34 protein-coding genes are annotated in these 41,839 nt (G+C 71.7%); 17 read left to right on the forward strand and 17 right to left on the reverse strand.

From position 1 onward, the window contains the following. Positions 1-8: 8 nt before the first annotated feature. The 6 genes from ACGFIO_RS41460 to ACGFIO_RS41485 form a co-directional block, all read right to left on the reverse strand. Positions 9-401: a hypothetical protein gene (locus ACGFIO_RS41460; protein ID WP_392836054.1), complete on the reverse strand. Its 393-nt coding sequence runs from the start codon at positions 399-401 to the stop codon at positions 9-11. 178 nt (positions 402-579) lie between these two features. Beyond that, positions 580-2,709, reverse strand: coding sequence for an ATP-binding protein (locus ACGFIO_RS41465; RefSeq protein ID WP_392836056.1), 2,130 nt, complete (start codon positions 2,707-2,709; stop codon positions 580-582). 65 nt (positions 2,710-2,774) lie between these two features. Continuing rightward, positions 2,775-3,662: a tRNA (guanosine(46)-N7)-methyltransferase TrmB gene (gene trmB / locus ACGFIO_RS41470; RefSeq protein ID WP_392836058.1), complete on the reverse strand. Its 888-nt coding sequence runs from the start codon at positions 3,660-3,662 to the stop codon at positions 2,775-2,777. 720 nt (positions 3,663-4,382) lie between these two features. Then, positions 4,383-5,360 carry a hypothetical protein gene (locus ACGFIO_RS41475; RefSeq protein ID WP_392836061.1) on the reverse strand — a complete coding sequence of 326 codons (978 nt, stop codon included), beginning with the start codon at positions 5,358-5,360 and terminating at the stop codon, positions 4,383-4,385. Positions 5,361-5,671: 311 nt separating this feature from the next. Next, positions 5,672-6,319 (reverse strand): hypothetical protein, encoded by a 648-nt coding sequence (locus ACGFIO_RS41480; protein WP_392836064.1) that lies wholly within the window; start codon positions 6,317-6,319, stop codon positions 5,672-5,674. Between the two features lie 107 nt (positions 6,320-6,426). Next, positions 6,427-7,974 (reverse strand): methyl-accepting chemotaxis protein, encoded by a 1,548-nt coding sequence (locus ACGFIO_RS41485; RefSeq protein ID WP_392836067.1) that lies wholly within the window; start codon positions 7,972-7,974, stop codon positions 6,427-6,429. Between the two features lie 158 nt (positions 7,975-8,132). Between ACGFIO_RS41485 and ACGFIO_RS41490 the strand changes: the two genes are divergently transcribed. Further along, on the forward strand, positions 8,133-10,655 hold the full coding sequence (locus ACGFIO_RS41490) for an IPT/TIG domain-containing protein (protein WP_392836070.1): 2,523 nt from the start codon (positions 8,133-8,135) through the stop codon (positions 10,653-10,655). 108 nt (positions 10,656-10,763) lie between these two features. Here the strand turns inward: ACGFIO_RS41490 and ACGFIO_RS41495 are convergent, their stop codons facing one another. The 3 genes from ACGFIO_RS41495 to ACGFIO_RS41505 all read right to left on the reverse strand — a co-directional run bounded on the left by ACGFIO_RS41495 (position 10,764) and on the right by ACGFIO_RS41505 (position 14,858). Continuing rightward, complete coding sequence (locus ACGFIO_RS41495; protein ID WP_392836072.1) at positions 10,764-11,477, reverse strand: DUF1963 domain-containing protein; 714 nt, start codon at positions 11,475-11,477, stop codon at positions 10,764-10,766. Between the two features lie 34 nt (positions 11,478-11,511). Further along, the gene (locus ACGFIO_RS41500) at positions 11,512-12,420 is read right to left on the reverse strand and encodes a proteasome assembly chaperone family protein (protein ID WP_392836132.1); all 909 of its coding nucleotides are present in this window, start codon (positions 12,418-12,420) and stop codon (positions 11,512-11,514) included. 125 nt (positions 12,421-12,545) lie between these two features. Continuing rightward, positions 12,546-14,858, reverse strand: coding sequence for a putative bifunctional diguanylate cyclase/phosphodiesterase (locus ACGFIO_RS41505; protein ID WP_392836074.1), 2,313 nt, complete (start codon positions 14,856-14,858; stop codon positions 12,546-12,548). 122 nt (positions 14,859-14,980) lie between these two features. Between ACGFIO_RS41505 and ACGFIO_RS41510 the strand changes: the two genes are divergently transcribed. Together ACGFIO_RS41510 and ACGFIO_RS41515 are read left to right on the forward strand one after the other, a co-directional pair. Beyond that, on the forward strand, positions 14,981-15,688 hold the full coding sequence (locus ACGFIO_RS41510; protein ID WP_392836077.1) for an EcsC family protein: 708 nt from the start codon (positions 14,981-14,983) through the stop codon (positions 15,686-15,688). A 32-nt stretch (positions 15,689-15,720) separates the two neighbouring features. Then, positions 15,721-16,341, forward strand: coding sequence for a hypothetical protein (locus ACGFIO_RS41515; protein ID WP_392836080.1), 621 nt, complete (start codon positions 15,721-15,723; stop codon positions 16,339-16,341). Here the strand turns inward: ACGFIO_RS41515 and ACGFIO_RS41520 are convergent. The 5 genes from ACGFIO_RS41520 to ACGFIO_RS41540 form a co-directional block, all read right to left on the reverse strand. After that, complete coding sequence (locus tag ACGFIO_RS41520) at positions 16,331-17,137, reverse strand: NAD-dependent epimerase/dehydratase family protein (RefSeq protein ID WP_392836083.1); 807 nt, start codon at positions 17,135-17,137, stop codon at positions 16,331-16,333. The genes ACGFIO_RS41515 and ACGFIO_RS41520 overlap by 11 nt on opposite strands. Positions 17,138-17,232: 95 nt before the next feature. Beyond that, the gene (locus ACGFIO_RS41525) at positions 17,233-18,633 is read right to left on the reverse strand and encodes a cytochrome P450 (protein ID WP_392836086.1); all 1,401 of its coding nucleotides are present in this window, start codon (positions 18,631-18,633) and stop codon (positions 17,233-17,235) included. After that, positions 18,630-20,327 carry an AMP-binding protein gene (locus ACGFIO_RS41530; RefSeq protein WP_392836088.1) on the reverse strand — a complete coding sequence of 566 codons (1,698 nt, stop codon included), beginning with the start codon at positions 20,325-20,327 and terminating at the stop codon, positions 18,630-18,632. The genes ACGFIO_RS41525 and ACGFIO_RS41530 overlap by 4 nt, the downstream gene beginning before the upstream one ends. A 91-nt stretch (positions 20,328-20,418) precedes the next feature. Further along, entirely contained in the window at positions 20,419-21,129 is a 711-nt protein-coding gene (locus ACGFIO_RS41535; RefSeq protein ID WP_392836134.1) for a glycosyltransferase family 2 protein, read from the reverse strand. After that, complete coding sequence (locus tag ACGFIO_RS41540) at positions 21,129-22,130, reverse strand: 3-oxoacyl-ACP synthase III family protein (protein WP_392836089.1); 1,002 nt, start codon at positions 22,128-22,130, stop codon at positions 21,129-21,131. Before ACGFIO_RS41540 ends, ACGFIO_RS41535 begins: the two co-directional genes overlap by 1 nt. Before the next feature lie 86 nt (positions 22,131-22,216). Here ACGFIO_RS41540 and ACGFIO_RS41545 point away from each other — a divergent pair, with 86 nt between their 5' ends. The 11 genes from ACGFIO_RS41545 (at position 22,217) to ACGFIO_RS41595 (ending at position 37,516) form a co-directional block, all read left to right on the forward strand. Then, the gene (locus ACGFIO_RS41545; RefSeq protein WP_392836091.1) at positions 22,217-23,791 is read left to right on the forward strand and encodes a Na+/H+ antiporter; all 1,575 of its coding nucleotides are present in this window, start codon (positions 22,217-22,219) and stop codon (positions 23,789-23,791) included. Continuing rightward, entirely contained in the window at positions 23,788-24,051 is a 264-nt protein-coding gene (locus ACGFIO_RS41550) for a UBP-type zinc finger domain-containing protein (protein WP_392836094.1), read from the forward strand. The genes ACGFIO_RS41545 and ACGFIO_RS41550 overlap by 4 nt, the downstream gene beginning before the upstream one ends. 103 nt (positions 24,052-24,154) lie before the next feature. Continuing rightward, complete coding sequence (glgX, locus tag ACGFIO_RS41555) at positions 24,155-26,266, forward strand: glycogen debranching protein GlgX (RefSeq protein ID WP_392836097.1); 2,112 nt, start codon at positions 24,155-24,157, stop codon at positions 26,264-26,266. After that, positions 26,266-28,536 (forward strand): malto-oligosyltrehalose synthase, encoded by a 2,271-nt coding sequence (gene treY, locus ACGFIO_RS41560; RefSeq protein WP_392836099.1) that lies wholly within the window; start codon positions 26,266-26,268, stop codon positions 28,534-28,536. Before glgX ends, treY begins: the two co-directional genes overlap by 1 nt. Then, the gene (gene treZ, locus ACGFIO_RS41565; protein ID WP_392836102.1) at positions 28,533-30,269 is read left to right on the forward strand and encodes a malto-oligosyltrehalose trehalohydrolase; all 1,737 of its coding nucleotides are present in this window, start codon (positions 28,533-28,535) and stop codon (positions 30,267-30,269) included. The genes treY and treZ overlap by 4 nt, the downstream gene beginning before the upstream one ends. 434 nt (positions 30,270-30,703) lie before the next feature. Further along, positions 30,704-31,114 (forward strand): membrane protein insertion efficiency factor YidD, encoded by a 411-nt coding sequence (gene yidD / locus ACGFIO_RS41570; RefSeq protein WP_392836104.1) that lies wholly within the window; start codon positions 30,704-30,706, stop codon positions 31,112-31,114. An 11-nt stretch (positions 31,115-31,125) separates the two neighbouring features. Beyond that, positions 31,126-32,217 (forward strand): transporter substrate-binding domain-containing protein, encoded by a 1,092-nt coding sequence (locus tag ACGFIO_RS41575; RefSeq protein WP_392836106.1) that lies wholly within the window; start codon positions 31,126-31,128, stop codon positions 32,215-32,217. Next, positions 32,214-33,239, forward strand: coding sequence for a hypothetical protein (locus ACGFIO_RS41580; RefSeq protein ID WP_392836109.1), 1,026 nt, complete (start codon positions 32,214-32,216; stop codon positions 33,237-33,239). The genes ACGFIO_RS41575 and ACGFIO_RS41580 overlap by 4 nt, the downstream gene beginning before the upstream one ends. Positions 33,240-33,328: 89 nt before the next feature. Beyond that, the gene (locus ACGFIO_RS41585) at positions 33,329-34,051 is read left to right on the forward strand and encodes a PP2C family protein-serine/threonine phosphatase (RefSeq protein WP_392836111.1); all 723 of its coding nucleotides are present in this window, start codon (positions 33,329-33,331) and stop codon (positions 34,049-34,051) included. Between the two features lie 64 nt (positions 34,052-34,115). After that, the gene (locus tag ACGFIO_RS41590) at positions 34,116-36,452 is read left to right on the forward strand and encodes a putative bifunctional diguanylate cyclase/phosphodiesterase (protein WP_392836113.1); all 2,337 of its coding nucleotides are present in this window, start codon (positions 34,116-34,118) and stop codon (positions 36,450-36,452) included. Positions 36,453-36,625: 173 nt separating this feature from the next. Then, positions 36,626-37,516: a TIGR03619 family F420-dependent LLM class oxidoreductase gene (locus ACGFIO_RS41595; protein ID WP_392836115.1), complete on the forward strand. Its 891-nt coding sequence runs from the start codon at positions 36,626-36,628 to the stop codon at positions 37,514-37,516. A gap of 130 nt (positions 37,517-37,646) precedes the next feature. On the opposite strand, the gene ACGFIO_RS41600 is transcribed toward ACGFIO_RS41595, so the two are convergent. Continuing rightward, positions 37,647-38,159, reverse strand: a complete 513-nt coding sequence (locus tag ACGFIO_RS41600) for a helix-turn-helix domain-containing protein (protein WP_392836117.1) — start codon at positions 38,157-38,159, stop codon at positions 37,647-37,649. A 55-nt stretch (positions 38,160-38,214) separates the two neighbouring features. Between ACGFIO_RS41600 and ACGFIO_RS41605 the strand changes: the two genes are divergently transcribed. Together ACGFIO_RS41605 and ACGFIO_RS41610 are read left to right on the forward strand one after the other, a co-directional pair. Next, the gene (locus ACGFIO_RS41605) at positions 38,215-39,126 is read left to right on the forward strand and encodes an alpha/beta hydrolase (RefSeq protein WP_392836119.1); all 912 of its coding nucleotides are present in this window, start codon (positions 38,215-38,217) and stop codon (positions 39,124-39,126) included. Beyond that, positions 39,123-39,566, forward strand: coding sequence for a VOC family protein (locus ACGFIO_RS41610; protein ID WP_392836121.1), 444 nt, complete (start codon positions 39,123-39,125; stop codon positions 39,564-39,566). The genes ACGFIO_RS41605 and ACGFIO_RS41610 overlap by 4 nt, the downstream gene beginning before the upstream one ends. 277 nt (positions 39,567-39,843) lie before the next feature. Here ACGFIO_RS41610 and ACGFIO_RS41615 read toward each other — a convergent pair whose 3' ends face one another. Next, positions 39,844-40,548 carry a hypothetical protein gene (locus tag ACGFIO_RS41615; protein ID WP_392836124.1) on the reverse strand — a complete coding sequence of 235 codons (705 nt, stop codon included), beginning with the start codon at positions 40,546-40,548 and terminating at the stop codon, positions 39,844-39,846. 129 nt (positions 40,549-40,677) lie between these two features. Beyond that, positions 40,678-41,085: a hypothetical protein gene (locus tag ACGFIO_RS41620; RefSeq protein ID WP_392836127.1), complete on the reverse strand. Its 408-nt coding sequence runs from the start codon at positions 41,083-41,085 to the stop codon at positions 40,678-40,680. Positions 41,086-41,148: 63 nt separating this feature from the next. On the opposite strand from ACGFIO_RS41620, the gene ACGFIO_RS41625 reads away from it, so the two are divergent. Beyond that, on the forward strand, positions 41,149-41,574 hold the full coding sequence (locus ACGFIO_RS41625; RefSeq protein ID WP_392836129.1) for an SDR family NAD(P)-dependent oxidoreductase: 426 nt from the start codon (positions 41,149-41,151) through the stop codon (positions 41,572-41,574). Positions 41,575-41,839 lie beyond the last annotated feature (265 nt).

The raw sequence follows: 41,839 nt of genomic DNA on the forward strand, positions 1-41,839 counted from the left end.
CAGCGGTGTCACGCGACCAGGCTGTTACGGCAGGCATCCCGGACGCGACTGCTTAACAGTTCGTATTGCGAACGGCAGCGGCGGACCGGCGTGCCCGGCGGACGCTGCTGCACCTCGCCGCCGGTGACCGTCTCGTCCGGATGGAACTGGTCGGCGGTCAGGTCGACCTCGCGGCCGTCGGGGAGACGGTTCCAATAGTGGTGGCCGACCCGCACGCCGCCGGCCAGGACCGTGCCGAGGATCAGGTCGCCGCCGAGCAGGTCTTGGATCACCAGCGCGGTCACCCCGCACTGGCCGCGTGCGGGGTTGCCGGGATGCCAGTCGGGCAGGTCGTGCGGGTCGCAGGTGTCGGCACCCCAGGCGGCGCGGAGGATCGGTCGCAATGTGTCGAGGTCGGACATGCGAGAAGCCTGCCGCCTCAACCAGGTCGAGGGTCAAGCGCAAAACCGCCCGCGAAAGAGCAGAAACAGAGGCCACGTACGCGAGTTTCTCGGCGGGCGCCGAAGCGGCGTCACGCGGGGAGGCGTAGAACGGAGGACCGGGCGTCCACCTGGTCATACCCTATCTCGACCATAGAATTCAGCGGGCGTCGAGAGGCAATCTGACGCGTACGGTCGTGCCGGGCCCCTCATGGTCGGCCAGCTCGATCGTCCCGTGGTGCCGCTGGACGACCGCACGGCTCAGCGCCAGCCCCAGTCCCGTTCCCGGAATCGCCTTGTCCCGCACCACGCTCGCGCGGTGGAGCCGGGTGAACAGCCGGTCCCGTTCCTCCGGCCCGATGCCGATCCCGGTGTCCGACACCGACAGCTCGGCCGCCCGCCCCACCGGCCGGAGCCGCACCGTGATCTTGCCGCCGTCCGGGCTGTACTTCACCGCGTTGCCCAGCAGGTTGTCGATGACCTGCTTGAGCCGCCGCCGGTCGCCGGGCAGTACCAGCCCGTCCGGCAGCTCGGCGGCCAGCGACAGCGGCGCACCGTCGATCACGTCCCGGGTCCGCTCGACCGCCTCGCGCACCACGTCGGCCAGGTCGACCGGCGCCATGGTCATCGCCGCGTGCCCCGTGTCCAGGGCGGAGAGTTCCAGCAGCTCGTCGATGATGTGCCGCAGCCGGGTGGTGTTGCGGTCGACCACATCGAGCAGGGCCGGGCCGTCGGCGGCGAGCGCGGCCGGGTCGATCTCGCGGAGGATCTCGGTGTACGCGCTGATCGACGTGAGCGGTGTACGCAACTCGTGCCCGATCAGGGCCAGGTATTCGTTCTTGCTTCGGGTCAGCTGCCGCTGCAGGTCCTCGACGAGCTGCCGGTCGACGAACTGCGCCACCATCGCCGTGACGCCGGACAGCAGGGCCATGACCTCGTCCTCGGGGTCCTCCACGCTTTCCGCGAAGACCGTCAGAACCCCCAAAGGCTCCAATCCGTGGCGTACGGGCAGAGCCAGCGCCGCGTGCAGGTCGGACGTGGCGGCCGTGGTCGGCGAGATGAGGCTCTGCGGCCGGCCCACGTCACGGATCCAGAGCGGCTTGCCGACCTGCCACACCCGGCCCGACAACCCTTCGCCGAAGCGCATCTCCTCGGGCACCTTGATGTCGGCGGTCCAGCCCGGCCGGTTCCACGCCGCCGCCGCCCGCAGCACGCCGGCGGTGGCGTCGACCAACCACAGCTCGGCGTGCGCCCAGTCCAGCGTGCTGACCACGGCCTCCAGCACCCGCGGCCCCGCCGCCTCGATCGTGCCCGCCTCGGCCAGCGCCGTCGTCACGGCCAGCTCGCAGGTGCGGAACCGTTCGGCCCGGCGGCGCCGGGTGACGTCCTGCACGGCCTGCACCGCCCCGCTGGGCCGCCCGTCCGGCCCGGCGATCGGCCGCGCGTCGACCAGGTAGCGGCGCGTCCGGCGGCCCTTGCGGCGCAGCACCAGCTCGTGGTCGCGCAGATGCTCGCCGCGCAGCGCCCGGAACAGGCTGATGTCCTCGCGCCCGATCGGCTTGCCGTCCACGTCGGTCAGGCCGTCCGGCGCGCCGCTGGGTGTCGCCTCGTCCCACATCGCCCGCATCCGGGCGTTGACCAGCACCACGTTGCCGTCGGCGTCGCAGGCGGTGACGCCGTCGTGCAACGAGTCGAGCACCCCGTCGAGGAACCGGCGCTGCCGGTCGACCTCCCAGCGGGCCCGCTGCTCGGCGATCAGCAGGGTGCTGACCTGTGCGGCGGCGGCCACGGCGGCGACCTGCTCGCTGGTCCACAGCCGCGGGGCGGTGTCGTACGCGCAGCAGATCCCGGTGACGGTGCCGTCCACGTCGCACACCGGATGACCGAGGAACGCCCCGCGCGTCCCGTTCCGCCGCAGCCGCGAGTCCCCGTCGATCCGCGCATCGGTGGCGATGTCCTCGACGACGAGCGGCTGCCCCGTGCCGACGATGGGTTCGCCGAGGCTGCCGGCGAGCGGCGTTTCGGCGGCGTTCTCCCGCACTCCCGGCTGCCCGTGGGCGCCGGCCAGCACCAGCCGCTCCCCGGTGTCGTCGAGGAAATAGATGAGCCCCGTCGGCGCGCGGGCGGCGCGGGCCACGAGTTCGGCGATCTGATCGGCGGCCCCCGGACTCAACGCGATCGGTGACCACTCGGCCCGGCCCCGGCCGTCGAGCCCGGCGAGGCTCAGGACCAGGGCCGACCCGCCGCCCGGGTTCCGCTCCGCAGCCGGGGCGGTGTCGTCTCGCCGCATGGACCGACCTCCGCCCTCAGACTAAAGCGGGGAAAACGGCAAGTTCTTGCCATCCGGCAAATGCATCAGACACGTCGGTACACGAGATCGGCGATCGGCCGTCCCGCGCGTACGCCCCGCTTCTCGAACTTGGTCTCGGGCCGCCCCGCGGCCTCGTCATCCCGCCTCGGGCCGTCGTCCCGCACCGGCCCATTGTCCTGCGCCGGCCTCTTGTCCCGCACCGGCCGGTCGTCCTCCGGCGGCTTTTTGCCCTGCACCGGCCCGTCGTCCTGCGCTTGTTCCGTGTCCTGCGCCTGTTCCGTGTGCCGGGCTTGTTCCGTGTCCTGGGCTTGTTCCGTGTCCTGGGCCTGTTCCGTGTCCTGGGCCTGCTGTTCGTCCCGCACCAGGCCGCTGTCGGAGTCGAGCGTGGCGACCATGGCCTCGGCGTACTCGGGCCAGTCGGTGGCACAGTGCAGCACCCCGCCGACCCGCAACAGCTGCCGCAGCAGCACCACGTTCCCCGGTTGGATCAGCCGCCGCTTGTGATGCCGCGCCTTGGGCCACGGATCCGGGAAGAACACGTGAATCGCGTCCAGCCGCCCCGGCGCGATGCGGTGCACCAGCTCCATCGCGTCACCGTGGGCGACCCGCACGTTGGTCAGGCCGCCGTCACCGACGAGAGCGAGCAGATTGCCGATCCCCGGCGTGTGCACCTCGACGGCGAGGTAGTCCCGCCCCGGATCAGCCGCGGCCATGGCGGCGGTGACGTCCCCCATGCCGAAGCCGATCTCCAGCACCCGAGGCGCGACCCGCCCGAACAACTCGTCCAGATCCACCGCCGTCCGGTCCCCGTCAACCACGGTCAGCCCATACTTCGGCCACAACGCGGCCAGCGCCTCGGCGTGCCGCTTACTCATCCGCCCACGCCGCGGATGAAACGTCCGCACGGCCCTTCGCTCACCAGCATCATCCATCGCCCGACAAACGATACGGCGCGCCCTGGCCCCCGGACACCGAGGCGGTCCCTCGCGCGCCTGACCCCATGCCCTCCTGACCCGTGCGCGCGGGCATTTTTGCGCGCGCGCACTTTGTTGCGTGGGCAGTCTTGTGCGCCGGACCCCCCCCGCGCGCTGGGTGATGCAGCGACACCCGCGTGCCGGGAGGCGCGGCGGGCAAACGCGCCGAACGACGCGCGGGCCAGCGCGGGCCTTCGCGCGCCGGATCTGAGGCGATTCCTCGCGCCGGAGCCCCTTACTCGTTTCGCGCGGACGCATTTTGCGCGTGGGCACTTTCGCGGAAGGGACCTACTGCGCATGGAAGGCTCTGCGCGCCGATCCCTCGGGCGTCGCGCGATGCGGCGGGGCCGGGGGTGCTGACGGTGCGGCGGCCGGCGGTGCGGTGGGCGCTGGCTTGTCGGCAGTGCGGCGGGCAACGGGCGGCGGTGCAGTGGGCTCCGGGCGGTGATGGGGTGGGCTCTGGGCGGCGGTGGGGTGGGCTCCGGGCGGCGGTGCGGTGGGCTCCGGGCGGCGATTGGGTTGGCTCCGGGCGGTGATGCGGCGGCGATGCGGCGGCAAAGGGCGGCGATGCGGCGGGCGCGCTGGCGGTGCGGTGGGCGGCGGCGCGGTGGGGCTGGAGGGTCGGTGACGCGGTGCGCCCCTCCTCAAGGGGTGAGGAGGGGCGCGTCGGGTTGCGGGTTAGCGGGTGGGCTGGACGCTGGGCTGGGAGCCGGCGTGGAACGCGGTGCGGGAGTTGCCGGACAGGGCGACCACCATCACGTACGAGCCGCCGTTGTACTGGCCGGTGGCCACGGCGCGGGTTGCGTCGACGTAGGCCATCTCGCGGTCCAAGGTGGCGCCGACTGTGCGCTTGGCGCCGGAGATGGTGTCCAATTCGACCACGTGCACGGGGGCGCTCTCGGCCGCCGTCTCGCCCTCCTGGTAGGCGGTGAAGGCCAGCTTGGCGCCGTCGGACCGCCAGTTCGGGAGCACCGCGAAACCGCTGTTTTGGAGGCTGCCACCGCCGAACGCGGCGATCGTGCGCTCGCCGCCGGTGGCCACGGTGCCGACGGTCAGGCAATTGTCGTAGACGGACTCGCAGTTGCCGCCGCGGAAGGCGATCCGGGTGCCGTCGGGCGACCAGGCGACCGCGTCGTCGGTGCGGAGCCGGGCGTTCAGGTCACCGCTCGCGGCGGCGGCCGGCGTCGGCGACGCGGGCAGGGCCTCGCCGCGGCAGTCGCCGGGGAAAAGCACCTCGGGCTGGGCGTTGGTGGCCGTGGCGGAGACGCGGTAGACGCCCGGACCGCCCGAGCAGGACAGTGACGCGAAGGCGATCCACTTGCCGTCGGGCGAGTAGGACGGGCCGGACGCGGCGCGGGTGGTGAGCCGGCGCTTGGCGGTGCCGTCGGCCTTCATCGTCCACAGCTGACCGCCCTTGAGGTACGCCAGCTGCTTGCCGTCGGGCGACCAGCGCGGACGGGTGTAGCCGCCGTCCTTGGTCAGCCGGGTCTCGGCGGCGCCCTTGCTCACGTACACATCCCCGCCGCGAACGTACGCGACCAGGCTGGGCAGCGCCGGCGTGGCGGCCGAGGCGGCGGCCGGCGCGAACAACGCACCCGCCGCCATCCCGAACACCGCAAGAGCAGTACTACCCGCGACCTTGAGAACTGCCTTCATAACCGAACGCCCCCCGACGTCGTCCCCCGCTTACACCGGAAGACATCGTCGCAACCGCGCTGCACCTAAGGAGTTCCCGACACGAAACCCATCTTTTTCCTGGCCGATCGGACAACTCAGGCTGCCCGCATGGTGGTGGAGGCTGCTGCTTTGCCTGCGGGCTGGCGCTGAAGGTTGGCCGGTCACGCTGCCCGCATGGTGGTGGAGGGCTGCTGCTTTGCCTGCGGGCTGGCGCTCAAGGTCGGCCGGGCTGCCCGCATGGTGGTGAAGGCTGCCGCTTTGCCCGCGAGCCGGCGGTCGGTGTCGGCTGGTCAGGCTGCCCACATGGCGGTGAAGGCCGCCGCTTCGCCCGCGAGCCAGCGCTCGACGTCGGCCGGCTTGCTCGCCGGATCGAGCCGGTGGCTGACCCCGCGCCGCACGTCGACCAGGACCGGCGACGCGTTGGGCAGGATCTGGTCCATGTGCCGGGCCATCAGGTGCAACGTCGCGGTGATCACCTCGGCGCTGGGCGGGTCCTCGTCGAAGTGCAGCCGGACCGCCTCGCGGCTGCTGTCCGCGTACCGTAGGCCGAAGTGGGGGTTGATCTTGACTGCGAGGGGGCCGACCGACGCCAGGGCCTCGCGGGTCTGGGCCAGGCCGACCTGCTCGGGGTCACCGAGCGAGGCGAGGTAATGGGCGGCGCCGGCGCTGACCGCCTCGTACAGCGGCTTCCATCGGGGTTTGACCAGGTTGGGCACCTCAGCGAGATAGCTCCCGCCGGTGCGGAACGCGATGTCGGCCTTGAGTGCTTTGACCAGCTGGCCGTGCGGGTTGAAGCCGGACCGCCGCTCGCGCTGGCGTCGCAGACCGCCGACGAAGGTGGCCTTGGCCGGGCCGGTCCGGGCGACGTAACGGGTGAAACCGAGCATCGTGGCGTAGGGCGGGATCGGGGCAGCCGGAAGGGTGACAGTCGACGTCATGTGTGATCTTCCCCCGCAGGTCAGTAGCGGTTTTAGTACACACATACTAATCGACGGGTACGACATTTACTAACCCGCTGGTGGTCACCCGGGCACACGCTGTTGATCTATGTCTGGAGGGCCGACGCCATCTTGGCCTGCTCCTCGAGCACCTCGTTGATGCGGGCCTGGACCGCGTCCATCTGCCCGATCGTCTCGCTGGTGGTGTGGATGCCGGAGCTGACCGTACGCGCGCTGTTCTGGATCCCGGTGATCTGCTCGGCGACCTTCTGGGTGGCCTCGGCCGTCTCCCGGGCCAGGTCCTTGACCTCGCCGGCGACCACCGCGAAGCCCCGGCCGACCTCGCCGGCCCGGGCCGCCTCGATGGTGGCGTTCAGCGCGAGCAGGTTGGTCTGGTCGGCGATCGAGGAAATGATCTTGATGACGTCGCCGATCGCCGACGACGCCTGGCCCAGCGCCTCCACCTCGTTGGTCATCGCCGACGCCTTGCTCACCGCCTCCTCGGCCACCCGGGTGGCGTCGTCCGACGCGGCCCGCAGCCGGGACACCGTGTCCAGCAGGTCCCGCGCGTTCGATGACGCCGTCTCGCCGGCCCGCACGATGTCCAGCCGCTGCGACACCAACTGCTGCACGTTGCGCAGGGCCGACGCGCGGGACTCGGACAGCTCGATGAACTCGGTGGTGAAGAAGTCCATCGTGCCGATGATGCGACCGTGGCTGAGGATCGGGAAGCAGACGCCCGACCGTACGCCCGCCCGCATCGCCGCCGGACCACGCACGCAGTCGGTCAGTTCGGCCAGGTCCCGCACGAAGACCAGGTCCCGGGCCCGCCAGGCCCGGCCGGAAAGACCGACACCCTCGGCGAAGGTGGCCGCCAGGGTCACCTTGCGGAACTCCTCACCGGCCGAGCCCGACTCCTGCTGGAACCGCAGCACGTTGGTCGACTCGTCGATCTCCCAGTACGACCCGTAGGCCCAGTCGAACGCCGTCCGCACCGAATCCAGCGCCATCCGCAGCGCCGACTGGCTGTCCGTCGCCTCGCCCAGCGCCGTCACCACGCTGGTCACCGCCAAGCGGTCGTCGGCCACCTGGCGCAGCTCGGCCGAGGCCAGCGCGTTCCATCGGGCCTGCTCGGCGATCCGGGCGATGGAGGCCCACTTCTCGGTACGCGGCCCGTCGATGTAGAGCGGCTCCGGCGAGTAGTACTCGAGCACCGCGATCGACCGCCCGTCCCGGATCACCGGGGTGACGATCGCCGCCGACATCCCGGCCCGGCCCGCCGCCTGGCAGCGCTTGCAGTCCCCGCACTGGTCCATCGCGCCCACATAGACCGGCCGGCCGCTGCGGAACGCCCGGCCGACCAGCCCGGCGTCGGCGGGCAGGGTGCCGGTGCCACCGGACGCGGCGTGCACGTCCGCGGCGATCTTGCCCTTCTCGTACACCAGCTGCAGTTGATTGTCCGGACCGGGCAACCAGCAGGCGCCGTACGCGAAGCCGTGCGCCTCCGCCGTGCTGTCGACGGTGATCTTCCAGGCGGACTTCTCGTCGGTGGCGCGACCCAGGTCGGCGATCAGCTTCTCCAGGCTCTCCACGTCGCGAGGAACCGACCGGGGAGCGTTCTGGTTGTCGCTGGATTGCGAGCGGAACAGAGGCATGCCCTCATATTCCGACAAGTACCACCGGATCCGCCCCGAAATGGCAGTAATGCCCAGGAGCTGTGATCGGACCGACCGGTCGTCACGCTCAAGCCGACCCGGCCCCGGCCGATCGTGCGGTCTGACAGACCGACTGGCTTGAGCTTGTGGGGAGCGGCATGCGACGGGCGATACGCGACCGTGCGGGGATCCTGGCGATCCTCGTACTCGCCGTGTTCGGCTTCGCCGCGCCGGCCCGGGCCGACTCTCCCGGGGACGAGCCGTCCTTCGACGCCATGGCCGACGGCGCCCCGCTGGCCGCTGAGGCCGTGATCAGCGAGGACGAGTCGCACATGGGTGGCTACGTCGCCCCGCCGACCCGGCTCAACGCCCGCCCCGGCAGCCTCGGCGCCGGCGCCTACGACCAGCTGCCGGCCAGCGTCGACCTGCGCTCGTACGCGCCGGCCGTGGGCGACCAGGGCTCGATCGGCGCCTGCGTGGCCTGGACGCTGAGCCGCAGCATCATGGGTTACTACGCCAACCGCACCGGAACCAACGACGCCCCGTACGCGCCGCTCTACCTCTACATGCGCAACGTGGCCGCGGGCGGCGCCCCCAGTTCGGGCACCAACCCGGACTCGGTCCTGGCCAACCTGCAGGCGTACGGCGTCGACGCGCAGGACGACTACTTCCAGGGCACCACCAACTACAAGGTGGCACCGACCGCCGCGCAGATCAGCACGGCCACCAACTACAAGATCACCGGCTACACGCGCCTGTTCAGCGGCCCCAACCAGGGCGTCAACGCCAAGACCGTGATCATGCAGGCGCTGGCCGGCAACACGCCGGTGGCGGTCGGCTTCCCGGTCTACCGCGACTTCATGGACCTGGGCCAGCACACCGTCTACAACACGCTCAGCGGCACCAGCCTGGGCGGGCACATGGTCACCGCGTTCGGCTACGACAGCGAGGGCGTCATCCTGCGCAACCAGTGGGGTACGGGCTGGGGCAACAACGGCGACGCCAAGGTCTCCTGGGCCTTCGTGCAACAGGTGATGACCGCCGCGTACACGGTCAGCGGGATCAGCGGCCCGGACACCTCGATCACCCCCGCGCCGCAGGTCACCCAGCTCTCGGTGGCCAAAGGCAGCGCCGGCGCCTCGGTCACGATCATCGGCAGCGGGCTGGCCAAGGCGACCAAGGTCACCTTCGGCGGCACCAGCGCCTCGTTCACCCGGACGGTGACCAACGGCGTGACCCGGCTCGTCGCCACCGCACCCGCCCACGCCGGCGGATCGGTGCAGGTGGCCGTGACCAACCCGGCCGGCACCAGCCCGGACACCGGTGCGGACGATTTCGCGTACCCCATGCCCGCGCCGGTGATCAACGGCCTGAACCCGAACGCCGGCACCACTCAGGGCGGCACCAGGGTCACGCTGACCGGCACCGACCTCGAATCGGCGACCAGCGTCACCATCGGCACCGACACGGTCACCCCGTCCGACGTCACGGACGGCTCGCTGACCTTCGTCACACCGTCCCACACCGCCGGCAACCTCAACGTCACAGTCACCAACGCGGCCGGCAAAACCAGCGCGGCCGCAAGATTCGCGTACGTGACGCCGGCCGCGCCCATCGTCACAGGCATCGCACCGGCCACCGGACGCGCCAACACCACCACCCAGATCACCATCACCGGCAGCAACCTCGACAACGCCACCGCCGTCACCGTCGACGGCGACTCGGTGCCGTTCGCCAAGGTGTCCAGCACCCAGATCCGCGTCAACCTGCCCGCCCGCGCGGCCGGCTCGGCCGACATCCGGGTGATCACGCCGACCGGGAACTCCGGCACGACGTTCACGTACGTGGCCCCGAGCGTCCCCACGATCACCGGCCTGTCGCCCAACTCGGGCCTGACCAACGCCACCACCACGGTCGTGGTCACCGGCACCAACCTCGGCAACGTCTCGAAGGTGCTGCTCAGCGGCACGGTATGCAGCTACACGATGGTCAACGCGACCACCCTGAAGGTGTTCGTCAAACCGCGCGCGGCCGGCTCGTCCAGCCTGACCATCACCACCGGCGGCGGCACCAGCGCGCCCGCCACCTGGACGTCGGTCACCCCCGGCAAGCCCGTGATCGGCGCACTGAGCCCCGCACAGGGCCTGGCCGCGTCGACCACCACGGTCACCGTCACCGGCACCGGCTTCACCGGCACCACCCGCATCTCGATCGGAGGCCGGGCCACCACGTTCACCCGCGTCTCGTCGACCAAGCTGACCTTCGTCGCGCCGGCCCTCGGCCGGGCCGCCTCGGTGCCGGTCGTCGTGACCAGCCCCGGCGGCGTCAGCATGGGCAAGACGTTCAGCTACAAGACCTCGATCGCACCCACCCTGACCGCGATCAGCCCCGCGACCGGCCCCACCACCTCCAACACGGCGGCGGTGCTGACCGGCCGCTACCTCACCGGCGCCTCGATCGTGACCGCGGCCGGCAAGCGGGTCAGCTTCAAACGCGTCTCCGACACCCAGATCAACATCACGCTGGTACGCCGCTCCGCCGGCACCGTGGACATCCAGGTCCGCACTTCCGGCGGCCTCAGCAACACGCTGACCTTCCGCTACGTCGCCCCGTCGGCGTCGGCTTCCACCGTTTCGTCGGCGGCTGCTGTGACCAGGACGTCCCGCCCCCTCTACACCTGACCGAAGCGCGTGCGCCGTCGCTGCCCCCACCCCGGTGGGTGTCTGGGTCCGGCTGGTCGCGAGGGGCGGCTGGGCCGGGGCACTTGAGAGGCGGAAGCAGGGGGGCGGTCAGTATGAGTCGAAGTAGGCCTCGGCCCGGTCGAAGCGGCGGGCGGCCAGGTCGGCGCGGCGGATGGCCCAGTGGATCACGCCGAGTTCGTCGCCGACCAGGAAACGGCGGTCGCTGAAGGAGGCGAGCAGGGTCCATTCGTCGGCGGGGGCGTGGTCGTGGTCGGTCACGGGGTTCCAGTTCCAGACCCAGGGATAGCCGCCGAGCTGCAGCGCACCGCCGTCGTACATCTTGCTGTGGGTGTCCCACCAGACGCGGCCGAGCTCGTGCCCGTGGGGGAAGTCCTCGGTGTCGTCGCCGCGGTTGGGGAGCGACGGTTCGATCTTGAGGCGGAGGTCCTCGGCCGGGCGTAGTTCGGAGCCCTGGGCGGAGGTGGGGGTGCCGGCCGGTACGTGGATCACGTCGTGCCAGTCGTCGCTGTCGCCGGGGTCCTCGGTGTCGGCGAAGAAGAGCAGCGTGCCGTCCGGGGGGAGCGGCAGGTCGGTGGCGTCGGCCGGGATCGCAGCCAAGTTGACGACGGCGAGCATCGGCCAGCGGGGCGCGGGCGTGCCGTCGGGCAGCGGGGGCGGTCCGCCGAGGCGGCCGGCGAGCGGACCGGACGCGTGAGCGTCGTTCGGATCGAGGGTCGCGCACCTACGAGCCGTGGTCAGCCACCGCTCGATCTCGGCGTCGGGAATGTCGCGGGCGCGCGCCTCGTCGCGAAAGGGGTCCATCGGCCGGAGTATGCCAATGTCGATCAAGGACGGTTCAGTTCTCGGTGTCCTTCGACTGCTCGGCCAGGAAACGCTCCAGCTCGGCGCCCAGCTCGTCGGCGGTCGGCAGGTTGCCGGTGTTGCCGGCCAGCAGGTTGCCCTCGCGGCCGCGGAGGAACGCGTCGTACTGCTGCTCGAGCGACTGCACCAGCCGGGTGGCCTGCTCGTCGTCGGCGACCTGGGTGTCGACCTCCTCGCGGACCGCGGCCGCCGCCTCGCGCAGCGCGCCGGTCGGCAGGGCCAGGCCGGTGCTCGCCGACACCGAGTCGAGGAGCAGCTCGGACGCGGCGGGATAGGTGGTCTGGGCCAGGTAGTGCGGCACGTGGGCGGCGTACCCCATCGCGTCGTGCCCGTTCTGTCCGAGCCGGTATTCGAGCAGGTTGCCGACGCTGGCCGGCACCTGCACCCTCTGCAGCCAGGACTCCCGGTCGCCGAGCAGTTCGCGATCGGTCGCGTGGGCGGTGACGCTGACCGGCCGGGTGTGCGGCACGGCCATGGGGATGGCATTGAGACCCACGGTCAGGCGTACGCCGAACTGATCGATCAGGCCGGTCACCGATGCGATGAAGCGTTCCCACTGCACGTCGGGTTCGGGGCCGGCGAGCATCAGGAACGCGGTTCCGATCTCGTCGTGCATCAGGTGCAGGGCCAGCGACGGTTCCTCGTAGCTCTCCCAGTGGTCCTCGACGAAGACCATCGGGGGGCGGCGGGAGCGGTAGTCGAGCAGCTGGTCCACGTCGAACCGGGCGAGCACCCGGGACTCCAGCTTCTCCAGCAGGTGCTCGCGGGAGAGTTGGATCGCGCTGCCCGCGTCGACGAACCCGGTCAGCGCCTGGATCAGGATCGGCGACTCCAGCGTCGGCACGTCGCCGGTCAGCTCGTAAAGCTCGCGGGGGTCGAGCACCTCGGCCATCCTCCTCGGTCGGCTGCGCCCGCGGCTGGCGCGCGCGAGACACCAGGCGAGAACAACGCCGGTGTACGGAACATTCCAGCACCGATTCGCACGCCCCAGCACACAGGGGTCGGATTTCAGGCAGCTACCGAGGCCTGTTCCAGGCTGTGCGCGACCTGAGCGGGGGACAGCGGGCGGCTGAAGTGGTAGCCCTGCGCGAAGCGATAGCCCAGCCGGTACAGCGTTTCGGCCTGCTCGGCGGTCTCCACACCCTCGGCCACGGCCTGCAGGTGCAGCCCATTGGTGATCTGGATCATGGCGGTGGCGATGACCGCCTCCTCGGAGCGTCCGCCGATGCCGTCGACGAACGATTTGTCCACTTTCAGCGTGTCGACCGGGCAGGTACGCAGCAGGCCCAGCGACGAGTGACCGGTGCCGAAGTCGTCCAGCGCCACCTTGACCCCGAGCCCGACCAGGTTCTGCAGCGTGTCCAGGGCCACACCACCGTCGAACACCGCGGTCTCGGTGACCTCCACCACCACCCGCTCCGGATCGAACCCGGTCTCGGCCAGCGCCTCCTTCACGTCGTTGGCGAAGCCCGGTTCCCGCAGCTGGCGGGCCGACACGTTGATGCCGATCTCGCGCGGGGCGGCGTCGCCGTACAACCGGTCCCACTCGGCCGCCTGACGCAGCGCCGTCCGCAGGATCCAGTCGCCCAGCGGCACGATCAGCCCGGTGCGCTCGGCGATCGGGATGAACGTGTCCGGGCCGACGAAGCCGCGGTCCGGGCGGTGCCAGCGGATCAGCGTCTCCATGCCGGTCCAGTGGCCGTCGGGGAGCCGCACGATCGGCTGGTAGACCAGCGTGAACTCGCCGTTGTCGAGGGCCTGGCGCAGGGCGGCGCCGAGCTCGGCGTCGGCCGCCTGGTGCTTCTCCAGTTCGGCGTCGTAGACCGCGTGCCGGCCCTTGCCGCCCTCCTTGGCCGCGTACATGGCCAGGTCGGCCCGGCGCAGCAGCTCCTGCGGGGCGGCGTCGGCCCAGCCCTCGGCCAGGCCCACGCTGGCGCTGACCAGCAGGTCGTAGCCGAGCGCGTGGACCGGGCGGCGCAACGCCTCGGTGATCCGGTCCAGCACCTCGGTCGCCTCGTCGCCGCGCAGGCCGTCCAGGATCAGGCCGAACTCGTCGCCGCCGAGGCGGGCGACCAGGTCGTCACCGCGTACACACTCCTTGAGCCGCGCGGCCACCACCACCAGCAACGCGTCCCCGACAGCGTGCCCCAGACGGTCGTTGATCGCCTTGAAGTCGTCCAGGTCGATCAGGGCGAGGCTCATCGCCCGGCTGCCCGAGCGGAGTAGCGCCTCGCGGGTGCGCTGCTCGAACAGGGTGCGGTTGGCCAGGTCGGTGAGGTGGTCGTGGCTGGCCCGGTGGGCGAGCTGGGCCTGGCCGGCGTCGACCCGGCGCAGCAGCCGGTCGTTCTCCAGCAGGGCGTGCACCTGGCGCAGGGCGACCAGCGCGGTCAGCAGCACGGCGGCGATGGCGATGATCAGGAACATGCCGCCGGTGGTGGCGCCGACCCAGAGCAGCAGGCCGTCGGTGGCGGCGACGGCGACGTACGGGACGAGGCTGCTGCGCCGGCGCGGCCGCACCACCGGGCGTACGCCGGTGATCCGGCGCTGCCGGTCGGCGGCGAACGCGGCGCAGAGCATGGTGGCGCAGACCGTCACGTGTGAGCTGCTCAGGCCCGGCCGCAGGTCGACGAGCAGCGGGGTCAGGCCGCCGCCGGCCGCGCCCAGGGCCGCGGCCAGGGCGAGCAGCCGGGTGATGACCCCGTCGAGGCCGCCCATGCCGATCATGGAGATCTTGACGAAGGCGAGCGAGCCGCACAGGCCGAGCGCGGCCAGGACCAGCATGGGTACGACGTCCGGGCCGGCCGCCGCGACGCTGCCGTACGACTGGACCAGCGCGAACCAGGCGATGATGCCGGTGGTGATGCCGACCGTGGCGGCGTCCAGGGCGAACCGGGCGGTGTGGTTGATCTCGCGGCGCTGTCCGGTCGGCAGCCGGATCAGCATCCAGATTAGCGACAGGATGGACAGCCCGTAGATGATCGCCGTCGGCAGGTCGTGACTCACGCCGTCGAAGCTCGGATCGGCCAGAGCGTGGCGGAAATCACCCACGATGCCGGCCAGTACGAGCAGGGCCACCAGCGTCAGGTCCTGCCACAGCCGGCGGGCGAGCGGGTCCCGGCCGGCCAGCTTCGAGGTACGCCAGGCGGCCCGGGTCAGCACGACCGAGCTGGCCGCGATGGGTAGCCAGTTCAGCCACGGTGGCACAGCGGGCACGGTGGCGGTCACCAGGAACAGCGCCGACGCCAGCACGAGCAGGCCCGACATGGCCACGAGCAGGGGGGTAGGGCGCAGTGGTCGTACGCGCCGTCCATCTCCCGCCATGTCCGAACTATCGGTCCCGACGCCACCGGTATGAGCGTTCGCGGTGGGACGTATTCGTGTGCACGTGCATCCGCACGGCACAATGGTTGAAAGATCCCTCTTCCCCTCGGAGTGATGATCTGGTGACCGAACCTGATGGTGACGATCAAGCCGCTGCCACGCCCCCCGGCTCGCTGTGGGAGCGGATGAAGGCCGATCCGCAGTACGCCCCCGAACACCTCGCCCTGGAGGCCGTCCGCCGCCTCGGCCCCGAGGCGGAACGCTGGGCCGACCGGCAACGCGACAGCCACCCCGGCATCACCCCCGACGCGCTGGCTCAGCTGGCGGCCCGTCGTTTCACCACCCACGCCCGCATCTCCGGCGCCGTCTCCGGGGCCACCGGCCTGCCCGGCGCGGTCGTCGACGTCGGGGTGCTGGCCTGGACGCAGGCCCGAATGGTCCTGCACATGGCGGCCGCGTACGGCGCCGACCCCAGCCACCCCGACCGGGCCACCGACCTGCTGGTGCTGCAGAAGGTGCACAAGGTGGCCGAGACCGCCCGCCTGGCCCTCGGCGTCGCCGCCGGCCGCGAACGGGCCGCCCGCCTCTTCGCCGGCGCCGCCGAACGCCCACTGAGCGGCGTGATGCTGCGCCTCGGCGTCAAACTGGCCCAGATGGCCGGTATCCGCGCCGCCAAGCGCGTCTTCGCCAAGATCGTTCCCGGCGCGGCGGTCATCCTCGGCACGTGGGCCAACTCGGCCGCGACCAAAGACCTGGCCCGGCGTACGGGCGACTACTACAGCCACGACGCCCTGACCGCCGCGCCCGTCCCGCACCCCGGCGAGGCCTAAACCGTCGTCGATCCGGTCCGATCAGGTAGTTCGTGAAGAAGAGGAGCGCGTACCCGCTGGCGGCACTCGCCGTGCCCGCGCTGCTCCTGTCCGGTTGCGGCGCGTTCTCGTCCTCCTCGTCTTCCTCGTCCGGTTCGTCGTCGGCATCGTCCGGTTCGGCCGGCGGCGGCAAGAGCTGGATCGTCTCGGCCCAGGGCAAGGCCACGCCCTCGCCCACCCCGACATCCGGCGGAACCCCGTCGCCCTCGGTGTCGTTCGGCTTCCTCCCGCTCAGCGGCGGAGGCGGAGCCGGGTACGCCACCCCCACGCCGACCTGCTCGCCGAACATGTTCAACTTCTCCCGCATCGCCGGCGTGGACGTGACGCCGTCCACCACCACAGCCAAGCTGAGCTGGTACAACGTCGGCGGCGAGAACCTGCTGGAGTTCCGGCTGTACGCGATCAGCCAGGACCTCGTCGTCGGCGAACAGCGCGACATCGGCTACACGGTGGTGAAGCCGCGAACCCCGTGCGGCCAGATGGACGCCATCATCCCCAAACTCTCCCCCAAGACCCATTACGTCTTCTCGGTCGACGCGGTGGTGGTCCGCCGCAGCGGAGACGGCACACATTCGGCCACGGTGTTCCGGTCTCACCCCATCCCTACGCTGTAGCGTTCCGCGCCTTCGCGGTGTCCAGGACCATGCCGTCGGTCAGCTGATCGACGGCGTACCTGGTGACCAGGGGGTTCGGCCCGGACGCGAGGGCGCGGAAGGCCGCGACCGGCACGTGCCGGACGGGAACCCCCAGGGCATCCCGAACCGCCTGGTCGCGCCGGTAGGTGGCCGGGTCGGCGATGTTGTAGGGCCCCGGAGGCCAGGCGCCGGCGATCGCGTCCAGGCAGGCCGAGGCCAGCAGGTCGACGCTGGTCAGGCTGAGCGGCACGTCCGGCCCCGGCAGCCAGGCGCGGCCGAATCGGACGGACCGCCGGAGACGCGGGAGCAGGTGCGGGTCGCCCGGCCCGTAGACCGCCCGCGGCCGGAGAATGACGGCGCCGGCGGCCGCGCGTTCGGCGGCGGCTTTACTACGGCCGTACGCGGACCGCTGCCCGCCGGTCGGATGGTCCTCGCGCACCGGGCCCGCGTACGGCCCCGGCGCGTAGACACTGGCGCTGCTCACATGGACCACCGGCCGGCCACCGGCGGCGGCCATGACCCGGGCCGTCCCGTCGACGTTGACCGCCCGGAACACCTCGTCCGCCGGCCCCGGGTCGCCGACCACCGCGGCCAGGTGCACGACCGCGTCCACCTCCCGCAGGTCCGGCTCCTCCCGGGCGGCGTCCCAGCGCCGGTGCTCACCGACCGGACCCGGCCGGCGTCCCAGCCCCACGACCGCCCAGCCGCGCATGTCCGCCGCCCGAGCCACCGCCGCCCCACAGAACCCACTCACTCCGGTAACCCCAACCCTCATCGACTCACCTCCCGCGCCGCGCTACCCCGATCCCGCCTTCGTCCCGCGCAGCTGTTCCCCTTCACCCCTTCTCCCCACGCCTCACGCCCCACCGCTCACGCCTCACCCCGACGACCCGAGCCGGCCCGACGCTCCGCCGCGCTGTCCGTGTCGCCCGCGCGGACCGTGAGGGAACGCCAGCCGGGCAGCGCCGAACGACGGTCGGGGCGGGCGCGCGTGACCACCGGGCGGTAGGGAGCCAGAGCCGCCAGCCAGTCGGCCAGCTGGATGCGAGCGAGGCGGGCGCCCGGGCAGGCATGCGGTCCGACGCCGAAGACCAGTCGCGCGACCTGCGGCGGCGCCGGCCGGGCCGGGTCGGGGCCGGAGCGGTGGGCGCCGGCCGCGTGCCGGGCGATGAGCATCAGCCGGTCGCCCGCGTGGACCGGGCCGCCGGGCGGAAGTTCGCCGTCCCCGGCCGCCGCCCGTGGCAGCAGCGGCGTAGGGGCGATGACACGCAACAACTCGTCGGCCAGGGCGGCTGGGTCACGTCGGGCGGCGTCCCAGAGGCGGTCGTCAGCCGACCAGGCCGCCGCCCGCGGAAGGGCCGCCACGGTGGTGTTGATAGCGGCGACCGCGAGCATGGCGTGCAGGCCGGCGTGCTCCCCGCCGTCCGGCGCGACCAGGGCGGTCAGCCGTGCGGCGGCCAGTCGCGCCTCGTCGCGGGCCCGCCGGCGGAACAGCCCCGGCAGATGCTCGCGCGCGGTGGCGGCGGCCGCCGCCCGGGCCGCTTCCGCCAAACGCCGGGCATCGTCGGCCGGCCCGGCCCGGAGGTCGCGCCCCGCACGATCCGTCGTCGGTCCCCGCGAGTCCCGCGTCCCGCCGGCTCCCACAGCCGCGCCGCTCGCTCTTGGACCCGTGTCGTTGTGCCGCTCGGCGGTCGTGCGGTGGCGCTCGGCCGAGGGCTCTTGGGCTGACGCGGAGTGGCTCGGGGGGCCTTCGGTCGGTGCGGCTGGGCAGAGTGGTCGGGCGGGCAGGTGGTTGGTCGTCGGCGCGGAGGATGAGCTGACGGGGGCGGGCCCGGGGCTGGTGGCGGCCAGAATGGCCAGGGCTGTGATGCCGGCTATCTCGGCGGCCAGGGGGACGAGGTCCAGTTCGGCGCCCTCGGCCAAGGGGGACAAGGCGCGGGCCATCAGGTTTGTCCAGGTGGGACGCATGGCTTCGACGCCGGGGGCGGACAGCGGGTCGGCGGAGGTTCGGCGGGATGTGCGGTGGGACTGGCCCTGCTGGTCGAACAGGGCGGCGCCGCTGGTCAGGGCGGTGACCGCGCCCCCGGTGGTGCCCTCGGCCGTGCGGTCCAACGTCAGCCGGGTCAGGGCGTGCACGTAGGCCTGGCGGTCGTGAACCAGGAGGGTGCCGCCGAGGCGGACAGTGGGGCGGTGCCGGGTGGCCGCCAGCACCGTGAACAGGAACGGGTGCGCCGCCAGGTAGACCAGGCGGTCGCGGCTGCGGGCCCTCATCGGGTGCGTCCGCGGTAGAGGCGGTCGAGGTCGGTCGGCGGGCCGGGCGCGGTCAAGGTCGCGGCCAGACGGGCGGCGGCGGCGCGGTCGGGTTTGCGGGAACGACCGGACAGCGGGATCTCGGTCAGGATCACCGAGTCCGGGCGGGCGGTGCCCATCCGGGACAGCGGGTCGCGCAGGGCCGCCCGGATCTGGGCCGGGTCGGCGCCGGGGGCCGGCTGGATCAGGGCCACGACGCGTTCGTCGCCGTCCTGGGCCGGGGTGCCGACGACAACGGCGAGCCAGACGCCGAGTACGTGCAGCGAAGGCTCGTACAGGCCGGGATAGATGTTCTCCGCTCCGCGCAGGATCATGTCCTTCCGCCGGCCGCCCAGCACCACCCGGCCACCGACGATGCGGGCGATGTCTCCGGTCGCGACCCACTCGAACGGGTCCTCGCCCAGGTAACGGTCGGCGGCGTTCGGCCCGCTGAGAAAGAGCTCACCAGCGCCACCGGAAAGCAAGCCGCCGGCGGAGAGAGCGTCGTGGCCGGCCGGCGGCCCGCCGGTGGTGCGAGCGGCGTCGCCCGGAGACGGCCCGCCGGCCGAGAAAGCGTCGTGGTCGGGAAGCAGCCGGTCGGTGCGGGAAGCGTCTTGGCCGGCAAGTGGCCCGCCGGTGGTGCGAGTGGCGTCGCCCGGAAACAAGGCGTCAGCTGGGGGAGGGAAGCCGGGTGGGTGGAGACGGGCCGATACGCCGGGCAGAAGTGCGCCGACCAGGTCGCCGTCGGAGGTGAAGGCGGCCTTGTCGGCCGACTCGACGGCGGCCGCGGGGAAGAGCTCGGTCAGGGCGTACACCCCCCAGGCCTCGTCGGCCCCGGCCGCGCGCACCGCACGCAGCAACGACGCACTCACGGGAGCCGATCCACTGTAGACGCGGCCGGTGAAGCGGACGCCCCGGGCCAGCGCCGCCCGGAGCTGGGGCGGCGTGAGGTAGGTGGCCTGAGGGCCGAGTCGCCGGATCTGCCGGGCCAGCGCTCGCGGCCGCCGGGCGGGCAGGGCCACGGGTGCGCCGGCGGCCAGGGACGGCAGCAGGACGAAGAAGGTTCCGCCCAGCACGGGGCGGCCGGGGACGGGGCGGACCAGGTCGTGCACGGTACGCATGCCGGCGGACAGGCCGGCCCGGGTGTGCACGACGGCGCGCGGGCGGCTCGTCGTTCCGGAGGTGAAGACGATCACCGCGTCGCCGTCGCCGTCGAAGGAGGCGGGAGCGGGGCCGCCGGCGAGGGACAGGGTGGGGGCGGTGCCGGGCAGGCGGCGGCCCAGGGTGCGCAGGGGAGCGATCGCCGACAGGTCGGGCAGGGCCAGGTGGGCGCGCCGGGCCAGGGGTGCGGCCCAGCCGGCCACCGCCTGCGCCGCCGCGTCGGCCAGGACCAGCCTCGGCTGCGCCGTCGTCAGGCGGGCGAGGAGCACGTCGGGGCCGGCGGACGGGTCGAGGACGGCGATGCGCAGACCCATCCGGTACGCCGCCAGCATCGCCCCGAGCGCCCGAGGCCCGGGGCGTACCGCCAGGCCGATCGTGTCCCCGGCGACCAGGCCGTTCGCGTGCAGCGCGGCGGCGTACCCGGAGACGAGCCGGCCCAGATCGCCGCGTGACACGCCCCGCATGGCAGGCCGGTCGTCGCCCTCGCGCAGATCCGCGAGCAACTCACTCAGCATGCCCCGACCTCACATCCGACCTGCCGGGAGAGAAACCGCGTGGGGAGGGACAGGGTGGGGAGGGCGGACCGGGCCGCGATTGAGGCGGGCATCAGCGCGGATCCGGGGTGAGGCGGCCGCTGCCCTGGCCCAGATACCACCGGGCGGTGGCCACGACACCGTAGGCGCGGAGGCGGCGGGTGGAGTTCTCGACGACCATGGCGCGGTTGCGGGTGATCGACGTGGTGGTGCGGCGGACCCGGTTGAGGAACAGGCGGTCGGTGGGTGACGGGCGCCGGGGCATGCCGCCGCAGGCGAGGTAGAGCTCGGCGGTGATGGCCATGTTGTTGCCGGCGTGCATGCGGTAGGGCGCGTGGAAGCCGGCGCCGCGGTGGGCCGGGCGCAACCGGCCGAAGAGGGCGGCCAGCGCGACCAGCGTGGCGAAGAACGCGCGGCCGAGGATGCCGTGCTCGTCGCGGCGGGCGGTGATGCGGCCGCAGACCAGGCCGGCGCCGGAGGCCAGCGACGCCCGGGCGGCGGCCACCCACCGGCGGCGCGGGATGCAGTCGGCGTCCGTACGCGCCAGAAGCTCCGCGCCGTGGGCGATCGCGTAGCGGAAGCCGGTGTCGACCGCGCAACCCACCCCTTTCTCGTCCTCGACCAGCACCTCGGCGCCGAACCGGCGGGCGATGGCCGCCGTCGCGTCGGTCGAGCCGTTGTCGACGACGAGCAGGTGATAGTCGCGGTCGGTCTGGGCGGCCAGCGCGGCCAGGGTGGCGCCGATGCGGGCCTCTTCCTGGTAGGCCGGAACGACCACCCACATCACGACGCCTCCCAGATCATCGTCATCAGGCTGACCCCGCCGCCGAGGCCGACCAGCAGTACCTTGTCGCCGGGGGCGAGCCCGTCGCGGACGCGGGCCAGCTGCACGCCCAGCGTGGCCGACGCCAGGTTGCCCAGCGACGGCACCGTGATCACCAGTTTGTCCGGCGGCACGCCGGTGACCTCCACGAATCGCTCGAGGTAGGGCAGGGTCACCTGGTGAACGAGCACGTGGCGGTAGTCGGCCCAGCTCAGCCCGGCCCGGTGGTTAACCCGCTCGATCAGGCCGGGCCCGATTTTTTCGAACACGCCGCGCAGGCGGTGGCCGTCGCCGCTGAAGTAGGTGTGTTCGTCGCCGCGGGGGTGCCGGGAGCCGCCGCCGAAGATGCCGCCGACCGGCCAGTGTTCGGAGTGGGTCTCGCTGTCGATGTCGAGGATGCCGCCGGCGGCCACCGGTTCGACCAGGACGGCCGCGCCGGCGTCGCCGAACGTGTAGCCGGCGAAGGCCGCCCGCACCTCGGCCAGGCCGCTCACCCGGGGGCGCATCGCCCGGGTCGGCGTCTCGCCGGTGACCACCAGGGCTCGCCCGGCCCGGCCGGCCAGGATCATCGACCGGGCCAGGTCGATGCCGTTGAGGAAGCTGTTGCAGGCGTTGGTCACGTCGAGGGCGTGGGCCCGGCCGCCCAGTGTCGCCTGCACCACGTGGGCGGTGGCGGGCTCGACCATGTCGCGGGTGGCCGACGCGAACAGCAGTAGATCGATGTCGGAAATGTCGAGATCGGCGGCCGCGAGGACCTGGCGGGCGGCGCCGGTGGCGAGGTCCGAGGCGTTCTCCGACGAAGCGGCGACGTGCCGGGTCACGATGCCGGTGGCCTGCTCGAACAGGCCGGCGGGGAGGGAATCGCCGGCGACCCGCGACTGCAGCTCGGACGTGGACAACGACTGCGGCGGCAGGAACGCGGCCGCCGCGGTGATGCCCACGCGGGCGGGGGTTGAACTCATGCGGGCAAGCTTGGCGGGTAAGGCACCCCGGCGGCATGAGTAAGCGGACCTAATTCTCGTCCGTACGACCGCCTAAGCTTCACGCCATGGAAGGCATCGTCGACACGGTCGTGCTGATCGTGATCGCTGTCGCCGGGGCGGCTCTGGCCCGGCGGCTCGGGTTCGTCGCGCCCCTGGTTCTCCTGGTCGGGGGCCTGGGCCTGTCCTTCGTGCCCGGATTGCCGGAGATCCACGTGGAGCCGGAGCTGGTGCTGGTCGGCATCCTGCCGCCGTTGCTCTACGTGGCCGCGCTGCAGACCTCGATCCCGGCCTTCCGCCAGGCGCTGCGCCCGATCATCCTGCTGGCCGTCGGGCTGGTGATGTTCACCGCGTTCATCACCGGCGCCGTCCTGCACCTCTTACTGCCGGAGGTGCCACTGGCGGCGTGCGTGGCGCTGGGCGCGGTGGTGGCCCCGCCCGACGCGGTGTCGGCGACCGCGATCGCCCGCCGGATCGGCCTGCCCCGCCGGATCGTCACCCTGCTCGAGGGCGAGAGCCTCCTCAACGACGCGACCGCCCTGGTCATCGTGCGGATCGCCGGCGGCGCGCTGACCGGCGCGGCGGTGGGCGCGTGGGAGATCAGCCGGGACGTCGTGCAGATCGCCGGCGGCGGTCTGGCCATCGGCTATGCGGCGGCGCTGCTGGCCGCGTGGCTGCACAAGAAGATCAAGGACCCGCTGCTGGACGACGCGGTGTCGCTGCTCACCCCGTTCGTGGTCGTGGTCGTGGCCGAGGAGCTGCACACCTCCAGCGTGGTGGCGGTCGTGGTGACCGGCCTCTACCTCGGCCACCGGATCCCGTACCTGCTGTCGTCGACCTCCCGCCTGCAGATGGAGGCGGTCTGGCGGCTGATCAACTTCCTGCTCGAGGGCGCCGTCTTCCTGCTGGTCGGGTTGCAGCTGCGCGAGCTGGTCGGCGACCTGGAGACCGATCTGGCCACCACGGTGCGGGCCACCGCGCTGGTGTTCGGGCTGATCGTGGTGCTCCGATTCGTCTGGATGTACCCGGCGGCCTACCTCGCCCGGCTGATGCCGCGGATCCGCAACCGGGAGCAGCGGCCGTCGCCGGCCGCGCTGACCGTGGTCTCCTGGGCCGGGATGCGCGGGGTGGTCACGCTGGCCGCCGTGCTGACGCTGCCGCCGGCCGACGAGGTGCCCGGCGGGTACCCCCGCGACCTGTTCGTCTTCGTGGCCTTCGCCGTGATCGTGCTCACCCTGCTGATCCAGGGCACGACCTTGCCGATGATGGCAAACCGGTTGGGGGTACGCGAGGACACCTCGACCGCCGACGCCCTGGCCGAGGCGGCGGTGCAGAACCGGGCCAGCCGCGCCGCCCTGGACGCCCTGGAGAAGAACGCCGACGGCGCCCCCGGCTCGGTGGTCGACCGCCTCCGGGCGATCGCGGAGAACCGCAACAACGGGGCGTGGGAGCGTCTGGGCAGCCAGGAACAGGAAACGCCGTCCGCGGCGTACAGCCGGCTGCGCCGCGAGATGATCACCGCGGAACGACATGTGTTCAAGATCGCCCGGAACGAGGGGCGGATCCCCGAAGAGGTCCTGACCCGCGCCCAGCGCGATCTCGACCTGGAAGAGTCCCAGCTGAACCGGAGTGACGACGAGTGATCTGCCAGCACCTGAAGGACGCCGGTGACCCGGCCCCCGTCTCCCGGTACGAAGACGGGTGCCCGCAATGCGTCGAGGGCGGCTTCACCGATTGGGTCCACCTGCGCAAGTGCCTGACCTGCGGGTTGGTCGCGTGCTGCGACTCGTCGCCGCGCCGGCACATGAGCCGGCACCACGACGAGACCGGCCACTCGGTGATGCGGAGCTTCGAGCCGAACGAAACCTGGCGCTGGTGTTTCGAGGACGACGTTCTGGGTTAGCTGTCCCCCGTCCCGGTCGGAGAACGGACCACAGCGCCGGTTTGTCGTACGGCTGGGTGAGAATACTGACGGGGCACGGTACGTCGGCACACAAGGAGCGCACATGCAGGTTTGGCCTGGTCACCGGTACCCTCTGGGCGCCACGTACGACGGGACGGGCACGAACTTCGCGATCTTCTCCGAGGTGGCCGAGGCGGTTGAGCTCTGCCTGTTCGACCCCTCGGGCAACGAGCGCAAGGTCCAGTTGCACGAACAGGACGCGTTCGTGTGGCACGCCTACCTGCCGGGCGTCGAGCCGGGCCAACGGTACGGCTACCGCGTCTACGGACCGTACGACCCGCACCGGGGACTGCGCTGCAACCCGCACAAGCTGCTCCTCGACCCGTACGCGCGGGCGGTCGACTCGGACATCGACTGGCACCCCTCGCTGTACGCCTACGACTTCGACAACCCGGACGAGATGTCCGACCTCGACTCGGCCCCGCACATGGCCAAGGGCGTCGTGGTCAACCCGTACTTCGACTGGGGCAACGACCGGCGCCCGGACATCCCGTACCACCACTCGGTGATCTATGAGACGCACGTCAAGGGCCTGACCGAGCGGCATCCGGACGTCCCCAAGGACATGCGCGGGACCTATGCCGCGATCGGTCACCCGGCGATCATCGAGCATCTCAAGAGCCTGGGCGTGACAGCGGTCGAGCTGATGCCGGTGCACCAGTTCGTGCACGACAACCGCCTGGTCGACCTGGGCCTGCGCAACTACTGGGGCTACAACACGCTCGGCTTCTTCGCGCCGTACCACGGTTATTCGGCGATGGGCGCGCTCGGCCAGCAGACCCAGGAGTTCCGCGGCATGGTCAAGGCGCTGCACGCGGCGGGCATGGAGGTGATCCTCGACGTCGTCTACAACCACACGGCGGAAGGCAACCACCTCGGCCCGACGATGAGCCTCAAGGGCATCGACAACCGCACCTACTACCGCCTCGTCGACGACCAGCCGCAGTTCTACATGGACTACACGGGTACGGGCAACAGCCTCAACGTCCGCAGCCCGCAGAGCCTGCAGCTGATCATGGATTCGCTGCGTTACTGGGTGACCGAGATGCACGTGGACGGCTTCCGGTTCGACCTCGCGTCCACCCTGGCCCGTGAGTTCTACGACGTCGACCGGCTGTCCACCTTCTTCGAGGTGGTGCAACAGGACCCGGTGGTCGGCCAGGTCAAGCTGATCGCCGAGCCGTGGGACGTCGGCCCGGGCGGCTACCAGGTGGGCAACTTCCCGCCCAACTGGACCGAGTGGAACGGGAAATACCGCGACACGGTCCGCGACTTCTGGCGCGGCGAGCCGGCCACCCTGGCCGAGTTCGCGTCCCGGATCACCGGCTCGGCCGACCTCTACCAGGACGACGGCCGCAAGCCCTTCCACTCGATCAACTTCGTCACCGCGCACGACGGCTTCACGCTCAACGACCTGGTGTCCTACAACGACAAGCACAACGAGGCCAACAGCGAGGAAAACCGGGACGGCGAGAGCCACAACCGGTCCTGGAACTGCGGGGTCGAGGGCCCGACCGACGATCAGCACGTGCTCGCCCTGCGCGCCCGGCAGCGCCGCAACTTCCTGGCCACGCTGCTGCTCAGCCAGGGCGTGCCGATGATCTCGCACGGCGACGAACTGGGCCGCACCCAGGGCGGCAACAACAACGCGTACTGCCAGGACTCGGAGATCGCCTGGGTCGACTGGGAGAAGGCGGACGAGCAGCTGCTCGAGTTCTCCCGCAAGCTGACCGCGTTCCGGCACCGGCATCAGGTGTTCCAGCGCCGCCGGTTCTTCACCGGGCTGCCGGTGACCGCCCGCGGCGGCGGCGACCCGCTGCCCGACCTGGCCTGGTTCACGCCCGACGGCCGGCAGATGACCGGCGACGACTGGGGCAACGACTTCGGCCGGGCGGTCGCGCTGTTCGTCAACGGCGAGGGCATCCGCGAGCGCGGGCAGTACGGGCAGCGCCACGTCGACAGCTCGTTCCTGCTGTGTTTCAACGCACACGACGCCCCGATCGAATTCGCCACGCCTCCGGCTGAATACGGCGAGAAGTGGGAAAGAGTCATCGAGACGGCCGAGCCGTCGCCGGACCGGCCTGCCGTGGTCGAGGCCGGCGGCACCATCCTCGTGCCGGACCGCTCGCTCATCGTTTTGGACAGGACGGTTTAGTGACACCTACCGGCACCTACCGCGTCCAGGTACGCCCCGATTTCCCGCTCGCCAAGACCGCCGAACTCGCCGATTACCTGGCCGACCTGGGTGTCAGTCACCTGTACACCGCTCCGCTGCTGACCTCGGCCCCCGGCTCCGAGCACGGGTACGACGTGGTCGACCACTCCCAGGTCAACCCCGCGGTCGGCGGTGAGGAGGGCCGACTGGCGCTGGGCAAGGCGCTGGAGACGGCCGGGCTGGGGCTGATTGTCGACATCGTGCCCAACCACGCCGGGGTGGCCGTGCCCGCCGCCAACCCGTCCTGGTGGGACGTTCTCGCCAACGGCCGATCCTCGGCGTACGCCGGGTGGTACGACATCGACTGGGACCGGGGACGGATCCTGATCCCGGTGCTGGCCGACGACCCGGCCGCGCTCGACGACCTGCGGGTCGAGGACGGCGAGCTGCGCTACTACGACAAGCGCTACCCGATCGCCGACGGCACCGGCGACGGCACGCCGCGCGAGGTGCACGACCGGCAACACTACGAGCTGGTCAACTGGACGCGGGGCGACAGCGAGCTGACGTACCGCCGCTTCTTCGCCATCTCCGACCTGGCCGGCCTGCGCGTCGAGGACCCGGAGGTCTTCCGGGCCACGCACGCCGAGATCCTGCGCTGGGTCGAGGAGGGCTCGGTGCAGGGCATCCGGGTCGACCACCCGGACGGCCTGCGCGACCCGGCCGGCTACTTCGAACGGCTGCGCGCCGCCGCCCCCGAAGCGTGGCTGGTGATCGAGAAGATCCTGGAGCCCGGCGAGGCACTGCCCGCCTGGCCGGTCGACGGCACCACCGGCTACGACGCGATGGCCGAGGTCAACGGCGTCTTCGTCGACACGTCGACCGAGGCGTTCTTCGACACCCTCGACCACCACCTGACCGGGGCCGAGACCTCCTGGCAAGATCTGGTCCACCAGACCAAGCTGCACATGGCGTCCCGGGCGCTGGCGGCCGAGCTGGCGCGGATGGCTCGCCTCGTACCCGATGTCGAAACCGCACCCCGCGCCCTGGCCGAGCTGGCCGCCTGCTTCCCGGTCTACCGCTCCTACCTCCCCGAGGGCGCCCGCCACCTGGCCAAGGCCCGGTCCGAGGCGGGCCGCCGGCGTCCCGAGCTGATCCCCGACCTCGACCGGCTGACCGCCCGGCTGCGCAATCCGGACGACGAACTCGCGATCCGGTTCCAGCAGTTCACCGGCGCGGTGATGGCCAAGGGCGTGGAGGACACGGCGTTCTACCGCTGGACCAGGTTCACCGCCCGCAACGAGGTGGGCAACGACCCGGCCAAGTTCGGCGTCACCCCCGACGAGTTCCACGAATGCGCGGGCGAGCGCGGCCGCAACTGGCCGGCGTCGATGACCAGTCTCTCCACCCACGACACCAAGCGCAGTGAGGACGTCCGGGCCCGGCTGGCCGTGCTGGCCGAGCTGCCCGGCGACTGGACCGAGGTGGTGCGCCGCTGGGTGCGGGCGGCTCCGCTGCCCGACCCGTCGCTGGCCCATCTGGTCTGGCAGGCCGCGGTGGGTGCGTGGCCGATCTCGCGGGAACGGCTGCGGGCGTACGCGGTGAAGAGCGCCCGCGAGGCCGCCGCGTCGACCACCTGGACCAGCCCCGACGAGGGTTTCGAGGCGGCCCTGAGCGCGATGGTCGACCAGATCTACGACGACCCCGCACTCAACGCCGAGGTGGCCGCCTTCGCCGCCACGATCACGCCGCCGGGCTGGTCCAACGCGCTCGGGCAAAAACTGGTGCAGCTGACCATGCCCGGGGTGCCCGACGTCTACCAGGGCACCGAGCTGTGGGACTTCTCCCTGGTCGACCCGGACAACCGCCGCCCGGTCGACTTCGCCGCGCGGCGCGACCTGCTGACCCGCCTGGACGACGGCTGGCTGCCCCCGGTGGACGACACCGGCGCGGCCAAGCTGCTGGTCACCAGCCGGACCCTGCGGCTGCGCCGGCGCCGGCCCGAACTGTTCGACGGCTACCGGCCGGTGTTCGCCGAGGGCCGCCTGGGCGAGCACGTGCTGGCCTTCGACCGCGGCGGTGTGGTCGCGGTGGCCACCCGGCTGCCGGTGGGATTGTCACGCCGCGGCGGGTGGCTCGACACCACGCTGTCACTCCGCGGCAACACGTGGACGGAAGTGTTCACGAACACGGTGTACGGCGGTGACCGGCTGGCGGTGGGCGACCTGCTGGACACGTACCCGGTGGCATTGCTGGTGAAGGAATCATGACGACGTTCGAGGTGTGGGCGCCCGAGAAGGACGCCGTCCGGATCCTGGTGGCGGGCGCGGAGCGGGCGATGGAACGCGACGACGACGGCTGGTGGCGACTGGACCTGCCCGAGGCCGGGCCGGGCAGCGACTACGCGTACGTATTGCCGGATGACGACACGCCGCTACCCGACCCGAGGTCGCTGTGGCAGCCTGAGGGCGTGCACGGCCCCAGCCGGGTGTACGACCATTCGGCTTTCCCCTGGTCGGACGGCGCCTGGACCGGTCGCCAGCTGCCCGGCTCCGTCCTGTACGAGATGCATGTCGGCACCTTCACTCCGGAAGGGACCTTCGACGCCGCCATCGAGCGTCTGGACCACCTCGTCGACCTCGGCGTCGACCTGGTCGAACTGCTCCCGGTCAACTCGTTCAACGGCGAGTACAACTGGGGGTACGACGGCGTCTGCTGGTATGCGCCGCACGAGGCGTACGGCGGCCCCGACGGCCTGAAACGCTTCGTCGACGCCGCCCACAACCGGGGCCTGGGCGTGCTGCTGGACGTGGTCTACAACCACTTCGGCCCGAGCGGCGCGTACGCCCCCCGCTTCGCCCCCTACCTGCACACCGCGGCCAGCAACCCGTGGGGCGCCGCGATCAACCTGGAGGGCCCGCTCTCCGACGGCGTCCGCCGCTACATCATCGACAGCATGACCGGGTGGCTCCGCGACTACCACATGGACGGCCTGCGACTCGACGCCGTGCACGCGTTCGTCGACGACACCGCCGTCCACCTGCTCGAACAGATGGCCGTCGAGGTGGAGAGCCTCTCCACCCACCTGGGCCGGCCGCTGTCGCTGATCGCCGAGTCCGACCTGAACGACCCGCGGCTGATCACCCCGCGCGAGGCGGGCGGCTACGGCCTGACCGCGCAGTGGGACGACGACGTGCACCACGTGCTGCACGCCCTGCTGACCGGCGAGCGGCAGGGCTACTACGGCGACTTCGGCTCGCTGGAGAGCCTCGAAACGGTGCTGACTCGGGCGTTCTACCACGCCGGGACGTGGTCGAGCTTCCGTCGGCGGCGCCACGGCCGGCCCGTCGACCGGCATACGACGGCCGGGCACCGCTTCGTGGCGTACCTGCAAAATCATGACCAGATCGGCAACCGGGCGGTCGGCGACCGGCTCTCCGCCACACTGTCCCCCGGGCTGTTGCGATGCGGCGCGACCCTGCTGCTGACCTCGCCGTTCACGCCGATGCTGTTCATGGGCGAAGAGTGGGCGTCGAGCAACCCGTGGCAGTTCTTCACCAGCCACCCCGAGCCCGAACTGGCCGCCGCCGTGCGAAACGGCCGGCGCAGCGAGTTCGCCACGCACGGCTGGGCCGAGACGGACGTGCCCGACCCGCAGGACCCGGCGACCTTTGCCCGTTCCAAGCTGGACTGGGCGGAGCTGGACAAGCCCGGTCACGCCGAGATCCTCGATCTCTACCGGCGGCTGATCGCGCTGCGCCGGGAGTACGCCGACCTCTCCGACCCGCGGCTCGACCAGCTCGAGGTCCAGCACGGCGACCAGTACGTGGTGATGCGCCGCGGCCGCTGCGTCGTGGCGGCCAACCTGGCCGGCGACCCGCAGACCGTGCACCTGCCGGCCGTGCCGTCCAAGGTCCTGCTGGCCACCGAGCCCGGCGTCGTCCTGCAACGCGACCGCGTCGAGCTCCCCGCCGAGTCCGCCGTGATCGTCTACACCCGTTAGCGAGCTGTCCGCGCCCCAAGTGCCGCCCGGTTGCTACCACCGCCAACCCAAGTGGTAGCGCCGCGCGGTGTTCGTGGCGCGGGTGGCGCTTTGGGCTACCGCTGTTAGGTCGGGTGGTAGCGCTGCGCGGTGTTCGTGGCGCGGGTGGCGCTTTGGGCTGCCGCTGTTAGGTCGGGTGGTAGCGCTGCGCGGTGTTCGTGGCACGGGCGCTTTGGGCTACCACTGTTAGGTCGGGTGGCAGCCGAGCGCGGTGTTCGCGCCTGGCGCTGACCGTTGCCGTGCCCAGGGTTGAGGTGCGCGCGCTGATGCGTATGTGTGCTCAGAGCTGCGCGCGTGCCGATGCGTATGTGTGCTCAGAGCGCTCTGAGCACACATACGCATCACTGACCGGGGGTGGGATCCCGGGGTTCGCGCCCATGCGCCACCATGGCTCCATGTCGTTATCGCGCAGGCACTGGCCGTCGTGGCTCGGGGGCCACGGGCCCGGGCGGCGCGGTCACGCCCGGAAGCGCAAGCGGAAGGGCAGCTGGCTCGACGGCTGCGACGTCTGCGACTGTGACCTGCCCTGCTGCGACTTCGGGCTGCTGTCGACCTCGCTGCTGATCACCGCCCGGACACCGCTGTCCGAGCGGGCCGCCCTCACGGCCATCCGCGGCTACCGGCGGTTCTTCTCGCCCCGGGTGCCGGTCAAGTGCCGCTTCGAGCCGTCCTGTTCCGCGTACGCGCTGGAGGCGGTGACCCGGCACGGCACCCGCGCCGGCCTGCGCCTCGCCGCCGGCCGGCTGCGCCGCTGCCGCCCGGGGGTGCCGTACGGAACATATGATCCTGTCCCACACGACCGCTAGGAGATCGTGCCTTGGGTGATGAGAGCCGCCGCGTGTGGCCGATCCGCCGCCGTGGTGACGGCTTACCGGCCACCACACCGGCCGATGATCTGCCGGCCGATCCGTTCCCGACCGAGCCGCCACCGCCCGAGCCCGAGCCGGTACGGATGGACGCGCCGCCCCGGCTGACCCTGGCCGCGGTGCGCCTGGCCGCGCTCGGCCTGGCCCTGGTGCTGACCATCGGGATCACCATGGTCCGGCTGTTCGTCGGCGGTCCGCCCTCGGTGGAGGAGTTGCGGGCCCAGGCCGGTGTGGACAACTGGTCGACGATCGCGATCGGGGTCAAGGACGATCAGCCGGGCACCGCCGAAGGCCGGAAAGACGGCACGTGGGCGGGGTTCGACATCGACATTGCGTACATGATCGCCGCGGATCTGGGTTTCCGCCGGAGCGAGGTGCGGTTCTACGCGATGGAGAGTGAGGACCGGGCCCGGATGCAGGCGACCGATGTGGACGGGCATCGCGTCCCGGTGCAGATGGTCGTGGCCAGCTTCAGCATCACGCCGGAACGCGAGGCCCGCGACAACGTGACCTTCTCCCAGCCGTACCTGTTCACCGAGCAGTCCGTGCTCACCCTGCACGCGCACGAGAAGGTCTCCGCGCTGGAGGAGTTCAAGGGCAAGAACGTCTGCTCGCTCACCACCGCGACCAGCCTCAGCGCGCCGGAGAAGGCCGGGGCGAAAGTGCACCAGCGCAATCGGATCGGCGAGTGCATCGCCGACTTGCGGGCCCGCCGGGTCGACGCGGTCACCACCGACGCGGCGATCCTGGCCGGGTACAAGGCCCGGTTCCCCCAGGAGTTCGACCACTGGGACCTGGGCCTGGACACGACCGAGGCCTGGGGGGTCAACGTCGGCCAGAACGCGGCGCTCAAGACGCTGGTCGACCTGACGCTGTACCGCTCGTACAAGGACCCGCAGGACAATCGGTGGGAGATCGCCTACGCGAACAACCTCCAGTCCGAGGTGCCGGCCAACCGCGGGACCCCGATCGCGCAGGCCGAGCAGCCGGCCGTGACCAAACCGGATGTGCGTGAGCAACCGTGGGAACGGGTCTTCCCATGACCGACATCTGGGTCAAGGACGGCGGGCTCGCGCCCCGGCGGCGGCGGGCCCAGCTCAACTGGCTGCTCACCGCGCTGCCCGCGTTCCCGCTGGTGCTGCTCGTCCTGCGGCTCTGGTATCTCAGCCGGCAGGACCTGCCGACCATGCTGCTGCTGGTGCAGTACATCTCGCCGCTCGGCATGATCAGCGCGCTCGGCATCACGCTGATCTGGGCCGTCCCCGCGGTCATCCTCGTACTCCGCGCGCTCGGCGGGATGCTGCTGGTCAGCGCGCCGGCCGAGGCCGGGCGGTCGATGCTGGCGGTGACCGCGCTGCGGATGCCGGACTGGGTGGTGCTGCTGGCCGCGGGGCTGGCCGGGCTGACCTGGCAGCTGCGTCTGCTGCCGGTGCTGCTGATGCTTGTCGTCTCGATCATGGGGCTGACCGCGGTGCAGCGGTTCCAGGCCGACCGGTGGCTGATCCCGTGGGTGACGCTGGGCGCACCGATCCTGGTCGGCCTGCTGGTGCTGCTCTTCGTGGCCCCCGGGATCCGGGACGCGCTGGGGGTGGGGGAGTACGACACTGCGCTGCTGCTCGGCGTACCCCCGCTGTTGGGTCCGCTCCTCACCGGCCCGGTTCCGGCCCGCGCCGCACGCTTCGCCACCCACTGGCCGGCGGTCGGCGCGACCCTGATCGCGCCGCTGGTCGTCGGGCTGCTCTTCCTCCGCGCGCCGGTGCTGCCGAACAGCGCGGTGGAGATCGGCCCGGCCGGTGGTGAGGTCACCGACGTGGTACGCGGCCAGCTGATCGCCGTCGACGACACCTCGACCACCATGCTGGGACGGGGTGGGCAGGTCACCTTCGTCGCCAACGACCAGGTACGGTCCAAGACGCTGTGCCCCGAACCGGTGCACGGGCCGGACAGTGTCGTGGTGGTCCGCGGCTGGGCCGCCGAGGCCTCCGCGCTCAGCTGGCTGGCCCCCGCGCCCCGCCTCACGAACCCCGATCCACGGTGCCTGGGCCGGCCCCTGGCACCCCGTTGACCTCCCATCTGACCCAATTCTCGGCGGCATCCGCGCCACGCCGCCGACCGGCTAGAGACACGGTGGACATGACCTGGCAAGCTTCCGCCATGACCTTGCACCTGCGGTGGGCGGCAATCACCGATCAAGGCCGCGTCCGGACCAGCAACCAGGACGCGTACTACGCGGGTGAGCGCCTGCTCGTCGTCGCCGACGGGATGGGCGGAATGGCCGCCGGTGACGTGGCCAGCCGCCTCGCGGTGGACGCCATGACCTCGCTCGACGTGGCGATCGACAACGAGCATCAGATGGACGCGCTGCACAAGGCGCTCGAGGTGGCCAACGGCAAGATCGCCGAGACGGTCGCCGCCGACGTCAGCCTGCAGGGCATGGGCACCACGCTCACCGCGGTCATCTTCTCCGGCGACCGGGCGGCGCTTGCGCACGTCGGCGACTCCCGGGCCTACCTGCTCCGCGACGGACGGCTCAACCAGCTGACCAAGGACGACACGTACGTGCAGATGCTGGTCGACCAGGGCCTGATCCGGCCCGAGGAGGCGGCCGGGCACCCGCGGCGAGCGGTCGTCACCCAGGCGTTGCAGGGCGAACCGGTCAGCCCGTCGTACGTGATCGTGGAACCGCAGCCCGGCGACCGCTGGCTGCTCTGCAGCGACGGCCTCACCACCGTCGTCGCCCCGGAGCAGATCGAGGCGCAACTGCTCGAGGTGCCCGACCCGCAGGACTGCTGCCAGCGACTGCTCGAACTGGCCCTGGCCGGCGGCGGCCCGGACAACATCACCGTGATCATCGCGGACCTGATCAACGAGGGCTGACGGCGCGAGCTGCGGTACGTTGACCGGGACCTCGTAGCGGTCACGGGCAGTCCGGTTGGTGGTGATGACGACGGCACGGTTGGGCACCGCGCGGATGCTGCCCGTGACGCTGGCGCTGGTCGCCGTCCTTGTCGCGGCCGGTCGGTTCGCCGTACCCGCCGGTGACGCCCGCCGCGTCTACCACGTCGTCGTCCAGCTGCTCGTCGCCGCCGCGGCCGGTGCCGTCTGCCTGTGGATCGCCGGGCGGCGCGAGGACGCCGGGCGGCGCTGGCGGCAACTGGCCGGCATCGGGCTGCTCGGCTGGGCCGCGGTCCGGCTGTGGTGGCTGATCCGCGCCTTCGCCGACCCCGACGGCATGGGCCGGCTGCACCCCGGCGACGTCGGATTCCTCGTGCTGCCGGTGCTGCTCGGCGCCGGGCTGCTGGTCGGCGCGGCCGCGCTGCCCCGGCCGGTGCCGCTGCCCGGCCGCCGCGACCTGATCATCCTGGTGATCGACTGCGTGCTGATCGCCGGGTCGCTCATCGCGCCGGTCTGGTCGCTGGTGCCGGTGCGGGTGTTCGAGCAGGGTGGGCGTACGCCGGCGGTGTTCGCGCTGGCCGTCGCGTACCCGATCGCCGATCTGATCCTGCTCGTGATGGCCGTGCTGCTGCTGTTGATGCGGCAGGGCGGCGGCGCGATCCGGCGCCAGCTGCTGCTGATCGCCGCGGCGCTGGCCGCGTTCGGCGTCTCGGACACGCTGCGGCTCCTCAACCTCGGTGCGGACGGGCTCAACACGGCGGCGGCGGCCGGCTATCTGCTCGGGCCGGCGTTGCTCGCGCTCGCGGCGCTCGCGCCCGGCGCGGCGGTGGGCGATCTCAGCGTCGCGCACCGGGAACGGGACTGGCTACATCTGCTGCTGCCGTACGTGCCGGTGGTCGCGACCGGCGTGGTGATCGCGGTACGCACGGGCACCGGCGGCCGGTTGACGACGTTCGAGGCGTACCTGGGATGGCTCGGTCTCGGTCTGGTCGTGGCCCGGCAGATGTTCACGATCGTCGACAACCTGGTGCTGCTGTCGCGGGTCACCGAAGGCCAGCGGCGGATGCGCCACCAGGCGTACCACGATCCGCTGACCGGCCTGGCCAACCGCGCGCTGTTCCGCGAGCGGCTGGACGCCGTGCTCGACGCCCGCAGCGAGAGCGGCCGCCCGGTGGCGTTGCTCTTCGCCGACCTGGACGACTTCAAGCTGATCAACGACAGTTTCGGGCACGCGATGGGCGACCGGCTGCTGCGCGCCATCGGCGAACGGCTGCTCGGCGTGGTGCCCTCCGGCGACCTGGTGGCGCGGCTCGGCGGCGACGAGTTCGCGGTCGTGCTCGACCATCGCGCGGCCGACGCCGAGCTGATCGGCCACCGGATGCTGGCCGTCCTGCGCGAGCCGTTCCAGATCGACGGCCACACCATCGGGGTCGGCGCGAGCATCGGTCTGGTGCAGCCCGAGCCGCACGACCGCGACCTGACCGCCGACACGCTCCTGCGGAGGGCCGATGCCGCGATGTACGCCGGGAAGCGACGCGGCAAGGGCACGATGGCCCGCTACTCCGGTGGCGCGGACGGCGGCCCGAACGCCGACCTGCCGCACCAGCTGGCCCAGGCACTGGCCGGCGACCCCGCGGCGGCCGGATTCGAGGTCTATTACCAGCCGATCGTCCGCTTCACCGACGGCGCCACGGTGGCCGTCGAGGCCCTGGCCCGCTGGAACGATCCGGTGGCCGGGCTGGTCGATCCCGACGTCTTCGTGACCGTGGCCGAGCGTACCGGCCTGGTCGGCGCGATCGACGACTTCGTCCTGGACCGTGCTTGCGCCGACGCGGCCGTGCTGGCCAACATCTTCGGCCGGCCGATCGACGTGCACGTCAACGTGTCCGCGGCCCGGCTCTGCCAGGAGGGCCTCGAGTCAGCGGTGCTGGGCGCCCTGGACCGGCACGCCGTCCGACCCTCCCGCCTGGTCGTGGAGATCACCGAGACCAAGCGGATCCCCGACCTGCAGCGCGCCATCGAGGTCGCGACGCGGCTGCGCGAGGCCGGGGTACGCCTGGCCCTCGACGACTTCGGCAGCGGCTACAACGCCCTCGCCCAGCTGCACTCGCTGCCGGTGGACATCGTCAAGCTGGACGCCACACTGACCGACGTCGACGTGTCGCCCGAGCGGGCCGAGGCCCTGTGCCGGTCGGTGCTGGCCATCTGCGACTCGCTCGGCCTGACCGTGGTCGCCGAGGGCATCGAGACGGCGCCGCGGGCCCAGGCCATGGCCGCGCTCGGTTGCCCGCTCGGCCAGGGGTACCTGTTCGGCCAGCCGGTGCCGCTGGGCAAGCCAGTCATTCCCTCGCAGAACCGGCAGGCGGCTGCCCGCCCCGTCTAAGGCGAGTTTCAGGACCCGGCAACGCCGCAAGCTTGGCCGGGTCATGAAACAGGCCTCAGGGTGCGCGGCAGGGCAAGGATCAAGGTCCGATGAGCCGCCCGGTTGTACGGCGGCCGTCCGTCCTGGCAGGGTTTGCCGGACTCGAGTTCGAGCTGGTCGGAGGACAAAAACACATGAAGCTTGGCATCGCGATCCCGCACTACGGACCGGCCCTGTCGACCGCGGCCGACCTGCGCCGCTTCGCCGTCGAAACCGAACGGCTCGGGTACGCGACCCTTTGGTCCGGGGACCGCCTCTTCCTCCCCACCGATCTCCACGGCGAATACCCCGGCGTCGACTATCCGATCTACGCCGAGCGGGCCAACCGCTTCGCCGACCCGTTGACGGTGGTCAGCACCCTCGCCGCGGTGACCAGCCGGATCCGGTTCAACTTCAGCACCCTGAACGCGCCGCTGTACCACCCGGTCATCCTGGCCCGCGCGCTGACCACCCTCGACTTCCTCAGCGACGGACGGCTCGACGCCGGCTTCGGCCTGGGCTGGATGCGCGACGAGTACGACACTCTCGGCCTGGACTGGTCGCAGCGCGGTGCCCGGCTCGACGACCTGCTGTCCTTTCTGCACACCTGGTGGACCACCAACCCGGTCGAGTACACCGGCGACGGATGGTCGTTCCCATCGTCCGAGGTTGGTCTGCGGCCCGTGCAGGCCGGCGGGCCGCCGCTCTACCTGGCCGGAATCACCGAGCGGGCCCTCGACCGGGTGGGCCGGCGGGCCACCGGCTGGCTGACCTTCGACGCGATCCCGCCGGAGGGGCGCAAGGCCATGTGGGCGACGGTGGTGGGGTCGGCCGAGCAGGCGGGGCGCGATCCCGGGCAGCTGCGGCAGGCCGTGCGGGTCAACGGGGAGCCGGGCGAGTCGCTCGAGCACCTCTCCGAGCGGCTGGACCGGCTGGCCGAGGACGATGTCGACGAGGCCCTGGTCGACTTCTTCTTCACCTTCACCACCATGGACGAGTTCCTGGCGGCGGCCGCGCGGATCGCCGAACTTCAGCGCCTGGTCTAAGGCCTTCCGCCTTCCAGGCGTCCAGCCGTCCGCTCGTCCGCTTCCGGCCCTGCCCGCTCTTCCGGCCTGCTGGCGCTTCCGCCCTGCTGGCTCTTCCGGTATTCCGGCGCTTCCGGCCTTTCGGGTCGGCTCAGGTGCCGGCCGGCAGGGTGGCCAGGTTGATCAGGCGGCGAGTGCGGTCGCCGGTCGGCTCGTTGTCGCGCCGGGCCACGACCGCGCTCTCGAGCTCGGCCGACAGCCCGCTCATCTCCTCGTCGGTCAGCCACACCACCGCCTGCCGGTAGGTCACCCCGTCGCCCGCCACGTCGGCCGGCTCGGTCGCCAGATATCGCTCGAACGACGCCAGGATCGAACCGACGAACGCCGTGAAGGCGCGCCGGTGATCGTCGGGGGTGGCGTCCTCGAGGCGGGCATGCTCCCAGCGGATCTGATAGGTGCGCTCGGTCGCCCCGCGCACCCGCCGCTCGTCGAGGACCTCGAGCACGCCGGCCTCGGCGAGCGCGCCGACGTGACGATACATCGTCGCCGGAGGGACGTCGGGCAGCCGCTCGCGGAGCTGACCGGTGGTGCTGGGGCGGCCGTCGAGCAGCGCCTCCAGAATGCGCAGCCGGACGGGATGCAGAACAACGTCGACTCTTGCCATGGCTCATTATTATCATCGGTGATACCGTTCTCAAAGCTGATAACGATGGGAGCGCATGATGATCGAGCACCCGATGATGGCCATCGCGGATGACGGCGTCGAGCTGGCGGGCACGTTGACAGTGCCCAGCACGCCGGGCCCGCATCCGGCCGTGCTGTTCCTGCCCGGGTCCGGCCGGGTCGACCGCGACTCCAACGCCGGCCGGGTCCGTCCCGGTCTCGGTCCGGCCCTGGCCGCCGCCCTCGCCGAGCGCGGCATCGCGACCTACCGTTACGACCGGCGCGGCGCCGGCGACACCCCCGGCGACTGGCACCGGGTCGGCTTCCACCAAAACCGGCTCGATGCGTCCGCCGCCCTGCGAGCCCTGCGCGCCCGCCCCGGCATCAGCTCGGTGGCTGTGGCCGGCCACAGCGAGGGCGCTGTTCACGCCGCAACTCTGGCCGCCCACGACGACGTCGCCGCCGCGGTCCTGCTGGCCGGCTATGCGCGGCCCGGTCGCGACGCCTTTCGATGGCAGGGTGCCAGTCTGGTCGCCCACCTCCCAGCCCCGCTGCGCGCCGTGGCCGGCCGGCTGGCCCCGTTTGCCGCTCGCAGGCTCGAGCGCGTTGCGACCTCCACGGCCGATGTCGTACGGGTGGGCCCGTCCCGCCTCAACGCCCGCTGGTTCCGCGAGCAGCTCGCCCACGACCCGCGTGCCGACCTCGCCGCCATCCGGGTTCCGCTGCTTGCCATCACCGGCGACAGCGACCTCCAGGTCGACCCCGGCGACCTCGACGTGATCGCCCGCCTGGTCCCGCATGCGGAGACCCGCCGCGTGCCCCGCCTCACCCACCTGCTGCGCGAGGACCCCGGCCGCCCCTCACCCCTGGCCTATCCCCGCCTGCTTCGCCGGCCCACCGACCCGGCCCTGCTCGCCGCCGTGGCGACGTGGCTCGGCGCCCGCCTCGGAACTACTGTGCGAGTGTGACATTTTGGCAGCTCACCATCGATGCGAACGACCCTGGTCGGCTGGCCCGCTTCTGGGCGCGGGCCCTGGGCTACCAACCCGTGCCGCCCGCGTCACCGGACACCACCTGGTGGCGGCACTACCGCGGGCGGCTCGCGGGGCGGCCGGAGTTTCCCGACCGGCTCTTCGACCCGGCCGGGCATGGTCCGGCGCTGTGGTTCCAGCCGGTGCCCGAGGAAAAGGCCGGGAAGAACCGGTTGCACCTCGATCTTTATCCGACCGCACGAGACAACACGCTGTCGCCGGCGCAGCGGGTGGAGGTCGTCGAGGGCAAGGTGGCAGAGCTGGTCGAGCTTGGTGCCACGGTACGGTCGCGGACCGAGGACTTCGACGACCCGGCTGACGGCGTCTGCTTCGTGGTAATGAACGACCCGGAGGGCAACGAGTTCTGCGTCAGCTGAGCCGACACCGTCCGATCTGGAGTTTGCCTCGGCGCCCGGTGGCCACTCGCAGGGTCACGTCGGCGACCGGTAGTCACCTGGCGGTCACGTCGGCCCGGTCATCTGGGGGTTAGTTCGTCCCGGTGGTCATTTGGGGTTCACGTGGGCCGGGTGGTTATCTGGGGCTTACGTGGGCCGGGTGGTCATTTGGGGTTCACGTGGGCCGGGTGGTTATCTGGGGTTCACGTGGGCCGGGTGGTCATTTGGGGTTCACGTGGGCCGGGTGGTCATTTGGGGCTTACGTGGGCCGGGTGGTCATCTGGAGGGTCACTTCGGCCTGGTGGGCGCCGCCGGACTCGATTGGCTGGATGGACGGCCAGCTGCCGGGGGAGCCCTTCTTCAGGGCGATCTCGATGTCGTGTGCGGTGCTGAACGGACCAGGGCCTCGGTGGGCGTAAGGCGGGAGCTGCTGGATCTCGGCGGCGAACTCGTCGGAGAAGTAGAGCTCGGTCATCAGCCGGACCCGGCCCGCGACGCTGACCCGGACGTGGATGTGCAGAACCCGCGGGGTGTACCAGCCGGGCACGATGGTCAGGAACTCGGCGTACCCATGGTCGTCGGTGATCTGCTGACCGCGCAGGAACCGGGCGTCGTCGACCGGGCGGAACCGGCGCAGGGCCAGCGATATCAGGGCCGGCATCCGGGTCGGGTCGTAGCGCTGGAAACCCGAGTACGCACCGTCGGCGTCGCAGTGCCAGATCTCCACGGTCGCCCCGGCGACGGGCCGCTGCGTTCCCGTCTCCACCGCGCGCATCCGCAGGACCAGCGGCGAACCCTTGCGGTCCTCGCGGACGTCGCGTCGGCTCGGTGAATTTGGCAGATAGTACGGCCCGGGTCCGTGACTCGCCGTCGACTCGTGCGGCGCGAGGGTGGCCGCGCGGCGGATGGCCGCCCGGTTGTCGATGCGGCGCATTACGGCGATCAGGATGCGGGTCGGTGTCATGACGGACATGGTTGGCGGCGGGCAGTGGCCGGATCAATGCGAGTACCCGTTCGTACCCCGGCCAAGGGTGTCTTCTGACCTGGGACGTCAGCTCAGCACGGACCCGGTCGGCTCACTCCGGCTTCCCGATCAGGTAGTGCTGTAGTGCCGGCGACAACCAGGCGGCCACCTGCTGGTTGCCGTCACCCGCAGCAACTCGTAGGTGGGGGCGGTGACCGAGGCGTCCGTCCATTGTCGGATCAGCGCCTGCAAGAGGCCGCGGTTGCCGCCGCTGATCGCGTGCCCCGGCTGATCGCGTGCCCCGGGCTGATCGCGTGCCCCGCCGCTGATCGCGTGCCCCGGGCTGATCGCGTGCCCCGCCGCTGATCGCGTGCCCCGCCGCTGATCGCGTGCCCCGGGCTGATCGCGTGCCCCGCCGCTGATCGCGTGCCCCGCCGCTGACCGCGTGCCCCGCCGCTGACCGCGTGCCCCGCTGCCGACCGCCTGCACCGTCGCCGAGGCCGCTCGGGCTTCGGCGGCGATGTCCTCGGCGCTCATCGGTGAACCCGTGCGTCGGCCGTTCGTCATGGTGAGGGACAGCGCGACGACCTAGGGAGACTCGTGAGCCACACCTCGATCTCGACCGGCCGATTCGGACCGTGGGCCGTCGTCACCGGCGCCTCCGCCGGTATCGGCCGGGAGTTCGCCCGCCAGCTGGCGGCGAACGGTCTGAATCTCGTTCTCGTCGCTCGCCGGACCGAGATCCTCACCGTGCTGGCCCAGGAACTCGAGCGGGAACACAAGGTGCGGTGCCGGGTTGTTGCCGCCGACCTGGCCGATCCCGCGGAGCCGCACCGCGTGGCCGAGGAGACGTCGGACCTCGAGGTGGGTCTTCTGGTGTCCAACGCCGGAGACCTGACGCCGGGGCGGTTCCTGGATCAAGACCTCTCCCATGCCGAGGAGTCGATACATCTCAACGCCTCCAGCCACCTGGTTCTCACGCATCGGTTCGGCGCGAGAATGGCTGAGCGTGGGCACGGGGCGTGATTCTCGTCGGCGCACCGGGCGCCGAGCACGGCATCCCATGGCTGGCGGCGCACACGGCGGCCAAGGCGTACGTCAACACCCTGGGCCGCGGACTCCACGCCGAATTCGCGCCGCGGGGCGTGTCCCTGCTCGTTCTGGCGCCGGGCGCGACGACGAGCGAACTGGCCGCACGGCCAGGGCCCCGGCAAAGTCGTGATGGTGTCCGACTTGAGTGGATCAAGGTAGAGGCGCCTCGGTTGGCGGCAGCAAGACGGGCATGACCGGT

The sequence above is a fragment of the Actinoplanes sp. NPDC049265 genome, from assembly GCF_043197135.1.
In the GTDB taxonomy this organism is placed as follows: Bacteria; Actinomycetota; Actinomycetes; order Mycobacteriales; family Micromonosporaceae; genus Actinoplanes.

What these genes read in the sequence shown, in the direction of transcription:
- yidD (WP_392836104.1), top strand. Translation starts at nt 30,704, where the DNA reads ATGTCGTTATCGCGCAGGCACTGGCCGTCGTGGCTCGGGGGCCACGGG.
- ACGFIO_RS41540 (WP_392836089.1), bottom strand. Translation starts at nt 22,130, where the DNA reads ATGAGTTCAACCCCCGCCCGCGTGGGCATCACCGCGGCGGCCGCGTTC.
- ACGFIO_RS41580 (WP_392836109.1), top strand. Translation starts at nt 32,214, where the DNA reads ATGACCGACATCTGGGTCAAGGACGGCGGGCTCGCGCCCCGGCGGCGG.
- ACGFIO_RS41590 (WP_392836113.1), top strand. Translation starts at nt 34,116, where the DNA reads ATGACGACGGCACGGTTGGGCACCGCGCGGATGCTGCCCGTGACGCTG.
- ACGFIO_RS41475 (WP_392836061.1), bottom strand. Translation starts at nt 5,360, where the DNA reads ATGAAGGCAGTTCTCAAGGTCGCGGGTAGTACTGCTCTTGCGGTGTTC.
- trmB (WP_392836058.1), bottom strand. Translation starts at nt 3,662, where the DNA reads ATGGATGATGCTGGTGAGCGAAGGGCCGTGCGGACGTTTCATCCGCGG.
- ACGFIO_RS41595 (WP_392836115.1), top strand. Translation starts at nt 36,626, where the DNA reads ATGAAGCTTGGCATCGCGATCCCGCACTACGGACCGGCCCTGTCGACC.
- ACGFIO_RS41620 (WP_392836127.1), bottom strand. Translation starts at nt 41,085, where the DNA reads ATGAGCGCCGAGGACATCGCCGCCGAAGCCCGAGCGGCCTCGGCGACG.
- ACGFIO_RS41495 (WP_392836072.1), bottom strand. Translation starts at nt 11,477, where the DNA reads ATGGACCCCTTTCGCGACGAGGCGCGCGCCCGCGACATTCCCGACGCC.
- ACGFIO_RS41490 (WP_392836070.1), top strand. Translation starts at nt 8,133, where the DNA reads ATGCGACGGGCGATACGCGACCGTGCGGGGATCCTGGCGATCCTCGTA.
- ACGFIO_RS41460 (WP_392836054.1), bottom strand. Translation starts at nt 401, where the DNA reads ATGTCCGACCTCGACACATTGCGACCGATCCTCCGCGCCGCCTGGGGT.
- ACGFIO_RS41505 (WP_392836074.1), bottom strand. Translation starts at nt 14,858, where the DNA reads ATGGCGGGAGATGGACGGCGCGTACGACCACTGCGCCCTACCCCCCTG.
- ACGFIO_RS41520 (WP_392836083.1), bottom strand. Translation starts at nt 17,137, where the DNA reads ATGAGGGTTGGGGTTACCGGAGTGAGTGGGTTCTGTGGGGCGGCGGTG.
- ACGFIO_RS41605 (WP_392836119.1), top strand. Translation starts at nt 38,215, where the DNA reads ATGATGATCGAGCACCCGATGATGGCCATCGCGGATGACGGCGTCGAG.
- ACGFIO_RS41615 (WP_392836124.1), bottom strand. Translation starts at nt 40,548, where the DNA reads ATGACACCGACCCGCATCCTGATCGCCGTAATGCGCCGCATCGACAAC.
- ACGFIO_RS41530 (WP_392836088.1), bottom strand. Translation starts at nt 20,327, where the DNA reads ATGCTGAGTGAGTTGCTCGCGGATCTGCGCGAGGGCGACGACCGGCCT.
- ACGFIO_RS41545 (WP_392836091.1), top strand. Translation starts at nt 22,217, where the DNA reads ATGGAAGGCATCGTCGACACGGTCGTGCTGATCGTGATCGCTGTCGCC.
- ACGFIO_RS41485 (WP_392836067.1), bottom strand. Translation starts at nt 7,974, where the DNA reads ATGCCTCTGTTCCGCTCGCAATCCAGCGACAACCAGAACGCTCCCCGG.
- ACGFIO_RS41525 (WP_392836086.1), bottom strand. Translation starts at nt 18,633, where the DNA reads ATGAGGGCCCGCAGCCGCGACCGCCTGGTCTACCTGGCGGCGCACCCG.
- ACGFIO_RS41535 (WP_392836134.1), bottom strand. Translation starts at nt 21,129, where the DNA reads ATGTGGGTGGTCGTTCCGGCCTACCAGGAAGAGGCCCGCATCGGCGCC.
- ACGFIO_RS41480 (WP_392836064.1), bottom strand. Translation starts at nt 6,319, where the DNA reads ATGACGTCGACTGTCACCCTTCCGGCTGCCCCGATCCCGCCCTACGCC.
- ACGFIO_RS41465 (WP_392836056.1), bottom strand. Translation starts at nt 2,709, where the DNA reads ATGCGGCGAGACGACACCGCCCCGGCTGCGGAGCGGAACCCGGGCGGC.
- treZ (WP_392836102.1), top strand. Translation starts at nt 28,533, where the DNA reads ATGACGACGTTCGAGGTGTGGGCGCCCGAGAAGGACGCCGTCCGGATC.
- ACGFIO_RS41585 (WP_392836111.1), top strand. Translation starts at nt 33,329, where the DNA reads ATGACCTTGCACCTGCGGTGGGCGGCAATCACCGATCAAGGCCGCGTC.
- ACGFIO_RS41600 (WP_392836117.1), bottom strand. Translation starts at nt 38,159, where the DNA reads ATGGCAAGAGTCGACGTTGTTCTGCATCCCGTCCGGCTGCGCATTCTG.
- glgX (WP_392836097.1), top strand. Translation starts at nt 24,155, where the DNA reads ATGCAGGTTTGGCCTGGTCACCGGTACCCTCTGGGCGCCACGTACGAC.